At 53.5% G+C, this 57,671-nt stretch carries 44 protein-coding genes and 1 tRNA gene (1 of these 45 running past the window's edge); 9 read left to right on the top strand and 36 right to left on the bottom strand.

Annotated elements, in window-relative coordinates:
• Positions 1–382, top strand: partial view of a dihydroxy-acid dehydratase gene (ilvD, locus tag F1381_RS26300; RefSeq protein WP_151737794.1) — the final stretch only. The gene continues 1,304 nt to the left of window position 1, outside the view; only the last 382 of its 1,686 coding nucleotides appear in the window; its start codon lies off the left edge, out of view; its stop codon occupies positions 380–382.
• 205 nt (positions 383–587) lie between these two features.
• Here the strand turns inward: ilvD and F1381_RS26295 are convergent, their stop codons facing one another.
• A complete protein-coding gene (locus F1381_RS26295; protein ID WP_151737793.1) occupies positions 588–1,967 on the bottom strand; it encodes a polysaccharide deacetylase family protein in 1,380 nt (459 codons plus the stop codon).
• 255 nt (positions 1,968–2,222) lie between these two features.
• Here F1381_RS26295 and F1381_RS26290 point away from each other — a divergent pair, with 255 nt between their 5' ends.
• On the top strand, positions 2,223–3,431 hold the full coding sequence (locus F1381_RS26290; protein ID WP_151737792.1) for an AI-2E family transporter: 1,209 nt from the start codon (positions 2,223–2,225) through the stop codon (positions 3,429–3,431).
• A 34-nt stretch (positions 3,432–3,465) separates the two neighbouring features.
• Here F1381_RS26290 and F1381_RS26285 read toward each other — a convergent pair whose 3' ends face one another.
• The 7 genes from F1381_RS26285 to F1381_RS26255 all read right to left on the bottom strand — a co-directional run bounded on the left by F1381_RS26285 (position 3,466) and on the right by F1381_RS26255 (position 13,103).
• The gene (locus tag F1381_RS26285) at positions 3,466–5,274 is read right to left on the bottom strand and encodes a peptidoglycan D,D-transpeptidase FtsI family protein (protein ID WP_246188206.1); all 1,809 of its coding nucleotides are present in this window, start codon (positions 5,272–5,274) and stop codon (positions 3,466–3,468) included.
• 966 nt (positions 5,275–6,240) lie between these two features.
• Positions 6,241–7,203, bottom strand: a complete 963-nt coding sequence (locus F1381_RS26280; RefSeq protein WP_151737790.1) for an acetylxylan esterase — start codon at positions 7,201–7,203, stop codon at positions 6,241–6,243.
• Positions 7,204–7,601: 398 nt separating this feature from the next.
• Positions 7,602–8,624 (bottom strand): glycoside hydrolase family 130 protein, encoded by a 1,023-nt coding sequence (locus F1381_RS26275; protein WP_151737789.1) that lies wholly within the window; start codon positions 8,622–8,624, stop codon positions 7,602–7,604.
• A 106-nt stretch (positions 8,625–8,730) separates the two neighbouring features.
• Positions 8,731–9,564, bottom strand: a complete 834-nt coding sequence (locus F1381_RS26270) for a carbohydrate ABC transporter permease (RefSeq protein ID WP_151737788.1) — start codon at positions 9,562–9,564, stop codon at positions 8,731–8,733.
• Between the two features lie 3 nt (positions 9,565–9,567).
• Positions 9,568–10,449 carry a carbohydrate ABC transporter permease gene (locus F1381_RS26265; protein WP_151737787.1) on the bottom strand — a complete coding sequence of 294 codons (882 nt, stop codon included), beginning with the start codon at positions 10,447–10,449 and terminating at the stop codon, positions 9,568–9,570.
• A gap of 164 nt (positions 10,450–10,613) precedes the next feature.
• Entirely contained in the window at positions 10,614–11,984 is a 1,371-nt protein-coding gene (locus F1381_RS26260; RefSeq protein WP_151737786.1) for an ABC transporter substrate-binding protein, read from the bottom strand.
• Positions 11,985–12,329: 345 nt separating this feature from the next.
• A complete protein-coding gene (locus F1381_RS26255; RefSeq protein ID WP_151737785.1) occupies positions 12,330–13,103 on the bottom strand; it encodes a response regulator transcription factor in 774 nt (257 codons plus the stop codon).
• Between the two features lie 268 nt (positions 13,104–13,371).
• On the opposite strand from F1381_RS26255, the gene F1381_RS26250 reads away from it, so the two are divergent.
• The 3 genes from F1381_RS26250 to F1381_RS26240 are packed head-to-tail and all read left to right on the top strand — an operon-like array spanning position 13,372 to position 16,734.
• Entirely contained in the window at positions 13,372–14,334 is a 963-nt protein-coding gene (locus F1381_RS26250; protein WP_151737784.1) for a glycoside hydrolase family 113, read from the top strand.
• A gap of 22 nt (positions 14,335–14,356) precedes the next feature.
• Entirely contained in the window at positions 14,357–15,568 is a 1,212-nt protein-coding gene (locus tag F1381_RS26245; RefSeq protein ID WP_425495300.1) for an AGE family epimerase/isomerase, read from the top strand.
• The gene (locus F1381_RS26240) at positions 15,565–16,734 is read left to right on the top strand and encodes a glycoside hydrolase family 130 protein (RefSeq protein ID WP_151737782.1); all 1,170 of its coding nucleotides are present in this window, start codon (positions 15,565–15,567) and stop codon (positions 16,732–16,734) included. The genes F1381_RS26245 and F1381_RS26240 overlap by 4 nt, the downstream gene beginning before the upstream one ends.
• 417 nt (positions 16,735–17,151) lie before the next feature.
• Here the strand turns inward: F1381_RS26240 and F1381_RS26235 are convergent, their stop codons facing one another.
• From F1381_RS26235 to alaS, 13 genes are all read right to left on the bottom strand, one after another.
• Positions 17,152–18,006 carry a phosphotransferase gene (locus F1381_RS26235; protein ID WP_151737781.1) on the bottom strand — a complete coding sequence of 285 codons (855 nt, stop codon included), beginning with the start codon at positions 18,004–18,006 and terminating at the stop codon, positions 17,152–17,154.
• 221 nt (positions 18,007–18,227) lie between these two features.
• Complete coding sequence (locus F1381_RS26230; protein ID WP_151737780.1) at positions 18,228–19,292, bottom strand: LacI family DNA-binding transcriptional regulator; 1,065 nt, start codon at positions 19,290–19,292, stop codon at positions 18,228–18,230.
• A gap of 42 nt (positions 19,293–19,334) precedes the next feature.
• A complete protein-coding gene (locus F1381_RS26225) occupies positions 19,335–20,642 on the bottom strand; it encodes an ABC transporter substrate-binding protein (RefSeq protein ID WP_151737779.1) in 1,308 nt (435 codons plus the stop codon).
• 19 nt (positions 20,643–20,661) lie between these two features.
• Complete coding sequence (locus tag F1381_RS26220; protein WP_151737778.1) at positions 20,662–22,539, bottom strand: sensor histidine kinase; 1,878 nt, start codon at positions 22,537–22,539, stop codon at positions 20,662–20,664.
• 188 nt (positions 22,540–22,727) lie between these two features.
• Positions 22,728–24,938 (bottom strand): methyl-accepting chemotaxis protein, encoded by a 2,211-nt coding sequence (locus F1381_RS26215; RefSeq protein WP_151737777.1) that lies wholly within the window; start codon positions 24,936–24,938, stop codon positions 22,728–22,730.
• A gap of 275 nt (positions 24,939–25,213) precedes the next feature.
• Positions 25,214–26,524: a peptidase U32 family protein gene (locus tag F1381_RS26210; protein WP_151737776.1), complete on the bottom strand. Its 1,311-nt coding sequence runs from the start codon at positions 26,522–26,524 to the stop codon at positions 25,214–25,216.
• 23 nt (positions 26,525–26,547) lie between these two features.
• Positions 26,548–27,477, bottom strand: coding sequence for a peptidase U32 family protein (locus F1381_RS26205; RefSeq protein ID WP_151737775.1), 930 nt, complete (start codon positions 27,475–27,477; stop codon positions 26,548–26,550).
• 117 nt (positions 27,478–27,594) lie between these two features.
• A complete protein-coding gene (mltG, locus tag F1381_RS26200; protein WP_151737774.1) occupies positions 27,595–28,641 on the bottom strand; it encodes an endolytic transglycosylase MltG in 1,047 nt (348 codons plus the stop codon).
• A 170-nt stretch (positions 28,642–28,811) separates the two neighbouring features.
• Positions 28,812–29,120, bottom strand: coding sequence for a DUF1292 domain-containing protein (locus tag F1381_RS26195; RefSeq protein WP_151737773.1), 309 nt, complete (start codon positions 29,118–29,120; stop codon positions 28,812–28,814).
• Positions 29,113–29,418 carry a DUF1292 domain-containing protein gene (locus tag F1381_RS26190; protein ID WP_151737772.1) on the bottom strand — a complete coding sequence of 102 codons (306 nt, stop codon included), beginning with the start codon at positions 29,416–29,418 and terminating at the stop codon, positions 29,113–29,115. Before F1381_RS26190 ends, F1381_RS26195 begins: the two co-directional genes overlap by 8 nt.
• Before the next feature lie 13 nt (positions 29,419–29,431).
• A complete protein-coding gene (gene ruvX / locus F1381_RS26185) occupies positions 29,432–29,848 on the bottom strand; it encodes a Holliday junction resolvase RuvX (protein ID WP_151737771.1) in 417 nt (138 codons plus the stop codon).
• Positions 29,845–30,120 carry an IreB family regulatory phosphoprotein gene (locus F1381_RS26180; protein WP_151737812.1) on the bottom strand — a complete coding sequence of 92 codons (276 nt, stop codon included), beginning with the start codon at positions 30,118–30,120 and terminating at the stop codon, positions 29,845–29,847. Before F1381_RS26180 ends, ruvX begins: the two co-directional genes overlap by 4 nt.
• Before the next feature lie 359 nt (positions 30,121–30,479).
• A complete protein-coding gene (gene alaS / locus F1381_RS26175; protein WP_151737811.1) occupies positions 30,480–33,113 on the bottom strand; it encodes an alanine--tRNA ligase in 2,634 nt (877 codons plus the stop codon).
• Positions 33,114–33,679: 566 nt separating this feature from the next.
• Between alaS and F1381_RS26170 the strand changes: the two genes are divergently transcribed.
• Positions 33,680–33,753 (top strand) — tRNA-Pro (locus F1381_RS26170).
• A 55-nt stretch (positions 33,754–33,808) separates the two neighbouring features.
• Here the strand turns inward: F1381_RS26170 and F1381_RS26165 are convergent.
• The 5 genes from F1381_RS26165 to F1381_RS26145 form a co-directional block, all read right to left on the bottom strand.
• Entirely contained in the window at positions 33,809–34,078 is a 270-nt protein-coding gene (locus F1381_RS26165; protein WP_151737770.1) for a SunI/YnzG family protein, read from the bottom strand.
• A gap of 14 nt (positions 34,079–34,092) precedes the next feature.
• The gene (locus tag F1381_RS26160) at positions 34,093–34,956 is read right to left on the bottom strand and encodes an Rpn family recombination-promoting nuclease/putative transposase (protein ID WP_151737769.1); all 864 of its coding nucleotides are present in this window, start codon (positions 34,954–34,956) and stop codon (positions 34,093–34,095) included.
• A gap of 311 nt (positions 34,957–35,267) precedes the next feature.
• The gene (locus tag F1381_RS26155) at positions 35,268–36,398 is read right to left on the bottom strand and encodes a hypothetical protein (protein ID WP_151737768.1); all 1,131 of its coding nucleotides are present in this window, start codon (positions 36,396–36,398) and stop codon (positions 35,268–35,270) included.
• Positions 36,399–36,466: 68 nt separating this feature from the next.
• The gene (locus F1381_RS26150; RefSeq protein WP_187355581.1) at positions 36,467–37,270 is read right to left on the bottom strand and encodes a hypothetical protein; all 804 of its coding nucleotides are present in this window, start codon (positions 37,268–37,270) and stop codon (positions 36,467–36,469) included.
• Positions 37,271–37,296: 26 nt separating this feature from the next.
• Positions 37,297–38,244 (bottom strand): S8 family peptidase, encoded by a 948-nt coding sequence (locus tag F1381_RS26145; protein ID WP_151737766.1) that lies wholly within the window; start codon positions 38,242–38,244, stop codon positions 37,297–37,299.
• Positions 38,245–38,493: 249 nt separating this feature from the next.
• Between F1381_RS26145 and F1381_RS26140 the strand changes: the two genes are divergently transcribed.
• The 3 genes from F1381_RS26140 (at position 38,494) to F1381_RS26130 (ending at position 40,887) form a co-directional block, all read left to right on the top strand.
• Complete coding sequence (locus F1381_RS26140; protein ID WP_151737765.1) at positions 38,494–38,751, top strand: hypothetical protein; 258 nt, start codon at positions 38,494–38,496, stop codon at positions 38,749–38,751.
• Positions 38,752–38,764: 13 nt separating this feature from the next.
• Positions 38,765–39,649, top strand: coding sequence for a dipicolinate synthase subunit DpsA (gene dpsA / locus F1381_RS26135; RefSeq protein WP_151737764.1), 885 nt, complete (start codon positions 38,765–38,767; stop codon positions 39,647–39,649).
• 221 nt (positions 39,650–39,870) lie between these two features.
• Positions 39,871–40,887 (top strand): DUF1835 domain-containing protein, encoded by a 1,017-nt coding sequence (locus F1381_RS26130; RefSeq protein ID WP_151737763.1) that lies wholly within the window; start codon positions 39,871–39,873, stop codon positions 40,885–40,887.
• 212 nt (positions 40,888–41,099) lie between these two features.
• Here the strand turns inward: F1381_RS26130 and F1381_RS26125 are convergent, their stop codons facing one another.
• The 10 genes from F1381_RS26125 to F1381_RS28515 all read right to left on the bottom strand — a co-directional run.
• Entirely contained in the window at positions 41,100–42,062 is a 963-nt protein-coding gene (locus F1381_RS26125) for a DUF5692 family protein (protein WP_151737762.1), read from the bottom strand.
• Positions 42,063–42,311: 249 nt separating this feature from the next.
• Complete coding sequence (locus F1381_RS26120; protein WP_151737761.1) at positions 42,312–43,571, bottom strand: flavin monoamine oxidase family protein; 1,260 nt, start codon at positions 43,569–43,571, stop codon at positions 42,312–42,314.
• 6 nt (positions 43,572–43,577) lie between these two features.
• Positions 43,578–44,606: a helix-turn-helix domain-containing protein gene (locus F1381_RS26115; RefSeq protein WP_187355579.1), complete on the bottom strand. Its 1,029-nt coding sequence runs from the start codon at positions 44,604–44,606 to the stop codon at positions 43,578–43,580.
• Positions 44,607–44,751: 145 nt separating this feature from the next.
• Positions 44,752–45,732, bottom strand: a complete 981-nt coding sequence (locus tag F1381_RS26110) for a M23 family metallopeptidase (protein WP_151737759.1) — start codon at positions 45,730–45,732, stop codon at positions 44,752–44,754.
• On the bottom strand, positions 45,716–46,876 hold the full coding sequence (locus F1381_RS26105; RefSeq protein ID WP_151737758.1) for a hypothetical protein: 1,161 nt from the start codon (positions 46,874–46,876) through the stop codon (positions 45,716–45,718). Before F1381_RS26105 ends, F1381_RS26110 begins: the two co-directional genes overlap by 17 nt.
• 307 nt (positions 46,877–47,183) lie before the next feature.
• Positions 47,184–48,647 (bottom strand): glycoside hydrolase family 1 protein, encoded by a 1,464-nt coding sequence (locus tag F1381_RS26100; protein WP_151737757.1) that lies wholly within the window; start codon positions 48,645–48,647, stop codon positions 47,184–47,186.
• A gap of 46 nt (positions 48,648–48,693) precedes the next feature.
• Positions 48,694–50,583 carry a beta-glucoside-specific PTS transporter subunit IIABC gene (locus F1381_RS26095; RefSeq protein WP_151737756.1) on the bottom strand — a complete coding sequence of 630 codons (1,890 nt, stop codon included), beginning with the start codon at positions 50,581–50,583 and terminating at the stop codon, positions 48,694–48,696.
• A 120-nt stretch (positions 50,584–50,703) separates the two neighbouring features.
• Positions 50,704–51,537, bottom strand: a complete 834-nt coding sequence (gene licT, locus F1381_RS26090; protein ID WP_151737755.1) for a BglG family transcription antiterminator LicT — start codon at positions 51,535–51,537, stop codon at positions 50,704–50,706.
• A gap of 264 nt (positions 51,538–51,801) precedes the next feature.
• Positions 51,802–57,018, bottom strand: coding sequence for a calcium-binding protein (locus F1381_RS26085; protein WP_151737754.1), 5,217 nt, complete (start codon positions 57,016–57,018; stop codon positions 51,802–51,804).
• 241 nt (positions 57,019–57,259) lie between these two features.
• The coding region (locus F1381_RS28515; protein WP_187355578.1) for a hypothetical protein at positions 57,260–57,671 on the bottom strand (412 nt) is incomplete at its 5' end.

Raw genomic sequence — 57,671 nt, 5'->3', positions numbered from 1 at the left:
AGTCATCCGTTATGAAGGTCCGAAGGGCGGACCGGGCATGCCGGAAATGCTCGCCCCGACCTCGCAGATCGTCGGCATGGGTCTCGGCGCCAAGGTCGGCCTGATCACGGATGGACGCTTCTCCGGCGCCTCCCGCGGCATCAGCATCGGCCACATCTCGCCGGAAGCGGCCGAAGGCGGCCCGATTGCCTTCGTGGAAGACGGCGACATCATCGAGCTTGACCTCAACAACCGCAAGATCGAGCTGCTGGTTGACGAGGAAGTGCTGGCCGCCCGCCGCAGCAACTGGAAAGAATTCGAGCCGAAGGTCAAGACCGGCTACCTCGCCCGCTACTCCAAGCTGGTTACCAATGCCAGCAAGGGCGGCGTGCTGAAGATTTAATCTACTGAACGCATGAATGGAACCGGCCCTGCCAGTCTTACAAGACTGCAGGGCCGGTTTTTGGTGTGCGGAGCCGTGATCTTGTTCCTTTCAATGCCCCCAATCCGTGCGGAGCAGGACGTAAATAAAGCCCCGCACCCGATAGGGCTGCGGAGCTTCAATCTTCCATGAGCTTTAACTTATGAGTTCGGCACTAATTGAGCTCCTATCGCACCGCCGTTGCTCCCGGCAGCTCGGGCTCGAGCGTCAGCTCTTCCTCCCGCACCCGTTCGAGGTGGGTTATCTGCTTCTGCGGACGCTGGCGGTTCATCTGATTCAGCAATTGCGAGACTGGCATCAGCATCATCTTCGGCACAAGCATTTCACTGCGCTGCTTCAGCCTTGCACCTCCGGCCGGGTGAATCACACTCAGCAGAATGCTGAGGTAGAACTTGGTGGAACGGGCGAACCAGCCATCCGGCAAATCCAGCACCATGAAGCCGAATTTCTCCGGACCGCGGTTGATCATGCTGACCCCGTACAGCGCCTTCGCCTCGGCCAGATCCCCATTGGCGGCAATCTTATCCGCGAGTGCAGGCAAATCCTTCTCCATCTTGCGGATCATGCGGATCGCCAGCTGGGCGGTGGAACGGGCATGCAGCCCCAACTCGAACAGCTGCCGGTTGTCAAAATGCAACTCAATCACATTGTCGCCCTTGCGCAGGAATTCGCCGCCCTCCATCCGTACCGTCTCGCCCTGATACTTGCGCAGCCGGTAATGCAGAAACGGATCGGCCGGTGATATGGTCTTGATGCGGAACATAAACTGGAATAGCTGCTCCCAGATGAGCCACAGTCCGACGAGCAGCCGCTTGCCAAAGGAGAGCCGCTGCAGCGGAGAGGCCTGCACCTGGCGGATCATCTCGTCAATCCGGATGCTGCAGAGGCCGCGCCGCTGCACTTCCTGAAGCATCCGCTCCAGTGCAAGCAGCATCTGCTCCGGCGCCTTGGGATCGGCGCCCGGCGTCCGGCCGCAATCATGCAGCAGCATCACCTCGCCGGGATTCAGCTTGGCCAGTAGCTTGGCCGTCAGCCGCTCGGCCCCCAGCTTCTCCTTCCAGTCGCCGAACATCGCCGACCAGAGCACGATCTGCACCTGGCGGCGTTTCGAGAAATCGAACAGATTGACGATCCCCCACGGCGGACGGTAATATGTGCTCCGTTCACCGGTAATACTGTAAATAATATCATCCGTCCGCTGGATCTGCCGTTTGACGGTCCGCGGCCACATCAGCCAATTGGTCTTATGGTGATAATTATGGATACCGATCAGATGCCCTTCGTCGTGCATCCGCTTCACAATCTCCGGATGCCGTTCGGCATGCGCACCCACAACAAAGAAAGTAGCCTTCATATTATAGCGCTTCAGAAGATCAAGCAGCCGCGGTGTATATACCGGGTCAGGCCCGTCATCGAAGGTGAGCGAAAACTCCTTGGTCCCCACGCCTTTGCGGAAAACGCGATAACCGAACAGCCGGCTGATCAGTCCCGGAATAAATGCATAAAAGGTCGAGATGTAAAATAACCAGAGCAGCAAAGTCTGCATGTAAATTCCCCGCTTTTCCAGAGTTGACTTTTGGTCCGTTCATGCTGCATACAGAGATCACGCACGGCCAAAACGAGTAGCGAACCGCCTTTGCGAATACCGGAAAGCGAGCAGGCCGCAAAAAGACGTTACCCCCTATTTTAACATAACTCCCGAAGAAAATGGCGCTTTTTTCACAGAATCATGTACAATGAATGTATCGTAACAGACAAATCATCCAAATTATGTGACCTAAAAAAGGAGTCGGTTGTATTCATGTTGCCGCTTTACAAAAAATATTGGCGCACCTTCTTTGATATCGGGCTGGTGGTGCTGACGGTCTATCTGGTCATGCTGGCCTTCAGTAAGCTTTATGCGCTCGCCGCCCCGGTCTTCCTGTCCTTCTTCGTCTTTATGATCATCGAGCCGCTCGCGCGCTTTCTGAACCGCAAGGGAATGGCCAAGCCGTTCGCCTCGGCCATATCAGTGATATTGTTTGTCGTGCTGCTGCTGGGTGTGCTGTTCGGCGCCGGCATGCTGATTGCGATGCAGATCATGCGTCTGGAAGGCAATCTTCCGTACTATACGGCAGTTGTCCAGGCAAGCTTTACCGAAACGACAACCTTTCTTAAGCAGAAAATCGATGCGCTGCCACCGGATCTGACCGACAAGCTCAACGGGTATTTTACCAATATCACCAATATTCTCTCCCGCTGGCTGACGGTCTTCTTTAATTATATGATCGGTTTGCTTGGCTCCTTCTCCTCCTTTATGGCCAATTTCGGGGTCGGCATTATTCTGGCCTTCTTCCTGAGCATGGAGATTAAGGACTGGCGCAAGATTGCCCATGACAAAATGCCGAAAACGCTCAAGACGGCGTATGCGTTTCTGCAGGCCAATGTCTTCAAGGCCATCGGCTCCTACCTGAAGGCGCAGCTGATTCTGATCACCATCACCTTCGCCATTGTGCTGGTCGGGCTGTTCATCCTCGGCACGGGCAACGAGCTGACGATGGCTTTGGTCTGCGCCGTCTTTGACCTGCTGCCCTTGCTCGGCGTGTCGACGATCCTCATTCCGTGGATCATCTACCTGTTCATTGTCGGCAACACGGGGATGGCCATCGGACTGCTGGTCCTGCTGGCGGTGGTGCTGATTGTCCGGCAGCTGCTGGAGCCGAAGATTACCGGCAACTCGATCGGCGTCTCCTCAGCGTTCCTGATGCTGTCGTTCGTGCTGATCTCCATGTCCGCCTTCGGTGTGGCCGGCCTGATTCTTGCGCCGATTCTGCTGATCCTGATCAAGGAGCTGATTCAGCAGGGGTATCTGCAGCGCTGGATTTATCTGCCGAAGGAAGAATTCATCGTCTCGCCGTTCGCCGCATCGGAGCCCAGCACTGCCGGCGGACCGGTAAGCGGCGATCCGGAGACAGGCTCTTCAGCGGAGCCTCAGGCTCCGGAAGAACCGGCCAGCCGAACGGAGCGGTGAACAAGGACACGATGAGCGGCGATCTGGAGCAGCCTCAGACTCCCGAAGATCCGGCCAGCTGGTCGAATACCTGACCGAACAGCCTGGTCGCAAGATGCGGGCCACCGGGTGCGGCGTTCTCCACGGCCACGGCGACTGCATATTTCGGATGGTCCACCGGGCCGTAGCCGATGAACCACTGGTTATTGCGCGCCTTGCCGCGGACCAGCGTTTCGGCGGTCCCGGATTTGCCGGCCAGCGGCCAGCGCGCCTGCTGCAGCTTGCGGCCGGTCCCGTCCGTGACGACCCGGCGCATCATGGAGAGCAGCAGCCGGGAGGTCTGCGGCGAGATCTCGTCCGCCGCCGGAGCCAGATGGCCGGGCAGCTCGCTGAGCGTCTGCCCGTTCGCGAAGGCGACGCGCTGCAGAATGCGCGGCGCCCGCACTTCGCCGCCGTGCAGCAGCGTCACCACCAGGTTCGCGGCCTGCAGCGGCGTTACCCGCACATCGCGCTGTCCGATGGCGGTCTGCACCCTGGCGCCGCCGTCAGCGCCCGGCTGTTCTCCGGCGGCGAAGATGACGCCCGGCTGCTCCCCGGCGAGCGGCCGCAGCAGCGGCAGGCCCAGCGTGCGCTCGGCCTGCCAGCCGACCTGGCGGCCGAGGCCCAGCGCCAGCGCGGCGCGCTGCAGCTGCGGCCCGCTCAGCCGCTCCGCCAGCGTGGCGAACACAGTATTGCAGGACACGGCAAATCCCTCCGCCATGGTGAGGGCGCCGTGTCCTTTGCCGTTTGCGCAGCTGAGGCCGTATTTGCCGTACTCCCCTGAGCAGAAGAAGGGCTCGTCCGGGGAGGTCACTCCAGCTTCGAGCGCGGCGGCAGCGGTCACAACTTTAAAGATGGAACCGGGAATAACTCCCTGCAGTGCGCGGTTGTTCCACTGGCCGCCTGCGGGATCAATCTTGAGCGGGTTATACAGCGGAAGTGACACCATCGCCTCGATATCGCCGTTCTCCGCGTCAAGCACTACTACCGCTCCCTCTTGCATGCCGGAGTCCACGGCCAGCCTTTCAATGTCTTCCTGAAGCTTCATATCTACAGTCATATATACGGACAAAGGATAATAAGGGTTGCCCGGAGCCCTGACCTGTATCCCGCTGCCCGGCAGGCGGTTGCCGCGCGCATCCACCTGCGCGAAGGCCTCCGTATGCCCGACACCCTGCAGCAGCGGCTCTAGCGTCTTCTCCAGGCCGTCCGTGCCGCTCAGCGGCACGCGTAGTCCGCTGGGCGACCGCTTCGCTTCCTTAGGACCGGCCTCGGACAAGTACCCCAGCCACTGGCTGCCGGAAGCAGTGCCGTCATACCGGCGGTTATACGGCAGCACACTGACCCCGTCGATGCCGAGCCGCCCCACTTCTTCCGCCTGCTGTTCGGTCAGCGCAAGCGGCACCTTGCCGCCGCCGGCCGGATCAGGCCAGAGGAAGGGCTCCTTCATCGTCTGCAGCTTGTCCCGCATTTCCTCATAGGTCGCCCCCAGGACGGTGGCCAACCGGCGCAGCGGCTGCTCGCCGTCTGTCCGGCCTGCTGCAGATACTGGCTGCTCCTCCTGCGGGAAGAAGGCCGCCGTCCATACCGTCTCCCCCGCCAGCGGCTTGCCGGAGCGGTCAAGCAGCCGCCCCCGGCCGCTGTCGAGCACGGTTTCGCGCTCGCTTTGGATCTCGGCCATCTTGGCCAGGCTGTACGCAGCGCCGGGAACCGGACGGTCCTTCAGCAGCAGCTGCACCCAGGCCAGCCGCAGAATCAGTACCGCCAGCAGGCCAATCAGTATGAACAAGCCCCAGAAAATTCGTTTATGTACAAGCCTCAGCAAGGCGATACCCCCTCAGCCATGTCACGGTCATTTTTCAGCACAGTCATTTCACTGCATTTCTCAGTCATTTCACTGCATTTCTCAGCCATTTCACACTACAGTCATTACACAGTCATTCTATAGCTGTTTCACAGCTATTTCACGTCATAGTCCGCCTCACTATTATGCCCAACTGGCACAATTATTACTTGAGCCTTCGCAGAATGGCGCTCATGCACCGCAGCTCTTTGCTCCTTACTTCTCTCTCCGCTTCATTTCACGCAAAGAGCCGCCCATCCAATAGGGACGGGCGGCGTACCAAGCAGGTTATTTCGGTTGTTGCGGCCTTAGAATTGACTCTGTTTAAAATCGACTTGGTTTAAAACCCCCTAAACAACATTAATTGGATTTTCGCCACTTAATATGCTCGTTTGCGCCAGTTAACTGCAGGTTAGTTCGATAATCGCCACTTAATTATGGTAAAAATGATCTCCAACGCGGATTCCCAGCAAATTAGTGGGCGGAAATCCAACTAGTCTCCAAAGATCGAACTTCACGCGGAAAATAAGTAGCAAAAATCCAACTAGCCCCAAGTCCCCAGACCCGCGCTTGCCTATGCCTTTGCATGGTCTGCCCTAGTTTAGTCCGACCTTAGCTTGATATGCCTCTAGCTCGGTATGGTTACCACTCAACATGCCACCAGCTCGGTTTGGCCAGCTTGGTCCGGCCCTAGCTTTGAATGATTACAGCCAGATTTGGTTCTAGCTTGGTCTGCCCTAGTTTAGTCTGACCCTAGCTCGGTATGCCTCTAGCTAGATATGGTATGCCACTAGCTGGGCATGGCTCCTGCTGGGCATGCCTCTAACTAATATGCCTAAAACTGATATGCCTCTAGTTTGGCATGTGCCCGGTTCTACCATAGTCGAATTCTGTATGCTCCATTTGCTTCTCCTGTTGTATTAATCGCCTAAAGCGCCGCGCTCCCTCTTACAGCTCCATGAACATGCGGAGCGCCTTATCCGCAAGATACGGAAGATATTCATGGCCGTATTCATGATAGACCAGCAGCTCTTTCGGAGCGGTGATTTTATTGTATGCGGCGAATTGGGTGGAGGGCGGACAGATTGAATCCATGAGTCCGGTCACCCACAGCACTTTACCCTGGATGCGCCCGGCCAGGTTTTGGATATCAATCAACCCCAGACGGTTAAAAATCTCTTCCTCCCGCAAATGATGCGGATCAAAGAAACGGAAATAGTAATTCAGCTCCTCATAAGCCGAAGTCGTGATGTTGAGTTCCCAGGCCCGTTTGTAATCGGAGAGGAACGGATAGACCGGAAGGGCGGCGGCAATAAGCGGCTCCAGGGCAGCACAAACCACGGTGAGCGCTCCGCCCTGGGAGCAGCCATAAGCGCCGACCCGCGCCGGGTCGACCTCCGGCATGCTCATCAGGATACGCGCCGTCTGGGCGGTATCCAGAAAGACGTTCCGGTAATACAGATTGTCCGGATCGGGGTCATCTATCCCCCGGATAATATGTCCGCGGATCGTCGTCCCCTGTACAGCCAGATTATCCTCCGACAAGCCGCCCTGTCCGCGGCAGTCCATGGCGAGCACACTGAAACCATGTGCCGCATAGGCGACCTTCTCCATCCAGTCTCCGCTGTCGCAGGCATAACCATGGAACATGACAAGGCCCCGGCCCCGCTCCGCCCCTTTCATCCTCGGCCGTACATATTTACAATGCACCCGCGCCCCGCCTACACCGGTAAAATACAAATGAAAGCATTCCGCGAGCTCGCTCCGGAACTCAGCCGGAACCAGCTCATAATCGAGAGACTGGGCATCCAGCTCCGCGAGGGCACGCTCCCAGTATTTATCGAAATCAGCCGGCTTTGGGCTGCTGCCCTGATAAGACAGCAGCTCCGGCTCTGAGCGTTCGTTGGTCATCCTGATCTTCTCCTCTATGTTTATTGACACTCTGACAGAGCATCTGTTGCAGTTTGTACATTAGATTCCCCTTCTACTAACTGCTTTTGAACCTTCAATTGCACTTTGTACACTAGATATCTGCAGAATCCATCTATAGAGCGGTTCCCTGCCCAATCTATTGCATAAAGTACATTAGATAATCAATTTACCGCAAATTAAGCCGTGTCTGTTGTACAGAATGCAGCAGAACCCACCAAGCTACCGGCCTGCTCCATGTCCCATCCAACAGACAAAGGGATGTATGCCCGCTTGTCCATGCACGCATTCAAGCAGGAGCCCCAAGGCTCCTGCTCCAGGAAATCACATGCATAAACTGATTCCAAGTCCGGCCCCTCTAATCCGCTGCGTTCAGCAATTTAGATCCGCCCCAGTCCGGCGTCGTCGCCGACTTCCTCATGGGTATCGATTACGAACTGGACAATCTCCTGGACCGTGGTATATGCCATGCCGACATAGGTGTCGGCAGCTCCGTAGTAGATCGCAATGCGGCCGGTTTCGGCATCATGGATGGTCGCGCACGGGAACACTACGTTGCTTACAAAGCCGCGCTCCTCATACCACTCCTCCGGCGTCAGCACAAAGTATTTGGAACGGTATTTCACCTTGGACGGTTCGTCGCGGTCCAGAATGACCGCGCCCATACTGTAGACCAGTCCGTTGCAGGTGCCGGTCACGCCATGATAGAACATCAGCCAGCCTTCGGTGGTTTCAATCGGCGCCGGACCGCCGCCGATCTTGACGCTCTGCCACCAGCCGCTGCCGCCTTTGGTCATCACATGGCGGTGCTTGCCCCAGTAGACGAAATCCGGGCTTTCGCTCAGGAACACGTCGCCGAACGGGGTATGGCCGCTGTCGCTCGGACGGGACAGCATCACGAAATTGCCGTTCAGCTTCTTCGGGAACAGCACGCCGTTGCGGTTGAACGGCAGGAACGGATTTTCCAGGCTGCGGAAGGTTTTGAAATCCTGGGTGGAGCCTACACCGATCGCTGCGCCGTAGAAATCGGTGCACCAGATGATATAGTAGGTGTCTTCCACCTTTACCAGACGGGGATCATACGCATAACGCGGCTGATAGGGATTGCCTTCCTCGTCCTGGAACACAATCGGCTCGTCGTCGATCTTCCAGTCCAGGCCATCGCTGCTATAGCCCATCCGCAAATGCGGGCGTGTAGTGTTATCCTCGACGCGGAAAACACCGACAAAGCTGCCTTCGTAAGCGGCTACCGCACTGTTGAAGATACGGGCAACCCCTTTGGCCGGGTTGCGTTTAATGACGGGATTGTCGCTGTGTCTCCACAGCGGATTCTCATGTCCGGCCGGCTTCTCCTGCCAGGGCATGTTCGGCACGTTCGGGCCGATAATTTTGACTTCGCTCATAAATAGGCTCCTTCCATATTTCCGTCAGCGTTTCAAGCTGCTGCGGTCAACCGGGTAGTCTTTAAGCTGTCCCGGAGTTCGCTTACTTCACGGCTTATTTCACCGCTTATTTCACGGAACCCTGGGCAAAACCGTTGTAAATGTATTTTTGCAGCGCGACAAAGGCAATCAGCGTCGGAATAATAGCAATCATGATGGCCGCGCATATAACCTCCCACTGTGAACCGTACGGGCCTTTGAACTTGAACAGCGCCGTCGAGACGACCTGCAGCGAGCTCTTGGGCATATACAGGAACGGCGTGTAGAAATCATTGTAAATATTGACGCCTTTAACGATGATCACCGTAACAATGGCGGGACTGAGCAGCGGCAGGATAATGCGCGAGTAAATCGTCCAGTAGGAAGCGCCGTCCAGCATGGCCGATTCATCCAGCGACTCGGAGATCGAATCCAGGAACTGCATAAAGATATACACGGCAATAATATCCGTGCCCAGATACATGACAATCGGCGCCCAGCGTGTATTAAATAGGTCCAGGGAGTTGATGATCTGGAAGGTCGCCACCTGTGTGGTTACACCGGGAATCAGCGTGGCCAGCAGGAAGGCGCCCATCAGCAGCTTGCTGCCTCTGAATTTGAACCGGGCAAGAATGTAGGCCATCATCGAACCGGTCAGTGTCGCGCCGGCGATGGAAATAATCACGATGATAATCGTGTTTTTGAAGCCGAGCAGCATTTTTCCATCGACAAAAGCCTTGGTATAGTTCGAGAAATTGAGCCAATTCTCCGGCAGCGTCAGCGGACCGGTCGAGGCATACTCGGCATTGGTCTTAAGCGAAGCAAAGAAAACAACGACAATCGGAATCAGCGCCGCCAGCGCTCCCAGCACCAAAGTGAAGTATTTGAAGAAGGAGGCCGCGGAATATTTGGCTGTATGCATGGCTTATTTCTCCTCCTTAATCAGAACACGCTGCAGAATGGTCACCAGAATAACGATCACAAGAAGCACGACAGCCATTGCGGAAGCCAGGCCAAGCTTGCTGTATTTGAAGGCCACATCGACGGTCTGGATGACAAAGGTACCGCTGCCGTTGGACCCGCCGGTCATGACGTACGGAATTTCGAAGACACCGATCGCTCCGCTGATCGCCAGAATCAGATTGAGCTGCAGGATACGCTTGATGCTCGGAATAATAATGTGCAGGAATTGATGCCAGCGGTTCGCGCCGTCAATCTCCGAAGCCTCGTAAATATCGCTGCCGATCGAAGAGATCGCCCCGAGGAAGATGATAAAGTTCATCCCCATGTATCTCCAGACGGAGGCGGAGGCCAGCGAAACATTAATGAGATTCGGGTTAAGCAGCCATTTCTGCTGCCAGGCGCCGAGCCCCAGCAGGTCCAGAATCGTATTCAGCGTGCCGTCCGGCTTAAAGAAGAACAGGAAAATAAAACCGATGGCCACCCCGTTAAGGAGTGTCGGGAAGAACAAAATGCCTTTAAACCAGTTCTTCATCCGGACATTGAAGCTGAGAATCGTGGCGAAATAGAGGGCCAGGCCCATTTGAATAAAGGTGGCAAAGAAATAGTACAAGCTGACTTTGAATACCGCGAAATACTCAGGCTTTGTAAAAATAGTCTTGTAGTTCTCGAAGCCGACGTACTCCATGTCTTTGCTGAGACCGTTCCAGCTTGTGAAGCTGTACTGGAACATCTTGAACACCGGCAGGTACGAGAAGGTCAGCAGCAGCGCTACCGGTATTAATGAGAACAGGATAATGATCAGAATCCGCTGATTTTTGTAGCTTAAGTTGGACAATTTGGGCACTCTCCACACCTCCTAAGAAACGCAATACTTTCCACTTCCATTACTGCTTCCTCACCTGCAAAAGTGAAGGGGGATACTGCCGCAGGCGGCAGTTCCCCTATTCTGTAATCTGTCCTCACCCTTGCGGTTAAAGCCCTGACTATAGCTGTGCCTTGGTCCGCCGGTTATTGTCCGGACGTAATCTTGGCCCGCGCCTCTTTCCACTTATCGTTCAGGTCCTTCATGATATCGTCGTAGGATTCCTTGCGGTTGCCGATCGCCGCTTCAATAATCACTTTCTTGAAGTCCGGCTGCCAGAGGCCGATTTCGGCTTCCTTATCAATGGCATCCACCCAGCCTTCTTCTCCGGATTTAGCCGGCGCCAGGGTGTCAAATGTGACGTTAGTGCCTTCAAATTGCTTCAGAATCTCAGGCAGCTCCGCACCCTTGACCGGGCTCATGCCGCCGCCTTCCACCGTTGGATAGCTGGATTCGTTGATGAACCAGTCCAGCCAGGCTCTTGCCGCTTCCTTGTTCTTGCTGTGCACGCTCACCCCGAGGTTATAGTCTCCGGCCAGCGGTACGAATACTTTATCTGAGTTCGTCGGGAACGGCATGAAGCCTACGTCATCCGGATTGGTAGCCAGCGCTTTGATCTGGCCGATGGCCCAGGAGCCCAGCACCATGGTGCCGATCTTGCCGTTGGCCAGGTCCGCCTTGGAGGATTCCCAGTCGGTCGTGGTTGGATCTTCTTCGATCAGGCCGTTCTTGGCGGCGTCATACATCACTTTGTACAGGTCATAATGCGGTTTGCCCTGCACGAAGTTGTCGTCCGAGGCTACCTGCTCGATATTGACATAGTCGCGGTTGCCAGCAACGGTAGCCAGCACGGCTTCCCATTGGGTCAGCGTCCAGCCTGCTGCATAGTTGGTGTAGAGCGGAACAGCGTCAGTCTTGTCCTTAATGCTCTGCAGAGCAGCCATGAACTCATCGATTGTGGTCGGAACTTCAGTAACGCCGGCATCCTTAAAGACCTGCTTGTTATAAATTACGCCGGAATAGTTGACGGTAATTGGAATCCCGTAAGCCACTCCGTCCACGGCGCGCTCTTCCAGGCTCGTATAGGTCTTCTCCATCTCGGACAGCTGGCCCAGCGGCTCGAAAAAGTCCGGCAGATCCTTGACGGCAATGCTGGTCGGCAGGAGCAGCACATCGCCGTAATCTTCGGTGCTCATACGGATCTTGATCTGGTCTTCGTAGCTGGAAAGAGCTTCGAAATTCACTTTGACGTCCGGATATTTCTCGTTGAACTGCTTAGCATAATCCTGGAATACCGTATCCACGATATCTGTCCGTTGTGTAATTACAGTGATTTCGCCCTTGATCTCTTTGGCAGGCTCGCCCGCAGGAGCTGCGGTAGCTTCAGCATTTGTTCCTGCACCCGCATTGTTTGTTGCCGCTTCATTGTTTCCGTTGTTGTTGGAGGAACAGCCGGTGAACAATGTGGCCAGCAGCGCCGTTGCCATTAAACCTGTCATTGCTTTACTTTTTTTCATCGTTTTGTTGACCCCTCTCTTCAATTCATTTACTAACAATTTAATAACAGTTATTTTCTATCTCCGCAAAGTGATAACAAATTATAGAGATACAATCCGTCATACTCTGAGAAAATAGTAGTGATATCGCTTACAAAAGCTATTATAGACCGTTTTCAGGGTGAAAACGATGGTTTCTATTGCTTTTTCTGGTCTTCTATTTGTTATTTTTGTTTTATAAATTTAAATATTTGTTATATAGTAAGACGCAAAAATAGAGAGAAGGCATGCCCTCTCTCTCCTAAAAAAATAGTTTCCTATTAATATTGCTGAACAATCCGCAACCGGCTTCCGGCCTTGGCAGTTCTAGGAACTGCCCTTCTGCGTCCTGCAGCCGCACTTATAGTCCTTCGGTGTAACACCGCACACCTTCTTAAACAGTTTATTGAAATATACCGGGTCGCTGTAACCGACCTTCTCGGCAATTTCATAATTTTTGAGATCCGGCCGGGTAGTCAGCAGCTCCTTCGCTTTAGCAATACGGATGCCGATCAGATAGTCTGTAATGGTCTGGCCGGTCTTATATTTGAACAAACGGCTGATATAGCTCGCATTCATGCCCACGGTTTCAGCCAGACGCTCCAGCTCAAAGTTATGCATGTATTCTCTTTCAAGGATGGCCTTGGTCTGCTCGACAACATAATGCTCGCCGCCTTCAGCATGAGGTTGACTCTCCGGCTCAGGGATACCGGTCTGCCGGTTCTTGCCCTCTTCCACCCGCTTCAGCAAATCATACAGCTGCGCCTTCTCAATGGGCTTCAATAAATAATCGAGCACGCCAAAGCGCATGGCGCGCCGGGCATAATCGAATTCGCTGAAGCCGCTCAGCACGGCAATCGGCAGCTGCTCCATATGGTCCCTGGCGGCTTCGATCAGCATGAAGCCGTCCATGCGGGGCATTTTGATATCCGTAATCAGAAGGTCAATATCCCCCGGCGTTAATGCCTGCAGCTGGTTCCAGGCCTCCAGCCCATTGCCGTAGGAACCGACTACATGGACCTGCAGGTCCATTCTTGTTGTAATTTTCTCCAGTCCGCGGCGGATGACCTCTTCGTCATCCGCAATCATGACCTTGATCACTTCATCGTCGCCTCCCGTTCGCTTGTCCGCTATGATTGCGCTATCATTTCAATTATATTCCTCCGTTGCCCAATAGCAAATGTGCTGTATTGCTCTTTTCTGGTCTTCTGTTTACACTAGCGAGGTTTACCCTTGAAATCACAGGCGAAAAGGGTTATAAATGAATTGTATTATTGTTATTAATAAATAACAAAATCATAATAACAATATAACAAATTATGATTAGTTTCCTTCTATCATCTACATTATATTAAAGCGAGGTTTCCACATGACACTGCTCAATGACTATGTCGGAGGCGTCACCTGGGGATTCCCCGGCATCCGCGGCACCTGGGCCACCCCCGAAGCCGGGCGTTCCATGGAACTCATGCAGGCGACAACAGGAGCGAACTGGACTGCGATTGCTTTCTGCGGCTGGCAGGCGCATCCGCAAGCGACTGAAATTGTTTATCTGGAGCAGCCGACGGTGACCGATGAAGAGGTGCGCTGGGCGATCGGCAAAGCCCAATCGCTTGGACTGAAGGTATGTCTGAAGCCCATCGTCAATTGTACGGACGGCACCTGGAGAGCGCATATCAACTTCTTCGACAAGGATGTTCCCTGCGAGCCGAAATGGAGCGACTGGTTCCGGTCCTATACCGCCTTTATCCTGCATTATGCCCGGATCGCCGAAGAGACCGGCTGCCAGATGTTCTGCGTCGGCTGCGAAATGGTGCAGACGGACAGGCGGGCGGAGGAGTGGCGGGCGCTGATCGCCGAAGTCCGCAAGGTATATTCCGGCATCATCACGTATAACTGCGACAAATACCAGGAGGACAATGTGACCTGGTGGGATGCCGTCGATGTGATTTCCTCCAGCGGCTATTATCCCGCAGAGGATTGGGAGAACCAGCTCACACGGATTGAGGCGGCCGTTGAGGCGGCGAACAAGCCGTTCTTCTTCATGGAAGCCGGCTGCCCCAGCCGCACCGGAAGCGCTGCTCTCCCGAACGACTGGTCCCTGCCGGGCGAACCCGACGAAGAAGAGCAGGCTAAGTTCTACCGGGCGATGTTCGGCAGCAGCGGGCGCCGCGAATGGGTCAGGGGCTTTATGCTCTGGGATTGGCCGGCTGCCTTATACACGCTGGAAGAAGCGGCAGGCAATGATGATTACTGCATGTACGGCAAGTCCTCCGCCCCGTTTATCAGAGCATATTACGAAGCCAGGACCGGGGCACCAACAACAAGCTGAGGAGTGAACTTATACTATGAATATGACATCGGAACAATGGCTGCTGGAACTGGAAGATGAATTGAAGGAGAACATACTGGGCTTCTGGCTCAAGCATACGCTGGATGAGGAGCGCGGCGGGTTCCTGGGCAAGATCGACAATAATATGCAGATCAACCCGCAAGCCGAGAAGAGCCTGGTGCTGAATGCGCGGATTCTGTGGAGCTTTGCGAGCGCTTACCGCATGTACGGCGGCGGGGACTATCTGATGATGGCGGACCGCGCCTATGCCTTTTTAAAGGAAGCTTTCAAGGATAAGGAATACGGCGGGTACTACTGGATGGTCGACGCCTCCGGCGCCCCTTCCCAGCTCAAGAAGCAGGTCTATGGCCAGGCCTTTGTCATCTACGCCTTGGCCGAATACCATCATGCCACCGGCAACAAGGAAGCCCTGGAAGAAGCCGTCTCCTTATTCCGCCTGCTGGAGCAGCACGGCTATGATCCGGAATATACCGGCTACATCGAGGCGCTGGCCCGGGATTGGCAGCCTACCGAGGAGCTGTCGCTCAGCGCCAAGGACATGAATGAGAAGAAATCCATGAACACGCATCTGCATGTGCTGGAAGCCTATACCGGGCTCTACCGCGTCTGGAAAGAAGAAGAGCTGCGCGTCAAGCTGGCCGAGCTGATCGGGACGATGATCGATCATATTGTGGATGACAAGGGACAGCATTTCCACCTCTTCCTGGACGAAGCCTGGAACGTGAAGTCCGAAACGGTCTCCTACGGTCATGATATCGAGGGCAGCTGGCTGCTGTTCGAGGCCGCGGAAGTACTGGGCGATGAAGCGGTCCTGGCGCGTGTGCGCGGGGTAGCCGTCTCGATGGCCGAAGCCGTACTGGACGAAGGCATCGCTGCGGACGGCGGAATCTGGAACGAAGCCGAGCCCCATGGCCTGGTCAATGAGAACAAGGACTGGTGGCCGCAGGCTGAAGCTGTAGTCGGGTTCTACAATGCCTATCAGCTAACCGGAGAAGAGAAATACCTAGAGGCTTCGCAGAATGCCTGGAGCTTCATCCGCAATCATCTGGCCGACCCGGAGCATGGCGAATGGTTCTGGGGTGTGGACAAGGATCTGAAGCCGCTTAAGCATGAGCCGAAGATCAGCGCCTGGAAATGCCCTTACCACAACAGCCGGTCCTGCTTTGAACTGATTACCCGCCTGACACCATCTGCAAAGGAGACTCATGTATGAGTATTTTTGAAGAACGCAAAGCTCAGCTGACCGAGCGCTACGAAACCCTGATTGCCCGCAAGAATGAGAAGCAGCCTTACGGCAACGGCACCTATGACCGCTATAAATATCCGCTGCTTACTGCCGAGCATGCCCCGCTTGTCTGGCGGTACGATTTCAACCCTGAGACCAACCCCTTCTTCGCCGAGCGCATCGGTGTGAACGGCGTATTCAACCCGGGTGCCATTGAGCTGGACGGCAAGTTCTATCTTGTCGCCCGCGTCGAAGGCAATGACCGCAAATCCTTCTTTGCCGTCGCCGAGAGCGACAGCGGCGTGGACGGCTTCCGGTTCTGGGATCGTCCTGTAGTGATGCCGGAGACAGACGATCCGGACATCAATGTCTACGACATGCGCCTCACCAAGCATGAGGACGGCTGGATCTACGGGCTCTTCTGCACCGAGCGCAAGGACCCGGACGCCCCGCATGGCGATCTTTCCAGTGCCGTGGCCCAGTGCGGTATCGCCCGCACCAAGGACCTGAAGACCTGGGAGCGCCTGGCTGATCTGCAGACCGGCTCCGCCCAGCAGCGCAACGTGGTGCTGCATCCGGAATTTGTGGATGGCAAATACGCCTTCTACACCCGTCCGCAGGACGGCTTCATTGACGCCGGCTCCGGCGGCGGCATCGGCTGGGGCCTCTCCGATTCGATGGAGAATGCGGTGGTCGCCAGCGAGACCATTATGGACCAGCGGTACTACCACACTATCAAAGAAGTGAAGAACGGGCAGGGGCCGGCGCCGATCAAGACGCCGCAGGGCTGGCTGCATATCGCCCACGGTGTACGCAATACCGCTGCGGGCCTGCGTTACGTCCTGTATGCGTTCCTCTCCGATCTGGCGGAACCGAACAAGGTTACTCACGCACCGGGCGGCCATTTCATCGCTCCGGACGGCGAGGAACGCGTCGGCGACGTCTCGAATGTCGTCTTCTGCAACGGCGCTATCGCCCGGGATAACGGCGAAATCTATATTTATTACGCATCCTCTGACACACGAATCCATGTAGCCACCACCACCGTCGACCAGATGCTGGACTACGTGATGAATACACCGGAAGACCTGCTCCGTTCTTATGCCAGCGTGCAGCAGCGGATTGAACTGATTGAGCGGAACCTTGCGCTGTAAGAATTGCTTGCTTGAAGCTCTTGAACACGTCCACAGCCTGTTAAGGCGGAAGTGCCTTGGACATTCCTCGCCATAAACCGCAAAGGTGACCTTTCAAAAGGCTCTCGAGCAGAGAGCCGCAATGGGAGGTCACCTTTTCTATAGAGATTTATGTTTAGCGTACGTTACCGGCGAGCTGCAAGGCCACATAGGCAGAACTTCAGCAAACTATCGGACCGTAAAGACGTTATTTCGCCGGACATCCCAGAACGGACTGAGATGCGCTTATTGCTGCTGTATCAGCAGATGTATACTTACCAATCCATAATAACGTCCCTGGAGTCCGTTACACACACCAACCTTGGGACAATGAAGAATAAGCGCATCCGGGTCCGTTAGCAGCGGGATGTAAGTACCCGGCGAAGAGGCCCCATTTTATTAAAGCAGTAGCCTCCAGTACCTCCACGCTTCTAAGTAATCTTCCAAATCATGTGGATGAACTCTCACGCAGATACCGATGCGGCAGTAAAGCTGAAAGACGACTTCCTTGATGAGCCTGGATGGTTCCAGCGGTGCATGATCGAGCCATTTGTAGGCAGCCATTAATGTTTCCAGGTCCAAATTATCCGGGGACGAGCAAAAAGCATAAGTAAAATCATAAATAACCGGACCCGCCATCGGTGATGGATCAATTACACCCGCCAATCCGTTATCGTTAAACACAAAATTATGGACACCCGTATCTCCGTGCAGCAAATACTTGTCATCCACCTTGGAAACCTCTTCAATCAAAGCTTCTACTTTATGATAATCTTCAGTGGGCAGAACACTTCCGGCATAATCCCTGGCGGCTTCCAAGCTCCGTTCGTTGAATTCACGCCAGGAAGGATGCAGATACTCCAATCTCCCCCAGCCTTCTGTTTGAGGAGTGCTACTGTAATGATTAAGCAAATGCTTAACGATAAGTGCCATCCACTCTCTTTTCGGTCCCCGATTATAGTGGGTCGTTCCCGCTAAATACGAATACACCAAGAAGGCCTTTGCAGGGTCAGTATATATTAACTTAGCCAGTAACGGACTCCTGGAATAGGCTTGAAGTAATTGAGATGCGAGTGAAATACTAAGCTCGTCATCAGTCTTGAGTACATACTGCGGTACGCCATCTACAGTAAGAATATGAACATAACCTTCCGTCGAACCACTCATTGTATTATGAATCTTCGTGTTGTAATCAATGATTCCGTTCTCCCGAAGTGAGTTCACGATATCAGGAATTCCCCTTGCACAAGTCATTGCGTCCTGCTCCAATCTGATTGTGATCGGATAATTATATAATGCGGCTGTTTTTAAAGGCCAGGTGCAGGTTGAATAAAACTAAACTCACCCAACCCGCAGCAAAAAAAGAACCGCTCCCTTACTAGCGGCCCTTTGAGCTATGTTGTCTTACTTATACTAATTTAACGCTATATCCTTAAAGAAACCCGCGAAGAGTATAAGCCGCATTGGAAGACGCGTCAGCCCCGCGGCACAGCCACCGAATCACGGTGCACAATGTCTGCCGCAATCAGAATCTTCTCCAGCGGCTCGGACGGATGCTGGATCCGGCCCAGCAGCTTCTCCACCGCTGCCCGGCCCATCGCTTCCTTCGGCACATGAATCGTCGTCAGCGGCGGAACGCCTCTGACGGCCAGCTCGATATTGTCGAATCCCGTGACCGAGACATCCTCCGGGACCTTCACCCCTTCTTCCGTCAGCACCTCACTGACTTCCAGAGCGATGTTGTCATTGGCACAGACCATCGCGGTCGGCAGCGTCTTTGCTTTCCGGCGTTTCACTACCCAGCTTCTGAAGGCATCGCGGAAGGTGCCATCCTCCATGCCATCCTGCATCAGCAGCTCGTCATTGCCGGGCTGAGTCTTCAGCTCACTCTCTTCCAGCGCACTGCGGAAGCCGAGCCAGCGGTCCCGGAAGCTGCGGGCATAGCGGATGTTTCCGACAAAATGCAGCTGATTGTGTCCGTTGCCCATTAGATGATTGGTCAGCCGGAACATAGAGTCGGTATTGTTGGCAAAGACCGTATCGCTTGGAATCAGCGGATCCTCGTAGTCAATCAGCACCATCGGCAGGCCAATCCGGTGGACCTCCAGCAGCAGAGAGGTGGAGATCACCCCGACTCCGATCAGGCCCAGGAGGCCGCTTGGATTGAGAATATTGACGAAGTTATCAGCCCGGTGCTCCGAGACGATTACCATGCCAAGCCCTTCCTGGTCAAGCGCCAGGGCAATGCCGTCGACGATCTTCCCCCAGTAGAGCGAATCCTGGGTCTGCGAGCGGATATTCGGCATAAGCACCAATACGGATTGCTTGTTGCGGTAATCGGCGCCCGGCGGGACGGTGCGTTTGATGTTCTGCACATAAGCGTTCTTCTGGGTGAAATAGCCAAGCTGCGAGGCAGCCTGGATGACCCGCTCCCGGGTCGTCTCATTGACCCCGCCCTTGCCGGACAACGCTTTGGAGACGACGAATTTGGAGACACCGAGATGGTCGGCGATTTTTTGCATAGTCACTTTCTTAGCCATAAACATGCCTCCTTGAGATTCATTATGTAATGCTGCATATCATTAAGGTACCGGTGCCGGAGACGCCTCCTGCCCTGACCGAGCCTCCTTCCACCGGCTGTTCAGCTCAGCGAAGGACTGCCCCAGATCCGGTGCCGCAATCAGCTCCTGCATATAATCCCCCGACCAGAACGACAGCTTGGCCCGGTTGGCCATGTCGATAAAAGCGTCGCTTTGCACCGTAGCCTCTACCAGCCGTGGCTGATAGGAGAGGAACTCCCGGTACTGCGGCAGCGCCGGCTCCTGGGACCCGTTCGCCGGAAGGAATCCCCACTCCTGCGTGTAATCCGTTTCCTTGACAAAGAACTCGATCCAGGCCTTGGCCAGCTCCTTGTTGCCGCTGAACTTGCTAACGCCGATGAACCAGTCCGAATTCAGGGGAGCATAATGGGAGCTGCCGTTGTCGTAAGGGAACGGAAAGAATCCGATATCCTCCGGCCTTGCCCCCGCCTCGATTACCTGGCGGATGGTCCAGTTCCCGAGCAGATACATTCCGGCTTCGCCCGTAGCCAGCTTCGTCTTGGAAATTTCCCAGTTGTTCGAGAACAGCTGATCCTCCGCATAGCCCTTATTGATGAGCGTCCGGGCAATGTTCAGCGCCTGCCCCCACTCATTTCCGGGCTGCCAGGGCTCGTCCACATTCACCATGTTGTTGGAGTATTCAGGATCACCAGTCATATAACTGACCAGGCTAAGCCCAAATTCACGCAGCGGCCAGACCGCCCCGTAATTCATATACAGCGGGATAATTCCCGCTTTCTTAAGCTTAGCACAGGCTGCATAGAAGGCATCCAGCGTCTGCGGCACTTCTGTAATGCCTGCTTGGGCAAAGGCCCGTTTATTGTAAACAATCCCGCTGGTCGCCGTCCCCGTGGACAATCCGTACCGTTTACCTTCATACGTGGAAAAAGTGGCGAAGCGCTCCTCCCTGGACATCTCTTCATCCAGCGGTTCAAAGAACAACCCCAGCTCCTTCGCCGGCAAATTGACCGGCAGCAGCAGCACATCGCCGGCATCCCTGGTCGATAAGCGCACCAGAATATCCGATGCATAATTGGGCAGGCCCTCAAATTCCACATGCGCTTCGGGGTACTTCTGATTGAACTGCTCCGCGTAGGCCTCCAGCGTGCCGTTCTCCACCAGATCGACCCGGTTGGTCAGCATAACGATTGTACCGGAAAGCTCTGATTGCTTACCCGGCATTGTTGCTGCGGGCTCCTGCCCGCCGCCGGCCGAGCCTTTGCAGCCTGCTGCCAGCAAGAGCAGTATCAGCGCCAAAGACGGACATACGTACTTGCTCGCGCCTTTCATGCGGATGCTCCTTTCATATTCAGTTCGGAATCATGCGCTCGCGCTCCGGCAGGGGCAGTGACAAGACTACATCGGTGCCGGCTCCCGGTATGCTGAACACCTCAATGCCGTACGCTGCCCCGTAATGGAGCAGCACCCGCTGATGCACATTCTTCATACCAATACCTCCGCCGATACTCCTGCGCGGGGGCTCCCCCCGTCTCAGGCTGTCGTTCAGCCGCTCCAGCGTCGCCCGGTCCATGCCGGTGCCGTCATCGCGGATATGGAACAGCAGCTTCTGCGCCGTCCTTTCGCAAGTAATGCTTAAGTGCATATGCGGCTTGCTGTCATCCAGCCCATGATATGCGGCATTCTCGATAATCGGCTGAAACACCAGCTTGATCAGCGAATAATGCTCCAGCTCGGCAGGTACCGAAAGCTCAAGGATAAAGCGGCCGGGGTACCGGCAGTTCAGCAGCTCCACGTAGTTGCTTACATACAGCAGTTCCTGCTTCAGCGTGGTAACGCCGCTCAAATCCCCGGTGCTGTACCGGAGCAGCTTGCCCAGGATGGAGATCATATCGGCAGCTTCCACATCGTCGTTGAGCTCGGCCGTCATCCGGATCGATTCCAGCGTGTTGTAGATGAAATGGGGATTAATCTGGCTCTGCAGCGCCTGAAGCTCCGCTTCCTTCTTCTGCTCCCCGATCCGGTAAATATCCTGGATCAGCTCCTTGATCCGGGCCAGCATCCGGTTGAATTGATGCCCCAGCAGGCCGATCTCATCCCGCCGCCTGACGCGGAAGGTTACGTCCAGATCGCCGCCCTGCACCTTCTTCATGAGCTGGATCATCCCCCTCAGTGGCTTGGTCAGGGCAAAGGACAAAATCAGCGAAATCATCAGCGCCAGCACAATGACAATCAGTGTGGCGGCAAAGGTGAAATTGCGTGTAACCAGGGCATCCCGGGTCAGCTCGTCCACCGGAATCGAGATGATGACCTTCCAGTTTGTTTTGTCCGAGCTGGAATAAATGTTGAGCCGTTCCTTGCCCGATACCGTATCATAGAAGCTGCCGGCCGCCCCCTTACTGTTGCGGTACAGCATGGTGTTCGAGATATCCGTAGTTAGCAGCTTCTGTCCGCTGTCGTAGATCACCTTGCCGTGCTCGTCCACAATCAGCGACTTGCCGTGGGTGACGGCATCCAGCTCGGCCACCTGGTTCTCCAGCATGCTGATATTGGCCTCCACAGCGATCAGTCCGATCGGGTTCCAGAGCCCGTCCACAATTCTCCGGACCACAGTGAACGCATAACGCGTGCTCTGCAGATTGCTGGTGTAAGCCTGGGTGCCGAACAGCAGCGCTTCTCCGCTGGAGTGCTTGGACTGCTCGCTCCAGAACTCGTAGCTTTGCTTCAGGTCCAGCCGCACTGCACCGTCCTTGGCGGAATAGTAGCCGTTGCCGTAAGCGTCGAAGATATACACCGAATTGGCACCGCGCTTAATATTGTTGATGAACGAGATATTGCCCTCGATCCCCCGTTGGATGGAGAGCAGCAGATCAAAGTCGCCGGGGGCGAGCAGAGCCCCGCTGCCTTCACCCGACATGCTTTGCTTCTGTTCATAGTAGCGGTTGGAGCGGACCAGATTCTGTTTGATATCGTTTACAAAAGCCGGCATCGACGAAATCCGTTTCATATCCTCAATGTAATCGTCAATGCCGTCCATCATCTGGCCGATCAGCTTCTCCGAATAGGCGACGGTGTTGTGCTGGATCGACTGGGAATAGCTCTTGAAGCTGATCACGCTGATAAAAGAAAGCGGCAGTGTTATAATAACGAGGAAGACGAGGAACAGCTTGCGTTCCATGCTCATATCCCCGATGTAGGACCACCAGTGTTGTCTCCGTTTCCCTTCCATTTTCGGCCCTGCTCCTTACAACAGTTTTGCTAACTTTTCAGCCAATTATAACAAAATTGCCTAACAAAATTATTATACTTGTTAGTTCCCGGTTGTACAAGACAAATCGGCTGATAGAACGGTCTTTAACCTAAAGACCGCCTCTTTCCGGCGGAAAGAGGCGGTCTTGCGAATCAGAAGGATTCCTGTTATTCAATCGTGAATAAGGACAGCTTGTTCTTCAGGGAAGTCGAGGCGCTTTCCAGCTTGCCGGACAGGGAAACCAGCTGGTCGCTGACATTCTGCTGCTCGCTGCTAAGCGAAGCGACTTCTTCGGAGGTAGCGGAGGATTGCTCCGCTACGGCACTGACATTGCTCATGGCCTCGGACAGCACGGCCTGCGAATGGCCCAGGCTGCCGATGGCTTCCGTGACCGTCTCCAGACTGGTAATGAAGTCGGCCATCTGGCTCTGGACAGAGAGGAAAATATCGCTGGTGCTCTTCACCGCGCCCATCTGCTCCTTGAAGAGCGGCGCTACCTGCGACAGCACCTCCACCGTCTCATCCATCTCGGATACAATCTTGTCGATGATGCCGGCTACCAGGGCAATGGACTGCTTGGACTGGTCAGCCAGTTGCCGCACTTCCCCGGCGACCACCATGAAGCCCCGTCCCGCTTCGCCCGCTCTGGCCGCCTCGATCGTAGCGTTGAGCGACAGAATATTGGTCTGCTGTGTAATGTTCTTCATCACATCCAGCACTTTAATGACAGAGTATACCGTTTCCTTCAAATTGTTGACACGGTCCACCAGCGCGGAAGTCATCTCGCCGGTCTTGCCTGTCTGCTCCAGCAGCTCTTCCAGGCGCTGCGCGCCTTGTCCCGAAGCTTCGCCCACACTGCGCGCCGCCTGATCCATCTCACTGTTGGCGGCGATAACACTCTGCATCTGCGTGCCGAACAGCTCGGTCAGCTCATTGCCGCGCTCCGCCTCCTGCGCCAGACTTCCGGCGCCGCCGGCGATTTCTTCCGTGGCAGCGGCGATCTCCTTCGCGGAGATTGCGGTCTTGCGCGAAGCATCGCCGAGTTCGCCAGCCGTTTCCAGCACTTCGCGCGCCGTATCCGTGGTCTGCGCCACCAGCTCGGTGATCCGCTCCATCATCGTATTGAACGAAGCGGACAATTGGCCGATTTCATCGCGGGACACATATTCCGTACGCACGCTTAGATCGCCTTCGGCCCCCTGATTCATCAGATTCTTCAGGCGGCCCAGCGGCCGGGCAATCATCTGCACCATCCAGAGCCCTACCAGCAGCGCCAGCACGGCTGCGATTCCGGCAGCCACGAAGGTTGTGGTCAGAATAGGCTCTGCCGGCTCTACCAGAACACCGGTCGGCACCACGCCGCTCAGCTTCCAGTCCGCCCGTTCCATCGGATGGAATACGGCCAGCATACCGTCCTTCTCCTCATTCTTGTTGTCCTGCTTGGTCTCCCGGATGAAGGCCAGATCAGAAGCAATACCATCCTCCTCCGGAACCGAAGAGGCTACCACGATGCCTTGCGGGTCCACCAGCTGAACGCGGGAGCCTTCACCAAGAGACACACTCTTGAACGACTCCTCCAGCAGGGTGTTCTTCAGCTCCAGCATGATGGCGTACGACTGCCCGCCGCCCATACCTTTGAGCACTCTGATCATAGCCACATTCTTGCCGCCGTCACCTTCCACGGCCGTCGAAAACCAATAGTTCTGTGCGTTCTTGGATTCCGATGTATAGTACGGCTCATAAGACTGGGCGTTAGCGACCACTGTCTTGAACCAATCCTTGCTTCTTATATCATCCATGCTAAGCGTGGAACTGCCGCTAGTAATCACGTTCTGCGTTTCCACCAGCGGAATGAGTGAAATAGCTACAATATTGGAATCGGTCGTCGTCTGGCTGACCAGCTTCTTGCTGATTTCACTGGTCGCCGTAAACTGCTCATAACTGGAGACAGCCATCTCCAGACTGGAAATATTCGTCTGCATCTGGGCGTCAAAGTACACCTGCAGGGCCAGATTCTCGTATTGCTTAAGCGTAATGTCCAGCTTGTCCGCCGTCTGAATAATCGTCTGCCGGTTCGCTTCCGATACATTATCCTTAATGGTGTCCTTTGCCTTGTTGTAAGATAACAGCCCCAGCAGCAGTACAACAACTACAATTGATGACAAGAAAATCAGAAACAACTTGACGCCAACCGATTTCACCGGATTGACCCGTTTTACCTGACGTACCGAGCCATGCAACAGACCTGTTAAAGTATTCTTGGTGCCTTTGGCTGATTTCGTGACATTGCCTTCTCTTGGAGTTGTAGTTTCTTCTGTACGGCTAGTCTTGCTTTTTTGTACATCCGACGGTTTGTCGCTCTTCTTCCTCACTTGCATCCTTCTCCCTTTCTGATTTCCCCTTCTGTTATCCTGCCCGGGAGCCCCCACTCGCAATCACCTACCAGTTGGATTAGAAGTAGTATGTAAGCGTTCACTATCATTATATCGGCAAAATGGGCCTATTTTCTTAGACTTTTCCCACAATTGGCCCAAGTTTTTTTATGATTTTCCGAAATCCCGCTGTTTTCCCGTATTGCGCATACTGTGGTAACGATTGCACAATCCACCAGAAAGAGCCGCCCCTGTTCAGGGACGGCCTTTGCACATTCCGTTTATTTTCTTTTGCGCATCATATCGAAATAGGCAACCGGATGATCCACCTTCATGCGGACCCGCTGCAGCGGGTGACGGGCGGCATCCAGGCTATTCCCTTCCTCATCCCACAGCTCGCCGACGGTCTGCTTGAACACTGTATTGTCGGGTCCGAAGAATTCCACTTCCTGCCCCGGCTTGAAATGGTTACGCTGCTGGATCAGGGCCATGCCGGTGCCGGCATCGTATTCCAGAACCAGTCCGGCAAAATCATACGGCGCCGCCTTCTCTTCCGGCTCATAAATATGATCCTCGTGATCCGGCGTATCATAGAAGAATCCGGTATTCAGCGGACGGTTGGCCGCCTTCTGCAGCTCTTCGAGCCACTCCGGCTTCAGCACATAGCCCTCAGGATCGGCCATGTAGGCATCGATCGCCTTGCGGTAAGCATTGACAACCGTGGCCACGTAGTGGATCGATTTCATGCGGCCTTCGATCTTGAAGCTGTCGATGCCCGCTTCGATCAGATCCGGGATGCTCTCCAGCATGCAGAGGTCCTTGGAGCCCATCGTAAACTGGTTATCCTCCGGCTGGTGCAGCGGGAGCTGGGTTACACCCGGCTGCAGCGGCTGCACAGCCCCGCCCTGTTCCTCTTCCGACACCCAGCGCGCGTCCTCGAACAGATCATACTTCCAGCGGCACGACTGGCAGCAGCCGCCCCGGTTGGAATCGCGGTCCGTAAAATGGTTGGACAACACGCAGCGCCCCGAGTATGAAGAGCACATCGCCCCGTGGATGAAGGTTTCGATTTCGATGTCGACATGCTGCTTGATCTCGGCGATCTCTTCGAGGCTCGTCTCACGCCCCAGGACAACGCGCGGCAGCCCTTCTTCCTTCCAGAAGGAGACCGCCTGCCAGTTAATCGTCGATTGCTGGGTGCTGAGATGCACCTCCAGCCCCGGTACCGCACGGCGGGCCGTGTCGACAATGACCGGATCGGCGACAATAACCGCCGCGATACCGGCTTCATACAGATTGCGCAAGTATTCCTCTATTCCTGCGAGATCTTCGTTATGCGCGTAAATATTGGTGGCGACAAAGACTTTGGCGCCGTACTTTTTGGCAAATTCGACGCCCTCGCGCATTTCCTCGAAGCTGAAATTGTCAGCTCCCGAACGCAGGCCGTACTTCTGTCCGCCGATATATACCGCATCCGCCCCATAATGCACGGCGAATTTCAATTTCTCCAGATTGCCTGCCGGAGCCAGGAGCTCCGGTTTATCCAGACGGTAACGCTTGCCCTTGTATTTCGGCATGGTTCTCGTTTCCATTCCTGTTCTCCCCTCCATGATGTTTAGTATACCTGTTCCTTGTAGAAAAAGCCGAACGACAGCTCGCGTTCCGGGTCCTGCAGCGCTCTGACTTCCTCAAGCCATTCTTCATCAAAAGCATAGCCTTCAGGATCGGCGGCATAGGCGTCAATCGCCTTGCGGTACGCTTTGACGGCAGCAACATTGTAGGCGGCCGGCTTCAGCAATCCCTCTACCTTGAAGCTGTGCACGCCGGCAGCCATCAGGATATGCAGATCCTCCATAATGCAGATGTCGTCCGAGCTCATAATATGCGTGCCGTTAACATCCTCATAGATGGGGAACTTCTCTTCCTTGCGTTCCGCCTCGATCAGGAACAACCCGCGTTCCTTGCCGAGGCTGCCTTCTACCTGGCGGCCCTGATGGGCCATATAGCTTGCTACAAGCTTGCGCTTGGAATGATAAATATTGGTCATGCCATGCACCTGAACCTGGGCTTCCATTTCCAGATGAGGCACCATTTCGGTGATTTCATCCATGTTCAGCTCACGCGCCAGCACGACACGCGATGCGCCCTTGCGGCCCCAGTAATTGGCCGTGGCGTAGTTGGTCGAGGTCATCTCGGCGTTCCAGAACAGCTTCAGCTCCGGCGCTTCCGATTTCACTGCGGCCAGCACTGCCGGATCGCCGAACTCTGCACCGTCAACGCCAAGCTCTCCGATGGCCTTCACATAAGCAGGGAGCTCATCCAGCAGCCGGTTGGTCATCAGTCCGCCAAGACTCACATAGACCTTGCAGCCTCTGCCGTGGGCAAGCTGCACCGCCGCCAGGGTGTCTTCCAGCGAGAAATGTCCGGCCAGGCGCATCCCGAAGCGGTCGTCTCCGATCAGGAGCGCGTCCGCGCCGGCATCCAGCAGCGCAGCGGCTTCCTCAAGCGACGCCGCCGTGGCCAGCAGCTCCGGTTTGTTCATCATGTTGTTTCCTCCTCATCTGTCAGCCCGATTAACGGCTGCAAGCGCCGGTCTTCGCCCGGCGCAGGTATCCGTTCAAATATAGAGCTTAAGCGCATCACTTCCCATTGTACCTTCTTTCTACGGGTTTTGTTCGCTTTTTTTGATATTGGCTAAATGTTCCTCATAGGTTTTGCCGAAAAGATGTCCCTGCGTTCCGTCTTTTTTGGTGACATAGAAATAATAGTCCGATGCCTCGGGCTCCAGTGCCGCCTCAATGGAGGCCAGTCCCGGATTGGCGATCGGCCCCGGCGGAAGTCCGGGATTCTTGTACGTATTATAAGGACTCTCCACCTCAAGATCCTTGTACAGCAGCCGTTCCTTCTGCTTGTCCAGCAAATACTGTACCGTAGCGTCGATTTCCAGATTCTGGCCCTTGTCCAGCCGGTTATAGATGACGCCTGCCACCAGCGGCCGCTCCTCATCCACAACAACCTCACGTTCGACCAGCGAAGCCACTGTCAGCAGCTCATGCAGCGTAAGACCGCGCACGTTCAGCTTCTCCTGCCATCCTTCGATGCTGTCCAGCTCCTTCGTAAGCTGCTCCAGCATCGCCTCAACGATCTCCTCCGGTGTGCTGTCCTTGGCCAGCTCATACGTTTCCGGAAACAGATAACCTTCCAGTCGGTGGCGCACACCCGCGTTCTCCGGTACCTGCAGCGTGTTGACCGCCTCCAGGCCGGCTCCTGTATCGATCAGCTTCAGGAAGAGTTCAACCGGCTGGCCCCACGCCTCGCCCAGCTTCTCCGCTACCTGCTGCGCAGTGAACCCCTCCGGTATCGTAAAGACCACCGTTTCTTCTTTAACGACATCGCCGGCGTTCAGCCTGGCGATCAGCGCATCGTAAGTATCGCCGGGGCTGGCCATGTAAGTTCCGGCCATAAAGGCCGACCCTTCATCCACCCAGCGCAAATATCCTTTAAAGAGCAGCGCGTTGCGTATAATCCCTTTTTCCTCCAGCAGGTCGGCAATTTCCGCACTGCCCATTCCTTTCTCAACCGTGAATTCCACCGGTGCTCCCGCAGGCTGGACCGGCTGCATTCCCTTCCAGACATACCATGCTCCGCCGCCTGCGGCTGCCGCCAGCAGAACAAGGATAACCAGCACGGTACGGACAAAGGCTTTCAAATGGGACTCCTCACTTTCCGACTATAAAGTATAAAATTGTATTGTTTCAAATTCAACATAAATTTTTACAGGTGCGAATATTCCCCTTAATTCTCAAGCAAAAAGAGCGGAAGCCATCCTCCGCCCTTTTCATCGAGTTTGATTCAAGTGTAGGCTTGCCAGCGGTCCCTTTACTGCAAGTCATCTTCGGGAAACGTCAGCTCATCGTACAGTTCAGAGACATCTTCCCATTCTTCGTCGTCTTCGATGCTCTCCAGCTCCGGCTGGCCGTCCGGGGATACGACAATCCGCATCAATTCCTGCTCGGCGTCCTTTCCGGAACCGGCGAGCACCGCATAGGCACGGGCACCAATCTCAAACTCGGCAACGATAGTGTAGACGGAAGAGCGGCCTTGCTCATCCTCCAGCTCCACAGTTTCACCGTATATATCTTTCAGCCGGGAGATCCATACCACCTGATCGGCGGACCATTCAGTCATTACCGGATCCTCCGTCCAGCTCGTCAACCAGCGTATTGAACGTTTCCTCAACGATGGCCCATTCTTCATCGTTGTCGATCATGAAGAGCTGCAGATCATCGCCGTCTTCCTCATAGCGGAAGGCGTAGACCTCGTCGCTGTCTTCCTCGTCGGCATCAAGAGGCACCACCATCATATATTTCGCATCTGAGCCATCGACTTCGAACTTCATGATGACCTCAAATTCCTCTTCATTACCTTCCTCATCGGGAATATAGATAATTTCCGGTTCTTCTTGGCCAATATGCTCGTTAGTCATTTCAATGCACCCCTCACCTTTTACTGTTAGCATCCAAATAGTTTTGCAGAATCAGGGCTGCGGCCATTTTGTCCACAATCCCTTTGCGTTTCTTCCGGCTGACGTCCCCTTCAATCAGTACCCGCTCGGCAGATACCGTCGTCAGACGCTCATCCCAAAGGTGTACGGGTATATCTAGCTGCTCGCGCAGCTGACCGGCGAATTCCATGCACAGTTCACCACGGGGGCCGATAGAGCCGTTCATATTCTTCGGCAAACCCACCACGATCTCGCCAATTTCATGTTCCTTGACCAGCTCGCGGATACGTTCGAACTCATTGCCTTTGCCGCGGCGCTCAATGGTCTCCAGAGCCTGTGCCGTCCAACCGAAAATGTCACTTGCGGCTACACCGATTCTCCTGTCGCCATAATCCAGTCCCAGCTTCTTCATTTCGGATGGTCCACCCGATGGTTCGCCAGGTAGAAACGAACCAATTCCTCAATCAGTTCATCACGTTCTTTTCTCCGGACCAAACTTCTCGCATTGTTATGGCGTGGAATATAGGCCGGATCTCCGGAAAGAAGATACCCTACGATCTGGTTGATCGGATGATACTCCTTCTCCACCAGCGCGTCGTACACGGCAAGCAGAATTTCCTGGGGAGATGCTTCCTGTTCGTCGCCCTTCACATTGAATTTGACCGTTTTGTCCATGGAGTCCAATTGTGACACCTTCCTTCTGCAAAATCACCCCGGCGGGGCGGTCTCGCAAGTGTTGCTGCTTAAGCTTTCTTGCTGCCTCCATCATAACATATTCATGGGCCTCCGAGGAAATCCTCCCGCGTAATAGCGCTTTTTTTGGCATTTCGTCTACAAAAATATAGATATTTTTGGATTTTCGAGCTATTGCACATTGCCTTCGCCACGATTTTACACCGATAGCCGCCCCTGCTACCCGGAATAAAGCAGCGGTACTGATATGTTGCTCTCAGTACCGCTGTATACTTATTAAATGCTGCCCATCCGCTGCAAGCGAGGGCATTTGTCGACTTCAATCAGCCTTTTTTGGGGATCGGGCCCGCTTAGCCTAAGGCTGCAACCAGTTCTTCGGCTTTGGCGAGCGCTTCGCCCAGCTTTGAGGCATCCTTGCCGCCGGCCTGCGCCATGTCCGGACGTCCGCCGCCGCCGCCGCCGCAGACCGCAGCGACCTCTTTGACCAGCTTGCCGGCATGGAAGCCCTTCTTCACCAGCTCTTGCGGCACCGCTACGACAAAGTTGACTTTGTCGTCCATCGCCGCGCCGAGCACAAGCACCGCTTCAGGCAGCTTGGCCTTCAGCTCGTCGGCGGTGGAGCGGAGCGCATCCATGCTGCCGGCCTGAACCTGCACAGCCAGCAGCTGCGTGCCGCTGCCTACTGTCTTGACGCTGCCGGTCAACTCGGCTGCGAACGTAGCGCTCAGCTTCGACTGCAGCGACTCGTTCTCACGGGAGAGCTCGCGCACCTGGCCATGCAGTGCTTCAATGCGCTTCGGTACATCGTTCAGGGAGGACTTCAGGAGTCCTGCCGCTTGTTTCAGCACATCAAGCTGGCTCTCAGTGAACTGGTAAGCGTAGCGGCCGGTTACAGCTTCAATCCGGCGTACGCCGGAGCCGATGCCGCTCTCGCTGACCAGCTTGAAGATGCCGATCTGCGACGTGTTAGTGACATGGCAGCCGCCGCACAGCTCCAGGCTGTAGTCACCGACCTGCACCACGCGCACGATGTTGCCGTATTTCTCGCCGAAGAGCGCCATGGCTCCCATTGCTTTGGCTTCGTCGATCGGCTTGTTCTCGATAACGACATCCAGCGCCCGCCAGATTTGGGCATTGACGCGGTGCTCGATATCAATCAGCTCCTCCGGCGTAATGGCGCCGAAATGAGAGAAGTCAAAACGCAGGCGCGCGCCTTCAACGAGCGAGCCGGCCTGGTTGACATGGCCGCCGAGTACTTCCTTCAGCGCTTTATGCAGCAGATGGGTTGCCGTATGATTCTTAACAATATCTTCGCGGATCTCGCGGTTCACTTCGGCGCGGACCGTATCCCCCACGCGCAGCTCGCCCGCTTCCACGGTAACCAGATGCACAGGCTGTCCGTGCGGAGCCTTGAACAAGCCCGTCACCTTCGCGGTAACGGAGCCGCCTGTCAGCACCCCGGTATCGCTGACCTGACCGCCGCTTTCAGCGTAGAACGGCGTTGTTTCCAGGATGACCTGGCATTCAGCGCCTTCCCCGGCGGCATTGGCCAGCTCACCGTCAATCACGATGGCTGCAATCTTCGACTCGGTTACCAGATCATTATATCCAACAAATTCACTTTTAACCGTTAATTCGGCCAGTGCGCCGCCCTGAATCTTCATGCTGGCGTTGTCCTGACGGGCGGCTCTGGCGCGGTCGCGCTGCTCCTGCATCGCAGCGTCGAAGCCCGCGCGGTCCACCTTCAGTCCCTGCTCGGAAGCAAAGTCCTCGGTCAGGTCAAACGGGAAGCCGTAAGTGTCATACAGCTTGAAGGCATCGGCTCCTGAGATCGTATCGTTGCCTTCTTCCTTGGCCTTGGCAGAGATTTCGCCGAGAATGGCCAGGCCGTCGGACAGCGTCTCATGGAAGCGTTCCTCTTCCGTGCGGATGATCTTGGCGATGTATTCGCGGTTCTCCACTACGCTCGGATAGTACACGCCCATTACCTCGCCCACCGTTTCGGTCAGCTCATGCAGGAACGGCCGGTCCAGGCCCAGCGTCTTGCCGTAGCGTACGGCACGGCGCAGCAGGCGGCGGATAATGTATCCGCGTCCTTCATTGGAAGGAAGTACGCCGTCCCCCACCGCAAACGCCACGGTACGGATATGGTCGGCAATGACCTTCAGCGCGATATCCTGCTCCAGGCTGTCTTTGTATTTCACCCCGGCAAGCAGCGCGGTCTTCTGGATCATCGGCTGGAACAGGTCGGTATCGAAGTTCGAGTCCACATCCTGCAGGATGGAGGTCAGGCGCTCAAGACCTGCGCCGGTATCGATGTTCTTGTTCGGAAGCGGCGTGTAGCTGCCGTCCTTGTTATGGTTGAACTGCGAGAACACGAGGTTCCACACTTCGAGCCAGCGTTCGTTCTCGCCGCCCGGATACATTTCCGGATCGCTCATGTCATTGCCGTAGGCTTCGCCGCGGTCATAGAAGATTTCCGAGCAAGGGCCGCAAGGACCTTCGCCGATATCCCAGAAATTCTCGTCGCCCAGCTTGATGATGCGTTCCGGCGGCAGGCCGATTTTCTCATTCCACAGCTTGTAGGCTTCTTCGTCCTCGGCATATACGGTAACGGAAATCCGGTTACCGTCAAAGCCGATCCATTCCTTGCCGGTCAGGAATTCCCAGGCCCAGGTGATCGCTTCTTCCTTGAAATAATCGCCGATCGAGAAGTTGCCCAGCATTTCAAAGAACGTATGGTGCCGGCGCGTCTTGCCCACATTCTCAATATCGTTGGTGCGGATACATTTCTGCGAGTTCGCAATGCGCGGATTCTCCGGCACTTCACGGCCGTCAAAATACACCTTCAGCGGCGCCATCCCGGCGTTGATCCACAGCAGCGACGGATCATTATGCGGCACGAGCGAGGCGCTCGGCTCAATCTTGTGGCCCTTGCTCTCGAAGAATTGCAGCCACTTGGAACGGATTTCACTTGCTTTCATCATGTACAGCTCCCGTCTCAAAATTCCCCACAAATATGCCCCACAAAGTGAAGCATTGCTCGAAGCGGACTCAAGTACTTTGCGGGGTCCCCTAAATCATAAAACCATAAAGCATTAACCTGTTGAAAAAATAAAAAACGCCCCTGAATAAATTCAGGGACGATTGATATCGCGGTACCACCCTGGTTATCGCCTCTTCCGCATAAACGGAGCCTGCAGACGATCGCCTTGTCGCGGCTGTTAACGGGCGCCCCCGGCGGGATTTCCCCGCACTCCGAAATCAGCTTTCGGCCGGTCTGTGCACAGGGTTCTCGCAGCCATTACGAATCTTCGTAAAGGAACCCTTTCTCTGGGGAGCCATGCTCCGGCGTACTTCATTTCATCAACGTTTTGTTCGATTCACATTTTAACATTCTCAGTATAGCCAGCACCGGTATATCTGTCAATCTTGGGGGAGCAGCTTCACTCCAAGAATGGCAGAAAATTTGTAGTGGACATTATTTACATCTCAAAAATGCGGGTGTATAATTCTCAATGTTAAGAGCTTTCCCGTAATTTTATAGCTTCGAGACGTGGCTCAGCTTGGTAGAGCGCTTGCTTCGGGAGCAAGAGGTCGCAGGTTCAAATCCTGTCGTCTCGATCACATAAGAAACACTGGAGCCGAAGAGACACCCCCTTCGGCTCCAGTGTTTCTTTTATTTTTCCAATTTACGAAAATCATTGATTCTATCTTTAATTGACGCCCCGTCGGCAGTAAATAAAATATACGTCCGGGCCTTTGTCCTAATGATAGTTCGATCCGTAGATCCATATGGAGTACCGATTCGGATGGCTTGCTTTTCCATTCCGCCGAAAGTATTATCGTCCGCAACCTCGGTGATATCTGACAGAGGTATTTCAAATTTAGATAACTGCCATCTGATTACCAGACTACTGTTAGATGCTGTAACTTTGATTCCGAACATATCATCCCTCCGCTTTAGTTTTTTAGCTCAAGGATCTCCTTCTCGGACAAGCCCGTTGCTTTAGCTATGGTTGCGATATCCAGATTCAGTTCCAGCATGTTTTTGGCAACCTCTTTGATGCCTGCTTGCATCCCTTCCTGCATGCCCATCTTCATTCCCGCTTGCTTCGCGCCTTCAAGCATTGACGCTTCGTCATGCAAATACTTCTGGCGGGCTTCATATAAGCGTCGGGCCTCCGAATCCTGACTCAAGTATTGCAAAGTGTCCATAGCTTTCTTAAGTCCCGGTTCATTCATCTTCAGCGCCTCCCAATAGGTTGTATTAATCCCTTTAAGGAACAGCAGCCAGTTCTCCAGCCCGCCGTTCGAGGGAATTTCATTATCCAGCTTCGGCAGTTCCAGAACATGTATCTCAATGTCATCTGTCAGCGGTATTCCCGTGCGGTCTTCGCTGAGATGAAAAACATTATGGTACTCGTCATTAGGCAAGAACGGATAGTTTAGGATGTTAATCGTAACGCACTTTTTCAATTCCTGATACTTCTCGCCTTGCTGAAGCTGGCCTGCGTATCGTTTGCTCCAGTAAAAGAGCGTCCGTTTCTCAATATCGTATTTATTGAACAGTTGCATCTCAATATCGATCAGCTTACCCTCGGCCGTCTTGGCATAAACATCGAAAATGGATTGCTTGTCTAGCGGGTCGTCCTTCTCGGTATACGGGTTCATCAGGATAATCTCCGTGAGCGGCGGTTCACCAACCCTGGTAAATATCCTGTTCAGAAAAGCCAGCAAAACATCCTTGTTGTTCTCGCTGCCAAAGATTCGTTTGAACACAAAGTCAACTCGCGGATCAAGCAATTCCACATCAAACAGCTCCATTCTCATAGTTTATTATATCAAATTTCCGGCTATGCACGGGAAACTTGATATTGACTTCACTTCAGTGACTCTTTAATTTAATTTCCGCCCGCTTGGGCTTAAAATTAACTTTAAGTTGCACATGTAGAATGTTCAGTACGCTAAACCCTTGATACATAAGCTTTCTCAGCATCATCTCGTATTCCCAAGAAGTGCCACCCCTTAATTCGGGAGCAAGAGATCGCAGGTTCAAATCCTGTCGTCTCGATACTTAAAGAGCCTAGAGCCGCAAGGGTATTGACCTTGATGCTCCAGGCTCATTAATGATTGAATCAATAGAGAAGTAATATTTGCTTAACCGGATCGAAAAAATATTTTGAGCTTACATACTCAATAGTTTCATTGTTGAGCAGATTGCTGACTTTAAAGTTATACCTTCGATAGTCGGAAACTATAAAAGTGATGCGCCAATGGTTATCCATGTAAAGCAATAGCTCATTTTCCGTTAGATAAACTGTCTGATCTGCCAGGGAATGGTACGCCTTTCCGTTTTTTCTTTCAACGATGCCATAAACGTTACCGTTAAAGGAGACTAGTGAATGATATTTTTGTTTTAGCTCGTATATTTTATTCACATGGCCATTGTTTAAATCTATGGAATAAACAGATAAGAGACCGTTGTCGAATTTTTCGTTGGAGAGCAGCAGACATCCAGGGCCGTTATCTAGAATATCCATCGTCTCGTTTGAAGGGATTACTTGTTCCAGTATAGAATTATGGTTGGAATTCCCTTTAACATTTGAAACGAAATGGTTCAGATCAATGATTCTCCAACTTTCAGTGACCCTCTTATTCTTTGAAAGTCTCCACTCCTCTTTCTTCTCAAACGGTTGGATTCTTCCTGATTTAAAAATAAGAATCTCACCTTGTCCTGCAATTTCAAGCAAGGAAAGGTTAAGAAAAAAATCCGCTTGATTGGAGAACCTGTCTGCGATCTTGTAGCTTTTTCTTTCTTCGGCATCAATTAAGAAAATTTCAGAATAGAAATATGACATTCCCGCTTGATCCGGATTGGCCAGAAAGAGTACACAATACCTGTCGCTGATAGCTACAAGCCTGGTATCTACAGCATTGAGTTGAATAGTTAGCCCTATGGTAAGTACCCGTTCTTCAGTCAAGTTATCGATAGCAAATCGATATATTTCAACCGCTTTTTTTTCCGGGTTGGCTCTTCCATAAAAAAAGGCGGAGTTTATACTGGTTTCGCTAATAAAATCTACTTTCTCTTCAAAACACAAGGAGCTGGTAGAGCCCGTACTTTGTTTAAAAAAATGCAGCTTAGAATAACTAATGGATGAATCCAGAAGAACCCGCTCAAAAAAAACACAAAAGTCACCGTATGATTGTTTGACTGCCCATGAACGTTCGTCAATTAAAGTGTCAAGATGATACACATTTACCATCTAGCTATTCCCCCAAACCATAAAAAATCTGGTCCCAGTACAAATTGTAATGGGACCATTTCTTGTTATTAATATAAGAAAAAGGAGTGCGCGTGCCCGGCCATCGGCTTCCAAGGATGATAATGCCAGTAGTATCCGTCGGTTAATGTTCCGTTTCCGTGATTTTCCGGTCCTACCCAATAACCGCTACCGGCATTTGCCGCCAGACTTGCTGCAAGTTCTCTGGTTCTGGAGAATACATCCCCCGAACCGTAGCCGATTCTGGACCAGGCGGTGTTGTAATCGATAGTTCCGGCCACAACTACTTCCCCTCCATAAATTGTAGCCGCATAATAATCCGCCTTATTGTTCTTTATCTTATCTGCAATGGAACTTGCTACCACATATGTAACACCGAGAATAACCACTGCAAGACCGGCAGCCAAAAGCTGTTCCAGTAAAGCTGCACCAATTACACCGAGGATCGGAACAAGAAGCGGTATCTGTGCCGTTACTTTGTCTTCAGTATACCCTTTTTCAATCTTAATTTCTTCATTTGTAGTGGGATCCGTAACAATAGCAGAAAGCTTACCTGCTTCCGCCTCCAAGACATCCACCTTATATTCGGTCACATTGGCTTTTCTAAACAATCCACTAGAATTTTCTACTGCCCTCAGTGTAATTTCTCTGGTATACCTGTCAAAAGTTGCGTACAGTTCGTCCCCCTGGTATCTTCCGACCATTTCGACTACATCTTGGTCACTTCTAATAATTTCATATGTTGGGGTAGAGTCTGTCGCATCAGCAAAAACATTGTTACTAAACAAAGTGAATATCAATGAAACTGCGATCACCAATGATAGCATTGCTCTATACTTCTTAATAAAATTCATCAATAGTATCAGCTCCTAGTCTTTTATTATTCATAGATCACAAAGCCGTTCCCGAAGACATCATCCTTACCTTGTGCGCCTAAATCACGGGCATACCTCTTCAGAGCCTCGGTTACCCCCAAATCACGTTCTCTGATGTCTTGAAGAATCAACGCAATAAAACCGGTTATATAGGGAGCAGAAATTGACGTGCCGCTTACATACTCGTATTCCCCATTAGAATTGGTTGTTACCACATTTACTCCTGGTGCACTAAAGTCGACATGCGCCCTTGCCGCAGTCTTTCCTATTCTTAAGCTTTCATTGACCGGGGTTACAGATAGAACCTCATCGTATGATGCCGGATATCCCGCCGTACCTCCGTTTGAATTTGAAACACTGGCCACAATAATGATCCCTTTGCTTACAGCCTTCTTGATCATGCTCTCCAACTCAGCATTGGAGTGATCAATGGCAAAGCTCATATTCATGATGTCAATATCATGATCAATGCACCACGAAATTCCGTTGACAACATCGGTTATACGGCCTTCACCAAACTTATCCAGCACTTTAACAGGATAAATTTCGGCCGAAGGAGCAAGGCCCTTGATACCGATATGGTTATGCTGAGCACCAATAATACCTGACATGAGCGTTCCATGCCCATAATCATCATTAGGCAGTCTGTCAGGCTCAATCGCATTGAAACCCGGTTTAATATTGGATGAGAACTCAGGGTGATCATACATAATCCCACTATCTAATATTGCAATTTTAATATTGGCGCCCATTAATCCCTCTGACCACGCTTTCCTGATTTTCATTTTTTCTATTCCCCATGAGGTGTATTCCTGAGTCTGTAGCTTTTCTAGCGGGGGCATAGATACATTGCTTTTGAAGAACAGCAGAGCGAGGGCAGAAATTAATGCTGAGAAGAGCAAAACAAGAGGAATAAGCGATTTCAAACTCCGGCTTTTAAATCTGACAACCATGTCTTTTTATAACTTTTTTTGAATGTAAAATAGTTTTTGTCATATATTTCATTCACCTCCTTTTTATATTAATAGTTACCATAATATACTTTGTATTATTATGTCAATTAAATATATTTTCCCTCTCGGAATTAAGGGTGTTAAGTTTTGCGTTCCCTACGAAGTATTCGCTTTTCGGCATATAAACTTGGGGTTTATGTGATAAAATAATCCTAAATTTCCCTATTCCTCACAAGGAGTGAAACCGGGTTGAAGAAAACAAGCATCGTCTCTCTGGGCTTTTCCGTCATTTCCTGGATCTTGTTCTTCTCTGTCAGCAACAGCCGGCATTTGAATGATGTACTGGTGTTGGCTATCGTGTCTTTTGGAATAGGTGCGGCAAGTTTCTTTAACATCACCAAACTCTCTCTGATTGGATCGACAATTGCTATCGTGTTAAGCATGGGCCTGGCACTTATTTTGGTCGCGGTCATAACGTTAGGGGAATTTGTGAAACATGCGCAGTAGAAGGAGAAAAGCTATGTCACTACTAAATGGTAAAAAGGCTGTTGTCATCGGGGGCGATCTGCGTCAGCTCGAAGTGATCCGTATGCTGCTGGAGCAGCAGGCCGAAGTGAGTCTGGCCGGTTACGATGAACTGGCCCAGGTGCCGGAAGGAGCGGTAAAGGTACAATTGGAGCAAGGCCCCCTTGCCCAAGCCGATGCCATTATTCTTCCTGTTGCGGGAACCGGCAACGACGGCTCCGTCGAATCCAGCTTCACTTCCGAATCTCTCATGTTGACGGAGGAACTGGTTGCAGCCCTCCCAAAGCACGCCATCATCTTCACAGGAATCGCTAAAAGCTATCTGCGGGAAATATGCGAACGCTATACGTTGGCGCTGGTGGAGATCTTAGCCCGCGAAGACGTGGCGATCTACAATTCTATTCCCACTGCCGAAGGTGCAGTGATGATTGCCATCCAGCACACGGATGTCATGCTGCACGGCTCCCGCTGCATCGTGCTGGGCCTCGGACGGGTCGGCACCACGCTGGCCCGTACGCTGAAGGCACTGGGGGCGGATGTTGCGGTATGCGTGCATAAACCGGACGCCTACGCCCGGGCCTATGAAATGGGGCTGCAGCCTTTCTATCCCCCTGACTTGCCACAGCAGGCGGAACAAGCCGGCATCTTGTTCAATACGGTTCCGGCGCCGGTAATTACCCGGGACGTTATCTCCCGCTTACCGCGTCAAGCACTGATTATTGATCTCGCTTCCCATCCGGGCGGTACCGATTTTGCCTATGCAAAGGCGCAAGGCATACAAGCATTGCCGGCTCTGGGCCTGCCCGGAATCGTTGCTCCCCGCTCAGCGGGCCGGATTATCGGCAACGTGATTGTGGAAATGCTGGATGCCTTGAGTTAATGCAACGCTAACGGACCCCGGAGCCTTTATTGTTCTGTTTCGGGCTGATTGGGCAGCGTAACGGACCCCAGCGCTCTTATCTCTGCCAGTTGGCATAATGATGGGTCCATCCAGCAGGAATAAGGTTATCCGAGTCCTATACGCTTGCAAATCCTGAAGTTTAAGCCAAATAGAAACTTTACGGTCCGCTAGCAGCGGATAAGAAAGGAGCTGTCACTTGCATGAAGGGGATGCATGAAAAAATCGCACAGCTGGACGCTCAGGAAGCTAAAGGACTGCTGCATGCCTGCTTCATGAATATGCAGCGCCTGGCGGAAGGCAAGCTTGCCCCGGAGTATTGTGCCGCCGATTTGTCCGAAAGGCTTGAACGCCTGAGCGAAGCCAGGAAGCAGGATTACTACACGAGGATGTTTCCGCCGGGTCCGCTGACCCGTCTGCATATTATTTTCGGCGACTCCGCCGGGGGTAGTCTCAAAATGGCGCTGCGGCAGCTGGAGCTGAGCCCTAGTCATCAGGTGGTGGTACTCCGGGAACGCTACGAACTGGGACCGCTGGCGGATTGGGATCATCCGCAGGGGCGGACCTTGCGCTGGGAGTGGCTCCAGGAGCGGCTGAATGTTCACGATTCCGACAACGGTGCGGAGCTTGAAGAGGAATACTGGCTGAAGCAGTCGGAGTATCTTGCATCGCTCCCGTCCGGTGTCCCTATCACCATTTGGAGCGGATTCAACGGCTGTGAACAGACTGGTCTGCGGCATGCCGCTTATCTGTTGCGGAACCACCGGAATGCAATCTATGTGATTGCTCCCGACCAGGACAGCCATCTGCTCTTCGATACGGCAGAGGTGGTCCAGGACTACCGGCACAGCGGAGAGATCATACCGGAGAAATTAGCCGCCATCTTCAAGCACAATGAAGCCGCCTCCCCTCTATCTTCCGGTGAGCGGAGAAGTCTGGAGCAGGAATGGAATAACCTTACTTCAGCCGGAGAAGAGCTGCATTACCGGATTTGGGAAGCCGGGCAGCTGAGGGCCGTTGGCATCGATTATTTCGACGAGTACCTGCTGGGGAAAGCCCGTGAGCTGCAAAGCACACGCAAAGAAGGCGAATTTATGAAAGCCGCCCGGGTCATCGGCGAAGCGCTGGGATACAGCGAGCAATATGTGGGGGACGAATTTCTCGAATACAGATTGAGAGAGCTGGTTGCAGGATCAGAGCCGTGTAGGAAGCGAGGATGACACTCCCCAGCTCTTGCAGTGTATCCCAGCCGTAGCGTGCCAAAATAACGGCTGTAGGGTCCGTTCGCAGCAGAATTGCAGCAGGAGACTACGGCCAAGGAGCGGGTCACTGTCCGTCCTCCAATAAACGCAAAAGGGCCGATTCCTACAGCCATTTACGGCTATAGGAATCGGCCCTTTCTTTTACCGGAAGCAGACGCTTATCCCGCCACTCAAGCGGAGGCGCCGGTCACTCTCTTTTCCACAATATCTGCGCTGGTATCTTTCTCGTCCGCAATCGCCTTATAGGCGGCCAAATCGGTATAGATTTCCTCTTTGAGCGGATTGCGTTTGTGCTTGGCAATCTTGTAGATGTGGTAGACAAGCACAGCCACATTGGCAGCCAGAGACAGGCCGCTGACGACCCACAGCGCGGTTTCACTATGCGAAGACTGGACAGCGAACTTGGACTCGCCAACGAAGGACGGCACCGACATGGTGAACATCATCCAGATGGCCAGGGTCTGTGCACGGTGCTGCAGCCAGGCGCCCTTTTTGAAGAAGAAGGCCGGAATCGTGCAGGAGATCAGCAGCGCTGCGCCCGCATAGAAGGAATGGTCGGATACGGCATTGTACACATAAGCGAAATTCCAGATATCATAGGCGATAATCCAGAACCACAGCTGGTCCGGCCACAGCATATCCTTGGTCTTGTCTTTGCTGACGACAATGCCCATCCAGCCGGAGATGGTGATAATGTTCAGAATGCCCGCGATCCCGTTCATAATGTTCCAGGGACCGCCCACCATCATTACACCGTCGACCATGCCATCCAGACTGTACACCTGGAAATCGCGGATAACCGCTTCCAGGATATTGACGGCAAGGATGATCGCCGGGAACATCAATATGTATTTGTTGCTGCTCCAGCCCTTGATAAACCGGATGCCCATAAAGCCCAGACAGCCTGCCAGCGCGGAGTATACTTTAACCCAGTGGAACCAGGTACCGGTACTGGAGCCCTCGCCCGCCGTATTTGGCCATACGGCAATGGTCAGCACAATCGGCAGCGCCAGAAACAGAAACAGCGAGAACCATTTGCTCATCCGGGCGAATTCATTGACGATCATGAGTCCGGCCAGCACCGCCAGCCACATCAGCGCTGAGTACCAGGGAATCGATTCGAATAAAAACATGATTTTGCTCCTCCTTATTATATATGTTCATTATTGTTCTCCCCTCCAGAATACCCACAGTACCAGCTTTCATCAATCTCGCGGAAACCTTGATTTATCAACGTTCCTGAACTCTTCTTTCGAGTTAAGTTTACACTGCCGTCTGCCTGGGTCCGCAGCCCTGCCCCGAACCTGAATGACCCGCGGGCCAGCACAGAATCTGTTATTTCCTGCCTGCAACCTGTAAACCTAACTCCAATGTAAAATAAGTCAGAAGAACCGGTCGATCAGATGTTTGGCATACACAGTGCATTTCTCCAGGGTGGGAAAATTCATGATCTCCCCGGCAAAGTAAATATGGTCCCGCCCCTGCATCCGGTCAAGCTGCTCATAAAAGCCTTCGCGAAGCGCCGCTGCATCCACATGGGGGAAGTGCTCCCACCGCTTCATCATGTAGAACCTGAGATTGACTCCTCCGAGCCCGAGCAATGCCTGCTCCACCGCCTCCCGCATCTCCCGGTCGGTCATCCCCTCGTTCTCCGCCACATACACCGTGATCAAATCAGTATCTCCCAGATCCGCCCACCGGTGGTACCAGGCCATCATCTGTCCTCTGCGGCCGGGGTCCAGATTACCGGGAATATAACCGGACATCCGGGGGATGCCCTCCACCCGGTAGGCGTATACGCGAAACCGCTCATGCCTGATACGCCCGAGCAAGCTTTGCTCCTCCGCAGACAGATGCAGCAGCTTGGCGGCATTCGGCATGGATGCCGTATAAATTACCTTGTCATACCAGGCGGTCTCCTGATCCGTCTCTACACGCACCTTGCCGCTGGCATCCGCCTCGATCCGGCGCACTTCACAGGTCAGCCGCAAATCCTTCACTTGCTCCGCCATCCGTCTGACCAGCTCAGAAGCCCCCTCCGGCCAGGTTATCATATGCGTAATTTCAATAAAAGACAGCAGATCCTCATAGGTCAGAAATTTCAGCACGTAGGCTGCAGGCACCTCGTGTATGCTCCCGAAGCCAAAGGTGCTGAAGTAGTGCATGAAGACCTGCCGAATGACGGTCAGCCCGTTCTGCTCGCACCAGGAGGCGAAGGGCTGGCATAGCTCCTCCGGCAGACCCAGGAAGCCCGGCTCCTTCAGCCGTTCATAACGCTGCAGGATTTCGGGCAGCCGTTTGAACTCCCGGGTAAAGTCCGGCAGCTGATCCATGGGAATCTGCGAGGTTTTGCGCCCGTACAGATTATAGAAGCCGCGCTCCAGCAAAGGCCTCTGATCCGTGAGGCCGAATTCCGCCATCAGCTGCTTCGTGGCATAATAGGAGGGAAGCCCGATCAGCGTGCCCATTTCATAGGTTTTACCCTGATACAGAATGGAATAGCATTTGCCGCCGACACGGTCCGCTTTCTCCAGAACGGTCACCTGGCGGTAGCCCTTCTTCGCCAGATAGTGGGCGGCAGACACTCCGGATATTCCCGCACCGACAATGCAGACACTCTCCGCACTTTTCATGTTCTCCATCTTCCCTTATCTCCTTGTAAACAGCCACAGCGGCAGCACATCGCGTTGCCCCGTATATTCGAGCGCCACATCTGCGGGAATTTTACCCCGGTTAGGACCGCTGGCAATCACTCTGCCGAAGGTATAGGTGTTGATGTATTCCTGTAAGCGCTTCTCCAGGACGGCAAACGAATCGATACTTTCATCGCCCCAAGCCTGCCGGTAGAACTCCTCCGCCAGCACCGCAGCAAACTGCTGCAGCGGCGCAAAAATCTCATGATCCTCTGCGCTCACAGTCACCTGATTAATCTGATGCTTATGTAGAAATTCACTGTATTTATGTTTGCCCCGTTCCCAATTCGACGTAAATTCACGGCTCTGGCACGTTACCAGGTTCTCGATATTGAAATGGAGCGTCTTGAGCTGGGGAATGACCTTCAGATGCATAAATTCGATCACATGAATCGCCGACTTGCAGTTGTACAGCTTCACCATACCGAGTGTAGAGAAGACATCGTAGATGACATACTGGTACACCTTGCCGACCCGCGGAAAATGCCCCAGATAAAAAATTCCTTGCTGACAGATATAGCCCGGACGCGCATTACCCGGATCCTTCATTCTGAAATCCGGTAGCTTGACACTCCCCTTGTTCTTACGTGCACCATCCTTTGCCCCTGTACTCTGCCGTTTCCGTTCTTTGAGCGCTGCAGCATACAGCTCCCGCTGCGCTCTCCGGGTCAGCCCATGCCGCCGCAGCACATTGTAAATTCCGGTCTCACCTACCTTCACTCCTTCGTCCTGCAGCTCATAATAGATGCGCTTGGGCCCGTCCTCAGGGAATTTCGCGGCATGCTGCAGAATCAGCCGTTCCGTCTTCCTGTCCACCTTGTTCGGCATGACTGGCTTCCGCGGCTTCTCCGCGAGCCCTGCCATTCCGTGTTTATTGTAGGCTTCCTTCCATTTATAAAAGGCTGTCCGCGAAATGCCGGCCGCCTTGCAGACCTCCGCCACATTGTTCCCGATGGCTCCCTGCATCAGGATTTGATGCTTCATTGCCGCTTTCATACCCTCCACCCCCGCTGCCTTTATTCTATCAACAAACCGGGCGGTACAGGCGGCCGAGTTCCATCTTTATTATGAAAAGTAACAAGGCAGCCATCCTCCAAATTGGAGAACCGCTGCCTTGCCCTGATTCGAATTACGGCATGGTAAAGGATCTGTACTGGATAGACGATGTGAAGGCCGATGGAACCTTAGGCGGTTCCTTGTAATATTGCGGAAACAGCCCCCAGTTATCCGATGAAGAGGACATGTCTGCCCGGATGCCTGCCAGGTAATAGTAAACCGCCTGTCCGGAGCTTGCTACCGTACTAAAATCAAAATGCCAGCGGCCGGAGGAATTCCATTTATTCATTGTTTTGGGTGTGGAGCTCCAAGCCCCTGAACCGACTTTATAATACACCTCAACCCGGGCCAAATTCTCCCATGCTCCATCGTCCATCGTATATCCGGTAATATAAATGTTACTGCCTACCCTGGAATCCCCGGCCAAGTAGTCCAGCGATTCACCGTTGTTCCATGTGGAAGTGGAAGTATGCCTGTAAAAGTTATATAACTTATAAGTTACAGTTCCCGTTGAATTGGTACGGGCAAAATGGAGATGAGGCGGATAAACTTTATAACTGTCAATAGTTCCCACAATGGTCGATTTCGACACAACACTGCCTGCACTTAATGAACTGTTAGGCACAATATGAAGATATTTTATATAATAACCGTCGGGCGTCCCGTCATTGTTAATATCAAGATTGATAATAATATCTCCAAGCTGGCTGGAAGTTGAGGTCTGTTTGGAAACCACCTTCCCGCTGTAAATAGCATAAACATTTCTGCCCTCTGCCATTCTGATATCGGTTCCGCTATGGGGGCTGGTTCCTGTTGATCTGGGTTGATTGGCTTTACTGTTGACTGCTGTAAAATCATCGCCGCCGCTTGACGTCCGCGCAGGAGAATATGCATTTACAATGCCCTCCAGGCCGGATACCTCGGAAAAACCCTGTGTAAATGTATAAGCGCTCGCTGGGGTTTGAAACAGCAATACACCAACCGCCAGGAGCAGCATCTGCAATTTTACTATACGCTTCATTAGAACCCTCCTTTCCTTATAGTTGATTAACATCTACGATATACGTCTGTTGTTCGATAGACCCTTTTTTAATCTGTGTGACCAGTACATTTGCGGAATCGATCCAAGAGAAATCCTGGATTACATATCCCTCCTCCGGTTGTATGACACTCACTTGATCCCGGGATAAATCTCCTATCACATAAATGTTGGTATCAAAGCTGCCAGGGTCAGGATAATTCTTGATCGCCGCCAGTTTGCCAGACGGATCGGCCAGGATCTTCTCAACCCTTCCGATGCCTTTCTCAATCTTCACCGTACTGTCGTCTTCGAGATTCTTAATTTCAATTTGCCCTATCTGAGGAGCAATGAGGTAAGGGTACGCTATAGTCGTTTCCAAGGCTGCATTCTCTTGAACGGCTGTTTGTTCTCCGGTTACCAGATCAATTTTTACTAACTTCTCCTGATCTCTGATAAACGCTTCGTTCTCCCGGCCCCATCCGATGAATTCATAGGCACCTTCGTATACAACGGTTTCCTGCCGTGATGAAAGATCTTTCGTCCACAATTGGCCGCTGCCCCCCTCATTCTGAACCACATTCCGATTGCTGTAATAGATTAGACGTTCTCCTGAAGGATTGATATGCGGCCGTTCCGCCCAAACCAAAGGGATGTCTTCGATTGTTTTTTTACTTAATTCGTTAAAATTGTATTGATCGACCTGATCCAAAAGCAGCTTATCAATGGATCCGCTTTCAATATTCAGGCTGTAAATTGAATGGTTGTACTCAAGGATATATTGGGCACTGCCCGGGACCGCGTTTAAGGCGTAACCTTCGTTTGAATCAGGAAGCACCACATTTTTCCCGTCTTTCTGGACATATGAAAAAGATAATTGCTCCTGTGCTCCATCAAGGTTAAACACTGCCGATTTTACCTTCAGCGATTCCTTGGCTACGCGGTTACTGCTGTTCAACTGAATGGATTGGACGCTGAATTCCTTCGTTGCTTTGCCGGTTACGGGATCAATAGACTCAGCAATTTCCTGTTTGGATTCAAGGTCCTGCTCCGAATAAATTACACCTTCTGTCGATTTAAGATCACCTGAGAACCTGTTTGCAATAGCCCCGTAAACCGTTCCGGATACAACGGCAACTAATAGAACGGAGCCTGCGATAAGAGCTACCTTCTTCTTCATTCTGCATTCTCCTAACGTTATTTTTTGAATACGCCTCCCAACATCCTCCTTATTTATAATTACAACAATTATACATATAACAACTCTTTTTAACAGTTTTTCGATAAAAATACTCTTCGTTCGACAGGTAAATAAGCCATTTCACCTACTGGATTCGGCTTCATTCCCCTTCCCCTCCATGGCTTGCTTCCAACCATCGCCAATGTCGGACGCAAAAAGGCAGCCATTCTCCAACTCGGAGAACCGCTGCCCTTGCTGCCCATCTATTTTGAACCGTTATATGGATTCACCCTCTGTAAGGGACCGCCTACTCCATGTCCTCGCCGTTCGAACGGATCGCATTCTGGTACCAGTAAAAGCTCTTCTTGCGGAACCGGTTCAGCGTGCCCTTGCCATGATCATCCTGGTCCACATAAATGACGCCGTAACGCTTGGACATTTCCGAGGTTGAAGCGCTGATGATGTCGATAGCGCCCCAGCTCGTGTAGCCCATCACCTCAACCCCGTCCATAATCGCTTCCTTGACCTGCGTCAGATGCTTGCGGAAGTAGTCAATCCGGTAATCGTCGTTGACTGTGCCGTCCGCTTCCAGTGTGTCCTTGGCGCCCAGCCCGTTCTCGACAATGAACAGCGGCACGCGGTAGCGGTCATACATCTCTTTCAGAGCGGTCCGCAGGCCAATCGGATCAAGCTGCCAGCCCCATTCCGTCCGCTCCAGGTTCGGATTCTTGACGGTGCTGAACAGATTGGCCCCGGTCACCCCGTATTTTTCCGGCTCTGTAGTCGAGACCAGAGAGGTGTAGTAGCTGAAGGAGATAAAGTCCACCGTATTCTCCCGCAGAATCTGCTCATCCCCCGGTTCCACAGCCAGTTCAATCCCGTTCTCCTGAAAATAGCGTCCGATAAACGCCGGATATTCGCCCCGGACCTGAACATCGGTATGCAGCAGGTTCAGCTGGTTATCGACCAGCGCCTGGTGCACATCCTCCGGACGGCTTGTCGCCGGATAATGGATCATGCGGGCCAGCATGCAGCCGATGCGGAATTCAGGATTGATCTCACGGCCGAGCTTCGTAGCCAGACTGCTGGCAACAAACTGATGATGCAGTGCCTGATACGAAGCCTGACGGATGTTATCCACCCGGTCCTCCACCACACCGCCGCCGGTGAACGGTTCGATGACCGTCGTATTGATTTCATTGAAGGTCAGCCAGTATTTCACCTTGTTCTTATAGCGGTTCATTACCGTTTCGGCATAGTTCAGATAAAAATCGATGACCTTCCGGTTCGCCCACCCGCCATAATTCTGCACGAGCGTCATCGGCATCTCGTAGTGGGAGAGCGTAACCACCGGTTCAATGCCGTATTTGCGCAGCTCGTCGAACACATGATCATAGAACTGCAGTCCCCGTTCATTGGGCTGCGCGTCATCGCCGTTCGGGAAGATCCGCGCCCAGTTGATCGACAGCCGGAACGCCTTGAACCCCAGCTCGGCGAACAGGGCAATGTCCTCCTTGTACCGGTGGTAGAAATCAATGCCGTAGCGCTTGGGATACCCTTCCGCACTGTCATGCGCCATTGCCCGCTCAATTGATGCGCTGGTGACATGCATCAGCTCGCGGAGGTTGACATAGTCCTTCTTCTCGAAATACGGTACCATATCTGCGGTCGACAAGCCTTTGCCGTCCTCATTAAACGCCCCCTCCGCCTGATTGGCGGCAATGGCACCGCCCCACAGGAAGTTATCTGGGAATCCGTTCACAGTCTTCATTAATGTTCAGCTCCTTATTCAGATGGGTTCAATTATTGTCCTGATGTTATACTTCGACCTTCAGCACCGGCTGCTTCATGGAAATCTCCCCGAACTCCACCGGGGCAACCGACTTGTACTCATCCGTATTGGTAACTACCATTGCCGTGGTAATGTCGTACTGCTCGGCAATCTTGTCCAGCTCAAAGCTGAGCAGCTTATCTCCGGTCGATACCTTGTCTCCGGTCTGGACATGAGCCGTGAAATACTGGCCCTTCAGCTTGACCGTATTGATGCCGACATGGATTAACAGCTCCACGCCGTCCCGGCTGCGGATGACCAGCGCGTGCTTTGTCTTGAACACATTCATCACGGTTCCGTTGACCGGGGAGACCAGCTCACCCTTGGACGGCACAAAGCCGATGCCTTTGCCCATCATCTCTTCGCCGAAGGTCGGATCATTCACTTCCGTCAGCGGAATGGCCTTGCCCTGCAGCGGGGACCATACCGTTTCATTGGTGAGCTCAATCTGTACATCTTCCACTACTTCAACCGGTGCGGCAGTTGTCTCGTTCACTTCCTTGATATCTGCATTGTCCACGGTCTCCTCGTTGATGCCCAGCAGGACGGAAACGATCAGCGAGACGACAAAGGCGATGGCCAAACCGCCGATCGCATACCAGAACGTCGATCCAATGAACGCCGGAATGCCGGGGATCCCGCCGTTGCCGGCCAGTACGTAAGCGTTGACGCCGAACATCAGGGCGAAGCCGCCGCCCGCCGCACTGCCGATCATCCCGGCCAGAAACGGCTTCTTGTAGCGCATATTGACCCCGTACATCGCCGGTTCCGTAACCCCCATCAGGGCGGTCAGTGAAGTGGAGAGCGCCAGGGATTTCAGCTTCTTGTCCTTCGCGCGGAAGAACACGCCAGCGGTTGCACCCGCTTGTCCCATATTGGAGATATAAGTCAGCGGCAGGAACTTGTCGAAGCCCACGGTTGCCAGATTGCTGAGAATGACCGGCACCAGCGCGTAGTGCATCCCGGTCATCACAATGAGCGCCATGGCGCCGCCCAGGATAATGCCTGCAACCAGTCCGCCTTCGACGATCAGCCAGTTAATTCCGCCCGACAGGCCGTTGCCGATAAACGTGCCCAGCGGTCCGATGACAATCATCGTTACCGGAACAACGATCAGCAGACTGAACAGCGGCACCAGCAGCAGCTTCAGCGAAGCGGGGATGATGCGGTTAAAGCCTTTTTCCACATAAGACAGCAGCCACACAGCCAGCAGAATCGGAATAACCGATGACGCATAGGTTACCGACGTTACCGGAATGCCGAGGAAGGCCACCGGATCGCCGCTCGACAGCAAGGCGGTCACATCCGGGCTCATCAGCGCCATACTGACGGCGGCGGCGACGAACGGGTTGGCATTGAACTTACGCGCGGCACTGAAGGCGATCAGCATCGGCAGGAAGTGGAATACCCCGTCGCCGATGGCCGAAATAATCCGGTACGTATCCGAACCGGCGGCCAGCCAGCCCAGCGAGACGAACAGGGCGATGAAGCCCTTCAGCAGACCCGCTCCGGCAATGGCCGGAAGGATCGGTGCGAACACACTTGCAATGAATTCAAACACCCGCGAAATGACGTTCTTCGATTTGTTGTCCTTGTCTTCTTTGCCCTCCCCGCCCTTGGAGTCCTTCAGCGCAGGGTACTCCTTGACCAGAGCGTCAAATACTTTCGGCACATCATTGCCGACAATGACTTGGAACTGATCGCCGGAAATATTGGTGCCCATGACTTTATCCAGGCTCTCCAGCTGCTTTTTATCGGCTTTGCCGTTGTCCTTCAGATCGAACCGCAGCCGGGTGATGCAGTGGTACACGGAATTGATATTTTTGGCTCCGCCGACGCCTTCCACAATTTTGTTGGCCGTTTCTTGATGATTCAAGCTAATCCCTCCGATTTTCAGATATGCCAAAAACCCGAACGAAACAAGGTATGCGGAGTGCACCTCCGTACCTTCTCATTCGGGTTTTGCCTGATTGAACAGTAACAAGCCCAGGTGGCGTTATTTTCTTTTCATCATCCGTTCCAGATGCAGGGTTAAGTACAGTTGCTCCGAATGAGTCATGTGATAGCCGTAGTTTTTTTGAAGAAAGCGCTCAACTTTTTGGATACAGGCAAAGGTCTGCTTGTAATTCTTGCGCACAACGTCGTACAGATACTCCTCGGTATCGTCATGGCTGGAATGTGTAATCACCCGCTGGCAGAAATATTTCAAATGAGTGATGAACCGGAAATAATTCACGCTGTCCTCATCAAAATCTACGTTAAAGTGATATTTGATAATATTCATGATCTCCTGCAGCAGCTGCATCAGGTGGGTCACATCATTCATCGAGTCATTGACTTCCGCATTGATAAAATGCAGGGCAATGTTGCTGATTTCCTCCTTGGGAAACTCGATGCCCAGCCGCTCGCGCAGCAGTGTCAGCGATTCTTTGGCCACATCATACTCCGCCTTATAGAAATGCTGAACCTCCCAAGACAGCGGGTTGGCGACAATCAGATTGTCCTTGATGCGCCTGGTCGCAAAATGGATATGGTCGGACAAGGACACATAGATGCCGTCGCTGATACTCTTGTTCAGCTGTGTGCGCGCCAGGCTTACAATATCGTCGGTTACCTGCAGAATTTCGAGGGGCGTATCCATCAGCGAAGCCTTGAATTTCTCCTGAATCGCTTCGTCCTGCAGGTGGAACACCTTCTCCACCCGGCTCTCGTCAATCACATCCCCGACACGGCTACTGAAACCGATGCCCCGGCCGAGGATCAGCAGTTCCTTCCCCTTGTCGTCAAGAGTGCTGACGATATTGTTGTTGAAGATCTGTTTGATAATCATAGCAACCACCTATTTTTGAGGAAAATAAAAAGCGGGCAAACGACAACAGAACAAAGCACATTATACAATGCACTTCAGATCTATTGTGGTTTTGCCCGCGTTACCGGTAACAAGCCTCACCATAAAAATAGCACAGGGTCTCAGCATTGTCCACCCTAAAAAATTTCCTGATGCCAAAACCAATGGGAGTTAGCATGTGTGGATTACGGATGAATTATTCCTGAAATTCCCGCAAGTATGTCCGTTTTTTGACCGTAGCCCATTTTATGAGTTAGAGGTCCAGAATGAAGCCAGCACCTGAAGCGCCTCATCTTTCCGTTCATTTAAAGCTTGCGACCAATCCAGGCCCGCCGAAGACGAAAAGGTGGACATGGCTTGAATCAACTGATTTACCTGGGTATTCATCAGCGTACGGCCGTCGCTGGTTTGAAACACTTCAGTCTGATAGCTGGTTCCGGATTGCCAGTTGGAAATTTGCAGCTGATCCTTGGCCCCGGCAAGTTTAATCAGCAGATGATTGCCGCTCTTTTCAAAGATGACATCCTCATAGCTCAATTGGAACTCCACCACGTCCGCTGTGCCGCCTGCCTCCACAATCGTGTCGTTGCCGTAGCCCTTGCCGAAGATGTAGGTGTCGCTGCCTTCGAGGCCGGTGTAGCTGCCACTCCGCTGATCTCCGTACAGCGTGTCGTTCCCGGCTCCGCCGTCCAGCACATCACTGCCCGTGCTGCCGAAAAGCACATCTCCGCCTTCTCCGCCATACAGCAGGTCGTTGCCGTCATAGCCGTACAGGCTGTCGTTCCCTGCCAGCCCATAGATCCGGTCATGGACGTTGTTCAGGCCATTCAGCGAATCTCCCGCTTCCGTGCCCAAGGTCAGCACATTCGCTTCCAGCTCCGTCTGGCTCCAAACTGTGCCGTCTGCAAATGCCACACTCTCCACCTTATACGCGGCAGCCGAGAAGTAATTGCTGATCAGCAGGCGCTCGCCGCTTTCCTTGATCCGCAGCACCAGGCTGCCGCTCTCCTGCAGCACGTCCACCTCTCCCGGGTTCACTCCGAGCTGCACAACGTCCGCAGTACCTCCGCCTTCCACAATCGTATCGTTGCCGTAGCCCTTGCCGAAGATGTAAGTGTCGCTGCCTTCGAGGCCAGTGTAACTGCCACTTCGCTGATCTCCGTACAGCGTGTCGTTCCCGGCTCCCCCGTCCAGCACGTCACTGCCCGTGCTGCCGAAAAGCACATCCCCGCCGTCTCCGCCGTACAGCAGGTCGTTGCCGTCATAGCCGTACAGGCTGTCGTTCCCTGCCAGCCCATAGATCCGGTCATGGACGTTGTTCAGGCCATTCAGCGAATCTCCCGCTTCCGTGCCCAAGGTCAGCACGTTCGCTTCCAGCTCCGTCTGGCTCCAGACTGTGCCGTCCGCAAATGCCACACTCTCCACCTTGTATGCGGCAGCCGAGAAGTAATTGCTGATCAGCAGGCGCTCGCCGCTTCCCTTGATCCGCAGCACCAGGCTGCCGCTCTCCTGCAGCACGTCCACCTCTCCCGGGTTCACTCCGAGCTGCACAACGTCCGCAGTACCTCCGCCTTCCACAATCGTATCGTTGCCGTAGCCCTTGCCGAAGATGTAGGTGTCGCTGCCTTCTGCACCGGTGTAACTGCCACTCCGCTGATCTCCGTACAGCGTGTCGTTCCCGGCTCCGCCGTCCAGCACGTCACTGCCCGTGCTGCCGAAAAGCACATCTCCCCCGTCTCCCCCGTACAGCAGGTCGTTGCCGTCATAGCCGTACAGGCTGTCGTTCCCTGCCAGCCCATAGATCCGGTCATGGACGTTGTTCAGGCCATTCAGCGAATCGGCCGCTTCCGTACCCAAGGTCAGCACATTCGCTTCCAGTTCAGTCTGGCTCCAGACTGTGCCGTCTGCAAATGCCACACTCTCCACCTTATACGCGGCAGCCGAGAAGTAATTGCTGATCAGCAGGCGCTCGCCGCTTTCCTTGATCCGCAGCACCAGGCTGCCGCTCTCCTGCAGCACCTCCACATCTCCCGGATTTACCCCGAGCTGCACTACGTCCGCAGTACCTCCGCCTTCCACAATCGTATCGTTGCCGTAGCCCTTGCCGAAGATGTAGGTGTCGCTGCCTTCTGCACCGATGTAACTGCCACTCCGCTGATCTCCGTACAGCGTGTCGTTCCCGGCTCCCCCGTCCAGCACGTCACTGCCCGTGCTGCCGAAAAGCACATCCCCGCCTTCTCCGCCGTACAGCAGGTCGTTGCCGTCATAGCCGTACAGGCTGTCGTTCCCTGCCAGCCCATAGATCCGGTCATGGACGTTGTTCAGGCCATTCAGCGAATCTCCCGCTTCCGTACCCAAGGTCAGCACATTCGCTTCCAGCTCCGTCTGGCTCCAGACTGTGCCGTCTGCAAATGCCACACTCTCCACCTTATACGCGGCAGCCGAGAAGTAATTGCTGATCAGCAGGCGCTCGCCGCTTTCCTTGATCCGCAGCACCAGGCTGCCGCTCTCCTGCAGCACGTCCACATCTCCCGGGTTCACTCCGAGCTGCACCACGTCCGCTGCGCCGCCTGCCTCCACAATCGTGTCGTTGCCGTAGCCCTTGCCGAAGATGTAGGTGTCGCTGCCTTCCACGCCAGTGTAACTGCCACTCCGCTGATCTCCGTACAGCGTGTCGTTCCCGGCTCCCCCGTCCAGCACATCACTGCCCGTGCTGCCGAAAAGCACATCCCCGCCGTCTCCGCCGTACAGCAGGTCGTTGCCGTCATAGCCGTACAGGCTGTCGTTCCCCGCCAGCCCATAGATCCGGTCATGGACGTTGTTCAGGCCATTCAGCGAATCTCCCGCTTCCGTGCCCAAAGTCAGCACGTTCGCTTCCAGCTCCGTCTGGCTCCAGACTGTGCCGTCCGCAAATGCGATACTCTCCACCTTGTACGCGGCAGCCGAGAAGTAATTGCTGATCAGCAGGCGCTCGCCGCTTCCCTTGATCCGCAGCACCAGGCTGCCGCTCTCCTGCAGCACGTCCACCTCTCCCGGGTTCACTCCGAGCTGCACAACGTCCGCAGTACCTCCGCCTTCCACAATCGTATCGTTGCCGTAGCCCTTGCCGAAGATGTAGGTGTCGCTGCCTTCTGCACCGGTGTAACTGCCACTCCGCTGATCTCCGTACAGCGTGTCGTTCCCCGCTCCCCCGTCCAGCACGTCACTGCCCGTGCTGCCGAAAAGCACATCTCCCCCGTCTCCGCCGTACAGCAGGTCGTTGCCGTCCTCACCGTACAGGCTATCGTTTTCGGAACCTCCGTACACTTGATCATCCCCGGCGTTGCCGTATAAATTGTCGCTGCCCTCACCGCCGTGTAAATAATCGTTGCCAGCGTCGCCGCTGATGCTATCGTTGCCGTCAATACCGAAAATCAGATCGCGATTGGCCGTACCTGTTAACCCGTCGCCGCTATCCGTTCCCAGGCGGATGGCTCCGGTCTCAGCAATGGCTTTGGCCAGCTCGCTGTCCGTGGAAGCGTACCGCAGCATTAAATCTTCGAACGGCTGCCGCGCCACCGTCTGCTCCAGCGCCATCAATGTGAAGCTCTGCAGCAGATTCACGCCAAGCTCACGGTTGTCCTGCAGAAGTCCGTCGAGATATTGCTGCACTTTGGCAAGTCCGATGGTCGCCGTTTCTCCAGTCAGATCAACAATATAGCTCATCCGCTCTAGTATGGGCTTCAAGTGGCTCTGCTTGAGCAGCTGTACCCATATCCGGTTGCTGAATCCTTCATATACCCCCATAATGGCGGCGGCTGCAGCCGTTCCCGGATTGCTTCCGGTGGTCCCCACGAACGGTTCGTTCATCAATTTCTCCACAACCGCCAGCTTCCGGGCATCAATATTGGTGCCTCTACCGGTTGGACTGACATTGTCGCTGCCCGTCCATTTATAGAGGATCTGCTCCAGCAGGCTTTTCTGCTCTGCATAATCCGGCGTCGCCACAAACTGTTCCACCAGCGCCTGCAGTCCCGCATCCTGTGCCATCGCCACCGCCAGCTGCCTTACCTGTCCATACCCGCGCACATTCGGCAGCTTACGCACCGAGTCCGGAAGGTCGCCGGTTACAAGATCCAGTGTGTCTATTTTGCTGGCGCCCAGCCACAGATCGCCTGCCTGATGAATGCTTCCGTCCGTTTTTTCAAATGTAAAGCCCAGGGTTTCCGCATTCACCGCCGTCAGATCCAGCGCTGTTACGCCCATTTCAGACAGACTGTGCAATTCTTCCGCTGCCGCCAGCCCGTCCCGGTTCGAGTCGGTCCAAATTTGCAGCTCTCCAAATACAGCATCTGCAGCGTCAATCCGGCGATCTCCATTGTCGTCCACATCAAGCAGCGCCTCAATACCGTCTTGTGCAAGATTACCGTTTTTTAAAAAAGTGGCGTCCCCGAATAATTCGCGTCCATTGTCCACCTTGCCGTTCCCGTTCAGATCGCGGACCAATAGTCCGTCGCCCGGCTTCACCCACTGCCCTTTCTCGGCAAACCCGTCCGCATTGAAGTCGAAATAAGCGCCCAGCGCCTGTGCTGTCACTTCAATCCCGTTCCCATCCAGATCGAGTATGACCGGGTCGCGGTATGGCACCGGATCGGTCACGGTTGTGGAGCCCATATATTCTTCATAGAGCTCATAGACCTCAGGGTATGTCGCTTTGGCCATTTCTTCCTCGCCAAGTGCAACATACTGTTGAATCATCCGCAGCTGATAGTCAATAATGTCAGCCCGCGCCGCATTAAGCAGTTCGCTCCCTACCGTTAATAATCCGTTCAGATACATATCCATAAACAGCGGTGATAACTTGCCCGGCAACAGCCCGCCCACCGAAAGAATATCCTGCAGATCTTTGAGGGGATCCATGGTCAGCAGATCGCCTTCGGCGAGATCAGCCACCGCTTTGAGTGCATCCTCGGCCGTTTTGATCCGGTCAACCACATCTCCGATCTTTCCCACTACAGACAGCCCGCTGTCCAAGTGGCCCAGCAATCCGTCACCCCCGCTAAGCGCGCCGCTGACTTGGGTGATGGCTTCGAAAGATCCTGGAGAATAGCCGTCCAACAGTTGGTCGATGCTGATCTGTCCACCATTTAATATCCGGTCCACAGTATCGATGAAGCTTTCTTCTTCAATCGTTTCAAAACGGGACAGCCCGATAAAATTGCCATTCTGGGACACAAATACAAATCCGTCCTCCTGAAACTGAAACGAATACGTCCCTCCGGTATTTAAGTACACGCCTTGTTTCAATTGCTCCAAGGAAGGAATCGGAATATCCCGGTACCATTCCCCGTTGATCATAATGCTCAGTTGGTCATTATTTTGCACAAGGGTGATTTCATCTCCGGAGCCGGTACGTACTGCTTGGCTTTTGAGCAGGTAATACTCAGCAAGCGCCTGCAATTGTCCTTCGAAATTAATTGCCATCCGTGTTCTCTCCCTTTCAGATCAAATGGTTAAGAAGCAAGCTAAGGTAGGGACATCACCTCTCACAACAGGTTTGGGAATGTAAACCTTTTAATCCTTTTTTATCCGAAAAGATCATACCACGGCCATCCGCGAATCCATGTCGATTTTTGTAAATTTCGATAAAAATAAAGCAAGCAAGCCATCGCGCAACCGCCGCAATAGCTTGCTTGTGAAGAAAGCTGTCCATTCTTTTGCAGAATTATGCCTTAGGGCTCCAGAATTGTGCCAATATCTGCTGAGTATCTTCTTTGCGCTGGCTTAACGCCTGTGACCAGTCCATGCCCTGGGCCGTTGTAAAGGAGGCCATAGCCTGGATTAGCTGATCGACCTGGGTGTTCAGTAATCTCCGGCCGCCTTGGGTCTGAAATACTTCTGTCTGATAGCTGCCGGACGACTGCCAGCCGGAGACCATTAAGGAATCGGTGGAATCGGCAACCCGAAGAAGGAGATTGCTGCCGCTTTTTTCAAAAATAACTTCCTCGCAGTCTAGCTTCAGTTCAACGGTATCCTTCCCCCCGCCGTATTCCACAATCGTGTCGTTGCCGTATCCTTTGCCGAACACATACGTGTCATTGCCGTTATAATCCGTAGAGTACCCGCTGCTGTTGCGG

The sequence above is a fragment of the Paenibacillus tengchongensis genome, from assembly GCF_008973665.1.
Taxonomy (GTDB): Bacteria; Bacillota; Bacilli; order Paenibacillales; family Paenibacillaceae; genus Paenibacillus_AQ; species Paenibacillus_AQ tengchongensis.
This window is presented reverse-complemented; position numbering and strand designations above follow the sequence as displayed.

Excerpts from the sequence above, each read along its gene's own strand:
- F1381_RS26295 (WP_151737793.1), bottom strand. The coding sequence starts at position 1,967 with ATGCAGACTTTGCTGCTCTGGTTATTTTACATCTCGACCTTTTATGCA.
- F1381_RS26290 (WP_151737792.1), top strand. The coding sequence starts at position 2,223 with ATGTTGCCGCTTTACAAAAAATATTGGCGCACCTTCTTTGATATCGGG.
- F1381_RS26280 (WP_151737790.1), bottom strand. The coding sequence starts at position 7,203 with ATGACCAACGAACGCTCAGAGCCGGAGCTGCTGTCTTATCAGGGCAGC.
- F1381_RS26275 (WP_151737789.1), bottom strand. The coding sequence starts at position 8,624 with ATGAGCGAAGTCAAAATTATCGGCCCGAACGTGCCGAACATGCCCTGG.
- F1381_RS26270 (WP_151737788.1), bottom strand. The coding sequence starts at position 9,564 with ATGCATACAGCCAAATATTCCGCGGCCTCCTTCTTCAAATACTTCACT.
- F1381_RS26260 (WP_151737786.1), bottom strand. The coding sequence starts at position 11,984 with ATGAAAAAAAGTAAAGCAATGACAGGTTTAATGGCAACGGCGCTGCTG.
- F1381_RS26250 (WP_151737784.1), top strand. The coding sequence starts at position 13,372 with ATGACACTGCTCAATGACTATGTCGGAGGCGTCACCTGGGGATTCCCC.
- F1381_RS26245 (WP_425495300.1), top strand. The coding sequence starts at position 14,357 with ATGACATCGGAACAATGGCTGCTGGAACTGGAAGATGAATTGAAGGAG.
- F1381_RS26240 (WP_151737782.1), top strand. The coding sequence starts at position 15,565 with ATGAGTATTTTTGAAGAACGCAAAGCTCAGCTGACCGAGCGCTACGAA.
- F1381_RS26235 (WP_151737781.1), bottom strand. The coding sequence starts at position 18,006 with ATGACTTGTGCAAGGGGAATTCCTGATATCGTGAACTCACTTCGGGAG.
- F1381_RS26230 (WP_151737780.1), bottom strand. The coding sequence starts at position 19,292 with ATGGCTAAGAAAGTGACTATGCAAAAAATCGCCGACCATCTCGGTGTC.
- F1381_RS26225 (WP_151737779.1), bottom strand. The coding sequence starts at position 20,642 with ATGAAAGGCGCGAGCAAGTACGTATGTCCGTCTTTGGCGCTGATACTG.
- F1381_RS26220 (WP_151737778.1), bottom strand. The coding sequence starts at position 22,539 with ATGGAAGGGAAACGGAGACAACACTGGTGGTCCTACATCGGGGATATG.
- F1381_RS26215 (WP_151737777.1), bottom strand. The coding sequence starts at position 24,938 with ATGCAAGTGAGGAAGAAGAGCGACAAACCGTCGGATGTACAAAAAAGC.
- F1381_RS26210 (WP_151737776.1), bottom strand. The coding sequence starts at position 26,524 with ATGGAAACGAGAACCATGCCGAAATACAAGGGCAAGCGTTACCGTCTG.
- F1381_RS26205 (WP_151737775.1), bottom strand. The coding sequence starts at position 27,477 with ATGATGAACAAACCGGAGCTGCTGGCCACGGCGGCGTCGCTTGAGGAA.
- F1381_RS26195 (WP_151737773.1), bottom strand. The coding sequence starts at position 29,120 with ATGACTGAATGGTCCGCCGATCAGGTGGTATGGATCTCCCGGCTGAAA.
- F1381_RS26190 (WP_151737772.1), bottom strand. The coding sequence starts at position 29,418 with ATGACTAACGAGCATATTGGCCAAGAAGAACCGGAAATTATCTATATT.
- ruvX (WP_151737771.1), bottom strand. The coding sequence starts at position 29,848 with ATGAAGAAGCTGGGACTGGATTATGGCGACAGGAGAATCGGTGTAGCC.
- alaS (WP_151737811.1), bottom strand. The coding sequence starts at position 33,113 with ATGAAAGCAAGTGAAATCCGTTCCAAGTGGCTGCAATTCTTCGAGAGC.
- F1381_RS26165 (WP_151737770.1), bottom strand. The coding sequence starts at position 34,078 with ATGTTCGGAATCAAAGTTACAGCATCTAACAGTAGTCTGGTAATCAGA.
- F1381_RS26160 (WP_151737769.1), bottom strand. The coding sequence starts at position 34,956 with ATGGAGCTGTTTGATGTGGAATTGCTTGATCCGCGAGTTGACTTTGTG.
- F1381_RS26155 (WP_151737768.1), bottom strand. The coding sequence starts at position 36,398 with ATGGTAAATGTGTATCATCTTGACACTTTAATTGACGAACGTTCATGG.
- F1381_RS26150 (WP_187355581.1), bottom strand. The coding sequence starts at position 37,270 with ATGAATTTTATTAAGAAGTATAGAGCAATGCTATCATTGGTGATCGCA.
- F1381_RS26145 (WP_151737766.1), bottom strand. The coding sequence starts at position 38,244 with ATGGTTGTCAGATTTAAAAGCCGGAGTTTGAAATCGCTTATTCCTCTT.
- dpsA (WP_151737764.1), top strand. The coding sequence starts at position 38,765 with ATGTCACTACTAAATGGTAAAAAGGCTGTTGTCATCGGGGGCGATCTG.
- F1381_RS26130 (WP_151737763.1), top strand. The coding sequence starts at position 39,871 with ATGAAGGGGATGCATGAAAAAATCGCACAGCTGGACGCTCAGGAAGCT.
- F1381_RS26125 (WP_151737762.1), bottom strand. The coding sequence starts at position 42,062 with ATGTTTTTATTCGAATCGATTCCCTGGTACTCAGCGCTGATGTGGCTG.
- F1381_RS26120 (WP_151737761.1), bottom strand. The coding sequence starts at position 43,571 with ATGGAGAACATGAAAAGTGCGGAGAGTGTCTGCATTGTCGGTGCGGGA.
- F1381_RS26115 (WP_187355579.1), bottom strand. The coding sequence starts at position 44,606 with ATGAAGCATCAAATCCTGATGCAGGGAGCCATCGGGAACAATGTGGCG.
- F1381_RS26110 (WP_151737759.1), bottom strand. The coding sequence starts at position 45,732 with ATGTTAATCAACTATAAGGAAAGGAGGGTTCTAATGAAGCGTATAGTA.
- F1381_RS26105 (WP_151737758.1), bottom strand. The coding sequence starts at position 46,876 with ATGAAGAAGAAGGTAGCTCTTATCGCAGGCTCCGTTCTATTAGTTGCC.
- F1381_RS26100 (WP_151737757.1), bottom strand. The coding sequence starts at position 48,647 with ATGAAGACTGTGAACGGATTCCCAGATAACTTCCTGTGGGGCGGTGCC.
- licT (WP_151737755.1), bottom strand. The coding sequence starts at position 51,537 with ATGATTATCAAACAGATCTTCAACAACAATATCGTCAGCACTCTTGAC.
- F1381_RS26085 (WP_151737754.1), bottom strand. The coding sequence starts at position 57,018 with ATGGCAATTAATTTCGAAGGACAATTGCAGGCGCTTGCTGAGTATTAC.